Source organism: Grimontia hollisae CIP 101886, from assembly GCF_000176515.1.
Taxonomy (GTDB): domain Bacteria; phylum Pseudomonadota; class Gammaproteobacteria; order Enterobacterales; family Vibrionaceae; genus Enterovibrio; species Enterovibrio hollisae.
Map to the genome: position 1 here is coordinate 229,843 of NZ_ADAQ01000009.1, position 57,671 is coordinate 287,513.

At 51.7% G+C, this 57,671-nt stretch carries 50 protein-coding genes and 3 pseudogenes (2 of these 53 only partly in view); 27 read left to right on the forward strand and 26 right to left on the reverse strand.

Features of this window, described 5'->3' with window-relative positions; genetic code table 11:
- The 7 genes and pseudogenes from mgtE to VHA_RS04435 form a co-directional block, all read left to right on the forward strand.
- Window positions 1-72: the 3' end of a magnesium transporter gene (gene mgtE, locus VHA_RS04415; protein ID WP_005502212.1), read on the forward strand. 1,296 nt of this gene lie to the left of the window's left edge; 72 of the gene's 1,368 nt are visible here — the last part of the coding sequence; the start codon falls outside the window, past its left edge; its stop codon occupies window positions 70-72.
- A 219-nt stretch (window positions 73-291) separates the two neighbouring features.
- Window positions 292-699 (forward strand): annotated as a pseudogene (locus tag VHA_RS04420) (ISAs1 family transposase); the annotation flags it as partial.
- Window positions 686-838: a hypothetical protein gene (locus VHA_RS19275; RefSeq protein WP_005502215.1), complete on the forward strand. Its 153-nt coding sequence runs from the start codon at window positions 686-688 to the stop codon at window positions 836-838. The pseudogene VHA_RS04420 and the gene VHA_RS19275, both read left to right, overlap by 14 nt.
- 120 nt (window positions 839-958) lie before the next feature.
- A complete protein-coding gene (locus VHA_RS04425; RefSeq protein ID WP_172465013.1) occupies window positions 959-1,594 on the forward strand; it encodes an SDR family NAD(P)-dependent oxidoreductase in 636 nt (211 codons plus the stop codon).
- A gap of 117 nt (window positions 1,595-1,711) precedes the next feature.
- A pseudogene (locus VHA_RS18550) lies at window positions 1,712-1,885 on the forward strand (IS110 family transposase); the annotation flags it as partial.
- Window positions 1,879-2,115 (forward strand): annotated as a pseudogene (locus VHA_RS04430) (transposase); the annotation flags it as partial. The pseudogenes VHA_RS18550 and VHA_RS04430, both read left to right, overlap by 7 nt.
- Before the next feature lie 154 nt (window positions 2,116-2,269).
- Window positions 2,270-3,322, forward strand: a complete 1,053-nt coding sequence (locus VHA_RS04435; protein ID WP_005502216.1) for an acyltransferase family protein — start codon at window positions 2,270-2,272, stop codon at window positions 3,320-3,322.
- Between the two features lie 94 nt (window positions 3,323-3,416).
- On the opposite strand, the gene pmbA is transcribed toward VHA_RS04435, so the two are convergent.
- The gene (gene pmbA, locus VHA_RS04440; RefSeq protein ID WP_005502217.1) at window positions 3,417-4,757 is read right to left on the reverse strand and encodes a metalloprotease PmbA; all 1,341 of its coding nucleotides are present in this window, start codon (window positions 4,755-4,757) and stop codon (window positions 3,417-3,419) included.
- Between the two features lie 133 nt (window positions 4,758-4,890).
- On the opposite strand from pmbA, the gene yjgA reads away from it, so the two are divergent.
- On the forward strand, window positions 4,891-5,421 hold the full coding sequence (gene yjgA, locus VHA_RS04445; RefSeq protein WP_005502218.1) for a ribosome biogenesis factor YjgA: 531 nt from the start codon (window positions 4,891-4,893) through the stop codon (window positions 5,419-5,421).
- A 44-nt stretch (window positions 5,422-5,465) separates the two neighbouring features.
- On the opposite strand, the gene tldD is transcribed toward yjgA, so the two are convergent.
- The 24 genes from tldD to csrD form a co-directional block, all read right to left on the reverse strand.
- Entirely contained in the window at window positions 5,466-6,911 is a 1,446-nt protein-coding gene (gene tldD, locus VHA_RS04450) for a metalloprotease TldD (protein WP_005502219.1), read from the reverse strand.
- Between the two features lie 80 nt (window positions 6,912-6,991).
- Complete coding sequence (locus VHA_RS04455) at window positions 6,992-7,810, reverse strand: carbon-nitrogen hydrolase family protein (RefSeq protein ID WP_005502221.1); 819 nt, start codon at window positions 7,808-7,810, stop codon at window positions 6,992-6,994.
- 3 nt (window positions 7,811-7,813) lie between these two features.
- Window positions 7,814-11,698 (reverse strand): YhdP family protein, encoded by a 3,885-nt coding sequence (locus tag VHA_RS04460; protein WP_005502223.1) that lies wholly within the window; start codon window positions 11,696-11,698, stop codon window positions 7,814-7,816.
- Window positions 11,699-11,715: 17 nt separating this feature from the next.
- Entirely contained in the window at window positions 11,716-13,185 is a 1,470-nt protein-coding gene (rng, locus tag VHA_RS04465; protein WP_005502225.1) for a ribonuclease G, read from the reverse strand.
- Window positions 13,182-13,769 carry a Maf family protein gene (locus tag VHA_RS04470; RefSeq protein ID WP_005502227.1) on the reverse strand — a complete coding sequence of 196 codons (588 nt, stop codon included), beginning with the start codon at window positions 13,767-13,769 and terminating at the stop codon, window positions 13,182-13,184. The genes rng and VHA_RS04470 overlap by 4 nt, the downstream gene beginning before the upstream one ends.
- A 12-nt stretch (window positions 13,770-13,781) precedes the next feature.
- Window positions 13,782-14,270, reverse strand: coding sequence for a rod shape-determining protein MreD (gene mreD / locus VHA_RS04475; protein WP_005502230.1), 489 nt, complete (start codon window positions 14,268-14,270; stop codon window positions 13,782-13,784).
- Window positions 14,263-15,186, reverse strand: a complete 924-nt coding sequence (gene mreC, locus VHA_RS04480; protein ID WP_005502232.1) for a rod shape-determining protein MreC — start codon at window positions 15,184-15,186, stop codon at window positions 14,263-14,265. The genes mreD and mreC overlap by 8 nt, the downstream gene beginning before the upstream one ends.
- Before the next feature lie 32 nt (window positions 15,187-15,218).
- Window positions 15,219-16,262 (reverse strand): rod shape-determining protein MreB, encoded by a 1,044-nt coding sequence (gene mreB, locus VHA_RS04485; protein WP_002537278.1) that lies wholly within the window; start codon window positions 16,260-16,262, stop codon window positions 15,219-15,221.
- Between the two features lie 116 nt (window positions 16,263-16,378).
- Window positions 16,379-19,450 carry a DUF6701 domain-containing protein gene (locus VHA_RS04490; protein ID WP_005502237.1) on the reverse strand — a complete coding sequence of 1,024 codons (3,072 nt, stop codon included), beginning with the start codon at window positions 19,448-19,450 and terminating at the stop codon, window positions 16,379-16,381.
- Window positions 19,447-19,884, reverse strand: a complete 438-nt coding sequence (locus VHA_RS04495; RefSeq protein WP_005502239.1) for a hypothetical protein — start codon at window positions 19,882-19,884, stop codon at window positions 19,447-19,449. The genes VHA_RS04490 and VHA_RS04495 overlap by 4 nt, the downstream gene beginning before the upstream one ends.
- Complete coding sequence (locus VHA_RS04500) at window positions 19,874-20,626, reverse strand: PulJ/GspJ family protein (protein ID WP_005502240.1); 753 nt, start codon at window positions 20,624-20,626, stop codon at window positions 19,874-19,876. The genes VHA_RS04495 and VHA_RS04500 overlap by 11 nt, the downstream gene beginning before the upstream one ends.
- Window positions 20,626-21,231 carry a type IV pilus modification PilV family protein gene (locus VHA_RS04505; protein WP_005502245.1) on the reverse strand — a complete coding sequence of 202 codons (606 nt, stop codon included), beginning with the start codon at window positions 21,229-21,231 and terminating at the stop codon, window positions 20,626-20,628. Before VHA_RS04505 ends, VHA_RS04500 begins: the two co-directional genes overlap by 1 nt.
- A complete protein-coding gene (locus VHA_RS04510; protein WP_005502246.1) occupies window positions 21,215-21,679 on the reverse strand; it encodes a type II secretion system protein in 465 nt (154 codons plus the stop codon). The genes VHA_RS04505 and VHA_RS04510 overlap by 17 nt, the downstream gene beginning before the upstream one ends.
- Before the next feature lie 14 nt (window positions 21,680-21,693).
- A complete protein-coding gene (locus tag VHA_RS19195) occupies window positions 21,694-22,113 on the reverse strand; it encodes a type II secretion system protein (protein WP_005502247.1) in 420 nt (139 codons plus the stop codon).
- Window positions 22,110-22,715: a hypothetical protein gene (locus tag VHA_RS04520; protein WP_040528201.1), complete on the reverse strand. Its 606-nt coding sequence runs from the start codon at window positions 22,713-22,715 to the stop codon at window positions 22,110-22,112. The genes VHA_RS19195 and VHA_RS04520 overlap by 4 nt, the downstream gene beginning before the upstream one ends.
- Window positions 22,716-23,933 carry a type II secretion system F family protein gene (locus tag VHA_RS04525; RefSeq protein WP_005502249.1) on the reverse strand — a complete coding sequence of 406 codons (1,218 nt, stop codon included), beginning with the start codon at window positions 23,931-23,933 and terminating at the stop codon, window positions 22,716-22,718.
- Window positions 23,933-25,648 (reverse strand): GspE/PulE family protein, encoded by a 1,716-nt coding sequence (locus VHA_RS04530; RefSeq protein WP_005502250.1) that lies wholly within the window; start codon window positions 25,646-25,648, stop codon window positions 23,933-23,935. The genes VHA_RS04525 and VHA_RS04530 overlap by 1 nt, the downstream gene beginning before the upstream one ends.
- Window positions 25,638-26,663 carry a tetratricopeptide repeat protein gene (locus VHA_RS04535; protein ID WP_005502252.1) on the reverse strand — a complete coding sequence of 342 codons (1,026 nt, stop codon included), beginning with the start codon at window positions 26,661-26,663 and terminating at the stop codon, window positions 25,638-25,640. The genes VHA_RS04530 and VHA_RS04535 overlap by 11 nt, the downstream gene beginning before the upstream one ends.
- 4 nt (window positions 26,664-26,667) lie before the next feature.
- Window positions 26,668-27,498 carry an ExeA family protein gene (locus VHA_RS04540; RefSeq protein WP_005502253.1) on the reverse strand — a complete coding sequence of 277 codons (831 nt, stop codon included), beginning with the start codon at window positions 27,496-27,498 and terminating at the stop codon, window positions 26,668-26,670.
- A 9-nt stretch (window positions 27,499-27,507) separates the two neighbouring features.
- Complete coding sequence (mshL, locus tag VHA_RS04545; RefSeq protein WP_005502254.1) at window positions 27,508-29,109, reverse strand: pilus (MSHA type) biogenesis protein MshL; 1,602 nt, start codon at window positions 29,107-29,109, stop codon at window positions 27,508-27,510.
- A gap of 14 nt (window positions 29,110-29,123) precedes the next feature.
- Window positions 29,124-29,450 carry an MSHA biogenesis protein MshK gene (locus tag VHA_RS04550; RefSeq protein ID WP_040528203.1) on the reverse strand — a complete coding sequence of 109 codons (327 nt, stop codon included), beginning with the start codon at window positions 29,448-29,450 and terminating at the stop codon, window positions 29,124-29,126.
- Window positions 29,434-30,090: a type II secretion system protein M gene (locus VHA_RS04555; protein WP_005502256.1), complete on the reverse strand. Its 657-nt coding sequence runs from the start codon at window positions 30,088-30,090 to the stop codon at window positions 29,434-29,436. Before VHA_RS04555 ends, VHA_RS04550 begins: the two co-directional genes overlap by 17 nt.
- Window positions 30,087-31,541, reverse strand: coding sequence for a hypothetical protein (locus VHA_RS04560; protein ID WP_005502257.1), 1,455 nt, complete (start codon window positions 31,539-31,541; stop codon window positions 30,087-30,089). Before VHA_RS04560 ends, VHA_RS04555 begins: the two co-directional genes overlap by 4 nt.
- Before the next feature lie 146 nt (window positions 31,542-31,687).
- A complete protein-coding gene (gene csrD / locus VHA_RS04565) occupies window positions 31,688-33,643 on the reverse strand; it encodes an RNase E specificity factor CsrD (protein ID WP_005502258.1) in 1,956 nt (651 codons plus the stop codon).
- A gap of 175 nt (window positions 33,644-33,818) precedes the next feature.
- On the opposite strand from csrD, the gene VHA_RS04570 reads away from it, so the two are divergent.
- On the forward strand, window positions 33,819-34,697 hold the full coding sequence (locus VHA_RS04570; RefSeq protein ID WP_005502259.1) for a LysR family transcriptional regulator: 879 nt from the start codon (window positions 33,819-33,821) through the stop codon (window positions 34,695-34,697).
- 78 nt (window positions 34,698-34,775) lie between these two features.
- On the opposite strand, the gene VHA_RS04575 is transcribed toward VHA_RS04570, so the two are convergent.
- Window positions 34,776-35,291: a single-stranded DNA-binding protein gene (locus VHA_RS04575; RefSeq protein ID WP_005502260.1), complete on the reverse strand. Its 516-nt coding sequence runs from the start codon at window positions 35,289-35,291 to the stop codon at window positions 34,776-34,778.
- 358 nt (window positions 35,292-35,649) lie between these two features.
- Between VHA_RS04575 and VHA_RS04580 the strand changes: the two genes are divergently transcribed.
- The 18 genes from VHA_RS04580 to galU all read left to right on the forward strand — a co-directional run.
- Window positions 35,650-36,324: a LuxR C-terminal-related transcriptional regulator gene (locus VHA_RS04580; protein WP_005502261.1), complete on the forward strand. Its 675-nt coding sequence runs from the start codon at window positions 35,650-35,652 to the stop codon at window positions 36,322-36,324.
- A 296-nt stretch (window positions 36,325-36,620) separates the two neighbouring features.
- A complete protein-coding gene (locus VHA_RS04585) occupies window positions 36,621-37,238 on the forward strand; it encodes a calcium-binding protein (protein ID WP_005502262.1) in 618 nt (205 codons plus the stop codon).
- A gap of 414 nt (window positions 37,239-37,652) precedes the next feature.
- On the forward strand, window positions 37,653-39,362 hold the full coding sequence (locus VHA_RS04590) for a type I secretion system permease/ATPase (protein ID WP_005502263.1): 1,710 nt from the start codon (window positions 37,653-37,655) through the stop codon (window positions 39,360-39,362).
- Window positions 39,359-40,651, forward strand: coding sequence for an HlyD family type I secretion periplasmic adaptor subunit (locus VHA_RS04595; protein WP_005502264.1), 1,293 nt, complete (start codon window positions 39,359-39,361; stop codon window positions 40,649-40,651). Before VHA_RS04590 ends, VHA_RS04595 begins: the two co-directional genes overlap by 4 nt.
- A gap of 436 nt (window positions 40,652-41,087) precedes the next feature.
- Window positions 41,088-42,485 carry an undecaprenyl-phosphate glucose phosphotransferase gene (locus VHA_RS04600; protein WP_005502265.1) on the forward strand — a complete coding sequence of 466 codons (1,398 nt, stop codon included), beginning with the start codon at window positions 41,088-41,090 and terminating at the stop codon, window positions 42,483-42,485.
- A gap of 11 nt (window positions 42,486-42,496) precedes the next feature.
- A complete protein-coding gene (locus VHA_RS04605) occupies window positions 42,497-43,705 on the forward strand; it encodes an outer membrane beta-barrel protein (protein WP_005502266.1) in 1,209 nt (402 codons plus the stop codon).
- Window positions 43,705-44,226 (forward strand): polysaccharide biosynthesis/export family protein, encoded by a 522-nt coding sequence (locus VHA_RS04610; protein ID WP_005502268.1) that lies wholly within the window; start codon window positions 43,705-43,707, stop codon window positions 44,224-44,226. The genes VHA_RS04605 and VHA_RS04610 overlap by 1 nt, the downstream gene beginning before the upstream one ends.
- Window positions 44,227-44,295: 69 nt before the next feature.
- Window positions 44,296-46,515 carry a GumC family protein gene (locus VHA_RS04615; RefSeq protein ID WP_005502272.1) on the forward strand — a complete coding sequence of 740 codons (2,220 nt, stop codon included), beginning with the start codon at window positions 44,296-44,298 and terminating at the stop codon, window positions 46,513-46,515.
- Between the two features lie 30 nt (window positions 46,516-46,545).
- Window positions 46,546-47,517, forward strand: coding sequence for a DHH family phosphoesterase (locus VHA_RS04620; protein ID WP_005502273.1), 972 nt, complete (start codon window positions 46,546-46,548; stop codon window positions 47,515-47,517).
- A 12-nt stretch (window positions 47,518-47,529) separates the two neighbouring features.
- On the forward strand, window positions 47,530-48,447 hold the full coding sequence (cysD, locus tag VHA_RS04625) for a sulfate adenylyltransferase subunit CysD (protein WP_005502276.1): 918 nt from the start codon (window positions 47,530-47,532) through the stop codon (window positions 48,445-48,447).
- A 62-nt stretch (window positions 48,448-48,509) separates the two neighbouring features.
- The gene (gene cysN, locus VHA_RS04630) at window positions 48,510-49,919 is read left to right on the forward strand and encodes a sulfate adenylyltransferase subunit CysN (protein ID WP_005502278.1); all 1,410 of its coding nucleotides are present in this window, start codon (window positions 48,510-48,512) and stop codon (window positions 49,917-49,919) included.
- Between the two features lie 58 nt (window positions 49,920-49,977).
- Window positions 49,978-51,030, forward strand: a complete 1,053-nt coding sequence (locus tag VHA_RS04635; protein WP_040528226.1) for a glycosyltransferase — start codon at window positions 49,978-49,980, stop codon at window positions 51,028-51,030.
- On the forward strand, window positions 51,014-52,234 hold the full coding sequence (locus VHA_RS04640) for an O-antigen ligase family protein (protein WP_005502280.1): 1,221 nt from the start codon (window positions 51,014-51,016) through the stop codon (window positions 52,232-52,234). The genes VHA_RS04635 and VHA_RS04640 overlap by 17 nt, the downstream gene beginning before the upstream one ends.
- Window positions 52,231-53,046 carry a putative capsular polysaccharide synthesis family protein gene (locus VHA_RS04645; RefSeq protein ID WP_005502281.1) on the forward strand — a complete coding sequence of 272 codons (816 nt, stop codon included), beginning with the start codon at window positions 52,231-52,233 and terminating at the stop codon, window positions 53,044-53,046. Before VHA_RS04640 ends, VHA_RS04645 begins: the two co-directional genes overlap by 4 nt.
- The gene (locus tag VHA_RS04650; protein WP_005502282.1) at window positions 53,043-54,086 is read left to right on the forward strand and encodes a glycosyltransferase family 4 protein; all 1,044 of its coding nucleotides are present in this window, start codon (window positions 53,043-53,045) and stop codon (window positions 54,084-54,086) included. Before VHA_RS04645 ends, VHA_RS04650 begins: the two co-directional genes overlap by 4 nt.
- Window positions 54,087-54,089: 3 nt before the next feature.
- Complete coding sequence (locus tag VHA_RS04655) at window positions 54,090-55,811, forward strand: SLC13 family permease (RefSeq protein ID WP_005502283.1); 1,722 nt, start codon at window positions 54,090-54,092, stop codon at window positions 55,809-55,811.
- Between the two features lie 9 nt (window positions 55,812-55,820).
- Window positions 55,821-57,134 (forward strand): flippase, encoded by a 1,314-nt coding sequence (locus VHA_RS04660; protein ID WP_040528205.1) that lies wholly within the window; start codon window positions 55,821-55,823, stop codon window positions 57,132-57,134.
- 145 nt (window positions 57,135-57,279) lie between these two features.
- Window positions 57,280-57,671 carry the 5' end (the start) of a UTP--glucose-1-phosphate uridylyltransferase GalU gene (gene galU / locus VHA_RS04665; RefSeq protein WP_005502285.1) on the forward strand. It continues 475 nt past the right edge of the window, so the window shows 392 of its 867 coding nt (coding positions 1-392); the start codon lies at window positions 57,280-57,282; its stop codon lies beyond the right edge, outside the window.

A 57,671-nucleotide genomic window follows, 5' to 3' on the forward strand; every position in this document is an offset into this window, starting at 1 on the left:
GCCTTGACCACAATTACTGACATGGTTGGTCTCTCCGTTTTCCTTGGACTGGCAACGCTGTTTTTGGTCTGACCCCAAGGGATACGTAAAAAGCCTCCCAGCGAGGCTTTTTAATCGTGATTATCTGGTGACCTACCGGATAACCAAGATGAAAATCCCACGCAACCTGCCACTCAATCACACAGTGCTCCCTACCCAGGGCAAGATCATGAATGTTTTTTGTCCAATTCGAGGTCAAAATTAACCTGACGAGTCGACTGTGATCTTATGCTCCTCTTTTGAGGAGGAGCCATGAATTTAGATACCATCAAAGCACATTTCAGCATCATCCGTGACGAGCGACAAAGCGCAAAAGTAGACTACCCACTGTTTGATATTCTATTTGGTTCAATCTGTGTCGTAATCGCTGGAGGCCAAGGCTGGAATGATATTCGCGAGTACGTTCTTGGTCACCATGAGTGGTTCCTTAAACAGGGCTTGTTTGAAAAAGGGGTACCCGTTGATGATACCTTTGCTCGTCTGATTTCAAATATTGATCCCGCTGAATTCCGCGATTGCTTTCTGACCTGGATGAAAGCCGTTCACAAGCTAACCGGTGGTGAAGTGGTCGCTATTGATGGCAAGACCTTACGCGGCTCTTATGACAGAAACGACAGGCAAAGCACCATCTATATGGTGAGTGCCTATGCCAGCGCCAACCCGGATTGAAGCGCGTACTTGCCATGTCCTGAGTGCACGTGAGTTGGACGGTGACTTCTCCACCTGGAATGGGCTAACCAGTATTGTGATGGTTGAAAACTACCGGGCCGCAAAAGGCAAAGGGCCTGTCAATGGCTAAATCCCAACCATTCATGCGGACACCCTGCTCTTAAATGCTTTGTGAAATTTGAAGCGACCTAGTGACTATAACCTTATAAACATGCAAACTATTATCATTACCAACAAATGAGATATATGTATGATGAATATTGCTATTTGGGGCGCTGCCAGTGGATTGGGGGCAGCTATGGTCGACTACTTCCACAAACAAGGCGCTAATGTTATCGCTATTTCTCGTACTCCAAGTAAAAACCCTATGCTTACCGAGTACAACGTAACTTCAATATGTTGTGATGCAACAGATAAAGAGCAAGTTGAAAAGGCGGTTTCTGAGTTACCAGAGAACACCTTTAACATTTCAACAATGGGCAGCTTTCACTCGGATAACCCAGTCGATTACATTGGCCACCGCTACTTAACGGATGCTCTTGAGAATACCTCTTCAACCCGATTATTATTAGTTACATCGTTAGGTTGTGGTGATTCTTGGCAGTACCTTTCAGACCGAGCAAAACAAGTCTTTGGAGCTGCTGTTCGAGAGAAAACTCTCGCTGAAGCTTGGCTTCAAAGCAGTAAGTTAGATTACATTATCCTCCGTCCCGGAGGACTTAAAGACGGCGCTCCAACTGGCCAGGGAGAACTGTCTCAAAATTCTGAGGTGCATGGTGCAATTACTCGAGGGGAAGTTGCTCGATTAAGTCATGAACTCCTTTCAAGTGATCACAATTTCGGCCAAATATTCCAGTGTGTTGACCCGAATATAGCACCTTACTAAACACCCAGAATATGAGAGGGGTTAAGAGAGCCCCTCTGTTCACATAACGAATGACATGGATTCCCTCTCACGAGGATTTGCCACACTTAGGTGTCGCTTTAAATACCGGAGGTAACCATGTCTTCTCTAATCCATTGTGGCGTTGACCTCGCCAAACACCACTTCTCTCTGCACGCAGTTGATGACCGAGGTAAAGTCATCCTTCATAAATCTGTATATCGCGCTAAGTTGCTGACTACATTAGCAAACATGCCAGCCATGCGTATAGGCATCGAAACGTGCTCTGGGGCATTGAGTCCATGCATTGGATTTTAGATGTCAGTATGCGGGAGGATGCTTGCCAGATTTACCGAGAAAACGCCGCTGAAAACTTGGCAGGGTTAAAACACATGGCACTTAACATGCTCAGGGCAGAACCCACCAAGATTAGCGTGCCGATGAAACAGAAACATTGCATGATGAAACCCGCCTTCTTGGAGCAGGTCCTTATGGCCGGATTGACGTCAATGGCTAAACCCTAACCGTTTATACGGACACCCTGGCTCCCTACCATTAAAAAACGAACGGCTTCAAGCCATTAGCGGCCTTAATTCGTCTGTACAATCAAAAGTTAGACACTATTCTTAACATAACAAACGTAGAATGTGCGCCAGAATGTTAGTACAGGAGTTCATAATGTTCTTGCAATCCATCCACAATTACAGGGCCATTGCTATTATTTCTATTGTCATGAGCCACACTTATGTTTACGGCCTTGAAAATACAACAGGATTGATGTCAGTTATAAAGAATATAATATCTGGCGGCACAGCACTTTTTGTTTTTATTTCCGGGTATATGTTTCATCATGTCTTTTATAAAAGATATCAATTTAAATCTTTCATGAAAGGAAAAATTGAAAGAGTGATTTTTCCTTACTTAATTCTCGCAACATTTGCAATCGCTCTTGTTTATATCATTAAGTCTGGTTTTTTTTCACCCGATGCGGATTATAACAAAGTTGTGTTTTTCTCTCCTGAGGATAATACACTGACAACTACAATAAAATATTACCTTACCGGACGCATGTTGACAGCCTATTGGTACATCCCTTTCGCTGTACTCCTTTTTCTCTCTTCTCCTCTTCATTATAAATTTATACAACTATCCCAACGCACCCAAATTATTATTATTGCTTTTTCCTCAGTTGCATCAATGTTTATTCATCGATCATATGAAAACATTAATCCAATACAGATGCTTTTCTATTTTACTCCTTTTTATCTGACAGGTATTTATCTATCTCTTTACCGTAATTCTGTGAATAAGCACTGCGGTTTAAAGGGAGGGATGTTTATTTTTCTCACCATTTCTCTCGCCTTTTATCAATATACATTAGGCCATAATGGCAATTACATAAAAGGGATGTTTGAATATGGTGGCATTGACATCATGTTCATTCAAAAGATGTGTTTATCTCTCGGCCTTTATTTTGTTATGGAGACTTTCGCTTTTAAAACCAAGTTAGTAGATCTTATCTCCGATACCAGCTTTGCAATATTTTTCATTCATCCCTGGGTACTGACAACCATGAAAAGGCTACCTTTTCTCAATCATCCGGAATCGACAAATATTCCCTACTTTCTGGTCACTTGCCTGATCGTTATTTTAGTAAGTATGCTGATCTCTATCGCGCTGAATAAGCTGCTGACAGGAAAAGTAAAGTCCCGCAATATTATTGGGTATTAGATGCCGTTGAGCCTCATCATCAGACAAAAAAGCCACTTTCATGGCGTGAAAGTAGCTTTTTGTGGATGTGCGCAGATTGGGGATGGCAGAAACGTTATTCGCCACCTATTTTCATCGATTCAATCAGAATTGACCCAGTCTGGATCTGGCTACGGAACTCAGTATCTGCCCCAACAGCCACGATCTGCCTGTACATATCTGACAGGTTGCCTGCAATAGTGATTTCACTGACCGGATATTGGATTTCTCCGTTTTCGACCCAGAACCCTGCCGCACCACGGGAATAATCACCAGTAACGATATTGACGCCCTGACCCATCAACTCTGTGACCAGAAGGCCGGTACCCAGCTCTTTCAGCATTTGTTCGAACGACTGGCCGGTATTTTTCACAAACCAGTTATGAATGCCACCAGCATGGCCGGTTGGCTGCATATTCAGTTTGCGGGCGGCATAACTGGTGGCAAGGTAGCTCTGGAGTTCACCAGCCTTGATAATATCCAGATCGCGGGTGATCAGGCCTTCGCTGTCAAACGGCGCACTGGCCATGCCTTTCAGGATATGCGGACGCTCATAGATTTCGAACCAATCGGGCAGGATTTGATGACCCAGCTTATCCAGCAGGAAAGATGATTTACGGTACAGGTTCGAGCCACTGATCCCCATCACCAGATGGCCGAGCAGACCCGTTGCCACGTCCGCCGCGAACATCACCGGAAACTGGCCTGTCGACAAGCGGCGTGGATCCATGCGCGCAAGGGTGCGCTTAGCCGCTTCAATACCCACTTTTTCAGGCGCCCACAACTCGTCCTTATCACGGGAGACGGTGTAGCTGTAATCGCGCTCCATACCTTTGCTGTCTTCGGCAATCACACTGCAACTGATACTGTGGCGGCTGGAGGCATAACTGCCCAGCATACCGTGGCTGTTGCCGTAAACACGCACGCCGTAGTGGCTGTCATAACTCGCCCCGTCACTGAACTTGATACGCTTGTCGTGCGCCAGTGCAGCACGCTCCGCTGCGATGGCTTTTTCCGCCGCATGATCCGGCTCTGGCTCGTCAGGATGGAACAAATCCAGATCCGGGTACTCGAAGGCCATCAGTTCTTTCGGGCCGGGGCCTGAGAAAGGATCTTCTGACGTAAAGTTAGCAATATCCAGTGCCGCTTCAACCGTTTGGATAATCGCTTTTTCAGATAAATCCGACGTCGACGCACTCCCTTTACGGTTTCCGCGATAAACCGTGATCCCCAGCGCACCATCGCTGTTAAACTCCACGTTTTCCACCTCGCACATACGGGTAGAAACACTGATACCAGTGGTTTTGGTGATGGCCACTTCCGCTGCATCGGCTTTCTTGCCTGCCAGTTCCAATGCACGGCTCACCGCCGCTTCCAGCTCCGCACGTTGCTGAGCTACCTGTTGTTTCACGTCCATAAGGTCTTAAATTGATGGGTGTTATGGCTAAGCATACCATTCGAATGGGCCGCTATGCTTAAAAAACACCAGCAAAATTCGACATTCTTGATAAGATACGCCGTTATAGAAAGTGACAACCTCGGGAAGCATTATGGGCCGTAAGAACAAACGTGAGCCTTGGGAAGAGGAAGAAGAGATCATTTGGGTCAGTAAGAGCGAAATGAAACGCGACATGGAAGCGCTGCAAAAGCTGGGTGAAGAGCTGGTGGCACTGAAACCGGCTGTGTTGGCAAAATTTCCACTGGATGACGATCTGCGTGCTGCGATTGCCGATGCCCAACGCTTTGAAAAAGAAGCCAAACGCCGCCAGATGCAATACATTGGCAAGTTGATGCGTGCCCGCGATCCTGAGCCGATTCAGGCAGCGCTGGATCTGCTGCGCAACAAACACAGCCAGCAATCTATCGAATTGCACAAGATGGAAAAGCTGCGTGACCGTGTGGTGGCAGAAGGCGACAAAGCCATCAACGATGTGGTTGCGCAATACCCTAACGCCGATCGCCAGAAACTGCGCCAACTTGCCCGTCAGGCCAAGAAAGAGCAGGAAGGCAATAAGCCGCCCAAAGCATACCGCGAAATCTTCCAGATGCTGAAAGCACTGCGCGAAGAGTCTGAAGACTGAATAAGCCGGGGTCACCCGGCTTTTTTATGTTTTATATCAGAAAGTTACTCGGTGCCGCCCACTGTCATGGCATCCAGCTTCAGGGTTGGCTGGCCGACGCCGACCGCGACACTCTGGCCGGCTTTACCGCAGACGCCGACACCACGGTCGAGTTTCAGATCGTTCCCCACCATCGAGACCTGTTGCATCGCTTCAATGCCACTGCCAATCAGGGTTGCGCCTTTCACCGGTGTGGTCACCTTGCCGTTTTCAATCAGGTAGGCTTCGCTGGTTGAGAACACAAACTTACCGGATGTGATATCGACCTGACCGCCACCAAAGTTCGGGGCATACAGGCCATATTCGACGCTGCTGATGATCTCTTCCGGTGTGCTTTCCCCTGCCAGCATGTAAGTGTTTGTCATCCGCGGCATCGGCAGGTGTGCGTAAGACTCGCGTCGACCGTTACCCGTCGGGGCGACGCCCATCAGGCGCGCATTGTGCTTGTCCTGCATATAGCCTTTGAGGATGCCTTTTTCAATCAGCACGTTATATTGGCCCGGCACACCTTCATCGTCGATATTCAGGGAACCGCGGCGATCTTTTAACGTGCCGTCATCCACAATGGTACAAAGCGGTGATGTCACCTGCTCACCGATTTGTCCGGTAAAGACTGACGATTCCTTGCGGTTGAAGTCCCCTTCAAGGCCATGACCGACCGCTTCATGCAGCAGGACACCCGGCCAGCCGGCACCCAAAACCACAGGCATGGTTCCCGCCGGTGCGCCTTTGGCATGCAGATTAACCAGCGCCTGCCTGACTGCCTCGTCCGCGTAATTCATCGCCACGGTTTTCCCGTCTTCTTCTGAGGTAAAATAGGTGTAATCAAAACGGCCACCTCCGCCCGCCGAACCACGCTCGCGACGCCCGTCTTTTTCCACCAGTACACTGACAGAAAACCGGACCAGTGGACGGATATCCGCTGCATAGGTGCCGTCTGTTGCGGCAATCAACACCTGCTCGTAAACACCCACGATGCTGACCGACACTTCCTGCACCAACGGCTCCTTGGCGCGCACATAGGCATCAACGTCTTTCAGCAGGGCAATTTTTTCCTGCTTGGTCATGCTTTGCAGTGGATCGACTGCCTGATAGATCATCGGATACTGACGGGTCGCAAACGCTGAAACTTTCAGCTTACCGTTCTTATCAGCAATACCACGTGCTGCAGTGGCGCTTTGCATCAGGGCATCGGCATTGATTTGGTCTGAGTAGGCAAAGCCGGTCTTTTCACCGCTGATGGCACGGACACCAACGCCCCGGTCGATATTGAAAGAGCCGTCTTTGATGATGGAATCTTCCAGCATCAGGGATTCATGCCAGCAGGACTGAAAATACACATCGCCATAGTCGATGTTTCTTGCTGCCAGGTGCTCCAGGGTTTGGCTGAGTTGACTTTTACTGACACCGGAAAGGTGCAGTATGGTTTCTTCCACGTGTTCCAGGCTCATGAATAAACTGCTCTTTAGCGCTAAAAAAGAAAGTCCCACAACCAGCTATAGTGTGGGAACGAATTGGCATCGAGGTTGCGCTATTTCATTGCGCATTGCAACCGGGCATGTTGCAGGACAGGCATTTTATTGCGGATAGCGCTGTTGGAGGCAAGATCAATCTCTGCCCATGCACTGCCTACCTGATCACCCAACGCGGTGACAACCTGTCCCCAGGGATCAACAATCATCGAATGCCCATAGGTTTCCCGTCCCCCCTGGTGACTGCCACACTGTGCAGCAGCCAGTACCCAACACTGGGTCTCAATAGCACGAGCACGGAGCAACACCTCCCAGTGCGCCACCCCGGTCACTTTGGTAAACGCAGCAGGAATAGCGATGATGTCTGCACCACGCTGACGAAGTGCGGAGTACAACTGCGGAAAACGGATGTCATAACAAATTGACAGGCCCAATGTGCCAAACGGCGTATCCACCAGTACCAGATTATCACCGGATTTAAAGGTGTCGGATTCGCGGTAACTGCGGTGGTTGTCGGCAATATCCACATCAAACATGTGCAATTTTTCGTAAGAAGCACGGAGGTTACCGGCAGCGTCATAGACCAGACAGGTGGTGCTCAGGGTGCCATCATTATTGCGGATGGGGAAAGAGCCCACCACCAGCCAAAGGCCCTGTTCGAATGCTAACTGGGACAGTTTTTTCTGTAAGGGGCCATGCCCCAGCACTTCCGCATGCTTCTCGTAATCTTCCTTGGTGCCAAATACCAGACAGTTTTCCGGTGTCAGTACCAGACGGACACCCTGAATACGAAGGTGTGCTAACTGCGCGTCTAGCACGTCAAGATTGTCTTGCGGATCCATCCCTGAATTCATTTGTACGACGCCAAACATGGTCATAACCTATTGCTCCTTCTGCTGTTCTCGCAAGCGCTTAAAGGCTTTTTCTGGCAATGTCACTTCGCCGGTACTGCGCGACACTTCCCTGACAACCGGATCATCAATCGCCCCGCTGACCTGATAGCGAACCTGTGTAAACGCATCGACCACCGGCGAAAGCACCGTGGTGACAGCCAGGACATAAAGCGCAGTTTGAGGGGTGACAGCAAACGCGGTAAACACCGGGATCCCGGAGGTTAAATCTGGCACAAACCTGACGTCCGCATTCACCTGATTTTTCGCAAGATTTGCTATCCCTCTTATAAACATATCACCTGCCAGTGCTTTCATCTGGATATTATCCGTGACAATAACCCCGTTAGTGATTGATGCGCTGCCACTTATCTCATCAAAAGCCAGACCATCTTCAAATACGCCGGTGAAATCGAGCTGCATTTTTCGCAAGATAGAATCCAGGCTAAAAAGACCAAGCAAACGGCCGGCTCCGCCAACGCCACTGATGTATCCGTTTTCGATCTTGGTCGTGAGTGTGCCATCCATGCTGGCAACATCCACCGCCCAAGGGGCGCCGTCAAAACTGATCTGGCCAGAGGACTTCATAGTGGCATCCTGTATGCCCCCCGTCACCGCAAAGCGCCCCATCAGATCACTGCTGTTATTGGCTGTTACGTCAAACGTCAGATCCGAATGATTAAAACCTTGCCGGGTAATAGACCAGTCACCGCTTGCCCGTATCTGTGTGCCACCGCTGTCGAGAACAAATTTTGGCATCGTGATAGTGTCTCCCCGTTTCAGCAGTTGGGTGTTTACGCTGCCAAGACGATAGCCTTGAACCCAGAGTTCTTTGATGGTCAAGTCTGTCGAAGGAATATAACGCATCATGGCGCGGTCAAAATCAGATGCCGTCCGGTTACTGGCGTGCTGCTGCGCCGGGGTTTCACGCTCTTGGCTGTCTTTATCCAGGTCCACATTGAGGAAAAGATGCTCAATGGTTGCCGTCAGAAAGTCATCTTCATCCCACCACGCATCGCCCGCTAACTCCTCACTGCCCACCAATACATGGTAACCGTCACTTTTCTTCCGTGCTGCCATGGAAAAGTGATTAAAAACCAGTTCGCCGGCTTTGATCCTGTCCGCTTTCACATTCAGCCTTGACGGTGCGGGCAAAACCACGGGGAACGATGCTTTCGGGTCTTGGTGGGCGGCTTCAAGCCGTGAAATGACATCCTTCCAGGCCGGGATATCCAGTTCCGGCACGTTAATGCTGACGCCATTGCCGGAAAGAGGCTGCAAAGAGAGCTCTCCTTCACCCATCACAATGCGGCTCTTGGTTACCACGGGAATATCATGGCTGATATCAACATTGGCCTGATATTTAAGGTTCGGCAGCACCACCTGCCCCACCAGGCTCTGAGCATCACCAGACGCTTTGAGGCTACCCCAACCTGTCGTAGATAACGGTTTATCAAACGGCGCTGGCAGGTTCACTTGCATGGCGTTCAGGTCCGCATCCAGATTGATATCATAAGTAAAGCCCACGTCTCTGAGTGCAATCCCCACATTCAGATCCCAGTCTGACTGCCCCTCGATAATCGAAAGATCAGGTTGGCTGAGTGCTTTTTTCAGCCTGTCTGCATCCCACCTGCCATCAATGTCGATATTGACCAGATAACTGTCTGATTCCGTTTCCCCCCTGAAACCGATTGCCACCGGCTGCTCAAGTAAGCTAGCAGTGAGCTTGTCCGCCCAGACCACGTCGTTATCAAATACAATCTCACCGCTGACATTGTTGAAGGTCATCTCAGGACTGACAATCGACACCTGACTGTTGTTGAGGGATGCCCGCCCTTTCACCAGCACATCATCACCATTGAGGGGAATATTGAGGGAGATATTGCCCTCAACCTTGCCGTCGACCTGCACATGGGTCAGCGCGGCACCGACAGAGTCCACCAGCGGCGTGGCCAGCATGTATTCACGCAGATCCTCACCGCTGGACGCAATATTGGCATCAATCAACAGCACGCTGTTATCGTCACTGAAAGACGGAATTTTTCCTTTCAAGCCGTACCCACGCGCGCCCATCAACCCAACATTGGAGGCATCGAGGTACAGCGCATCATTTTGGAACAGCAGATCTAAATCCAGCTCAGTCAACGTCGGCCACTGGGTGTCAAAACTGAACTGGGCGTTTTTCAGAGGTACATAGGCCTGAAAAATTCCCTGATGTTCAGGGTATGGAAAGGTAGCGAAATCGCCATACCACACCAGCTTGGCGTGATCAGCCTGACCACCTCGGATTGCCGCTGAGAGGTAGTCTGTCAACGTTTCACCAAGGGCTAGGGTGGGCAGATATCGCCAGGTTTCACCGGCGTTGTTCAGGCTGGCTTCGGCATAAAAGGCGAGCCAGGAACTGCTGTCATCAAACGGAATATCAAGACGGAACTCTCCCAACACGTCCAGATGCGGAGAGCGCACTGCCACCCGATCCGACCAGATGGTCACACGCTGATCATCCAGCGTCCAGAAGCCGACAACCTCGCCTTGCTCGATATTAAGTGGCGCCTGAAAAAAATCACCATACGGCAGGGTGTCATCGGTCATCGACAACACGACCTTGCCGTTGCGGCCTTCGCCCGCCAGCGTCATATCGAGTTTATGTACTTCCGGCAAATACCCCCAATGCCCGAAACAGATATCATTGAGCGCTGCTGAATAGCGCACAGCTTCCCCGTCAGTTTTGGCGACACGGATATCCTGCGCCTTCCCGTCGGGAGAAAGGGCCTGCAGTGCATTTTCCACCCCGTCAGGCAACGACACCAGTTCACGCAGGGGCAACAGTAACCCCACATCAAGCTGCCTGACATTGAGCTGCCATTGCCTGTCACCAATCTCGGCACGCAGGTTTGGCTCAGGCCACAGCCTGCCACCGGTTTTAATCGCAAAGTTATCGGTCGCCACATGCCAGCCTGATGCGGAGTGCTCAAGCAAGATTTGACCGCGCTCCACCTTTACGGATTGGGTATTACTTTGTTGTTCCTGAAGCGTGGGAGTGTTCGGGGACCAAGCCACGTCACTGCCGCTGAGACTGACCAGCGCTGAACGCGGGTGGCCATTTTCCACTGTCAGCCAGGCTTCCCCCCCAACTGTGGCTTTGACCAGGGAGACATCCGGGTTGATGAAGGTCCCAATCCATCTTTTTAGCGAGACATCATCGGCTTTGAGGTAAAAATCGCCATCTAGAGAACTTAATCCACTGTCTTCTGTGAAAACGCCTTGCACTTCTACCTTGTTCAGCGACGTGCCCTGCACACTGACCACCCCCTGAACATGGTGGGTTCTTTCCCGGTTATCCCACAAAAGAGAGGCGATATTGATGGTTTGGCGCTCTTCAGAAGGCGAGAGTAAAGTGACCTTGGCATCTTTGATGGTGAACTGGCCAAGCTCCACCAAAAACAGACGTTCCAGCTGGGCCCTCAGGCTTTCACTGCCCGAATTATCACGCTCGGAAAGCTGGGTCAGGTCAACATTCAGGCCGTTGATAGACACATTGGAAAACGTCGGTTCACGGCGTTGCAAGCTGGCCCAGAGGTCAAATTGCATATCGATGCGTTGCGCCGTCAGGATTTCAAGCTGCGAGGCGTCGGTGGAAAGCGTCAGATCATGCAAAGATAAAGAGGGCACCAGATAACGCCAGTGCCCCTTGAACGCGGAAAAATCGATGGTGAAACCACTGGCCTCTGATACCCATCGCTGTATTGGCGCTTTTGCCGTGTCCAGATTGGGCAAGACTACACGCATAGCCGCAGTAAACACCGCGGCACTCACCAGTACCGCGACAACCAGCCATTTCACCGTTATTGCTACACGTCGAGCCAACCCAGCCATTAAACGCACTGTCTCACTTACATCATCACCACATCAAACTGCTCTTGGGTATACAGCGGTTCTATATGCACTTTCACTTGTTTGCCAATAAAGACTTCCAACTCAGCCACCGCGTGTGACTCATCACCTTCCAGCGCTTCTCCCACAGACGGTGATGCATAGACCACGAACTTGTCCGCATCATACGCCCGGTTAACACGGGTAATTTCACGCAGCACTTCGTAGCATACGGTCTCCACGGTTTTGACCGAGCCACGGCCTTCACAAGTTGGACACTCACCACACAGCACATGTTCAATACTTTCGCGGGTACGTTTGCGGGTCATCTCCACCAGACCAAGCTGGGTAAAACCATTGATGTTGGTTTTGACACGGTCTTTCGACAGCGCAAGCTCAAGAGATTGCAATACACGCTGACGGTGCTCTTCCGAGATCATGTCGATAAAGTCGATGATGATAATGCCGCCCAGGTTACGAAGGCGCAGTTGGCGGGCGATCGCGCGGGTCGCCTCAATGTTGGTGTTGAAAATGGTCTCTTCAAGATTACGGCGGCCAACAAACGCACCGGTGTTGATATCCACCGTGGTCATGGCCTCAGTCTGGTCAATGATCAGGTAACCACCGGATTTAAGCTCCACCTTGCGGTCAAGTGAACGCTGAATTTCATTTTCGGTGTCATACATATCGAAAATGGGTTGCTCACCGGTATACAGCTCAATTTTGTCAGAAAGCTCAGGGACAAACTCGTCAGTAAATTCCCGCAACGCTTCCACCGCTGAACGGGAATCAACACGGATAATATCCAGCTCAGTACCGACAAAATCTCGCAGAATACGCTGTGCGAGTCCCAACTCACCGTAAAGCATCGATTTGGAAGGACGTTTGGCACGACGCTCCAGTACTTTATTCCACAGACGCTTCAGAAACGCTGCATCTTGGGCCATCTCCTGCTCAGATGCGCCCTCGGCAGCAGTACGAATAATAAAACCACCCAGGTCATCACAGTACTCAGAGACAATGCGTTTGAGGCGCTCACGCTCTGCCTCACTCTCAATGCGCTGAGACACCCCCACATGGGACGCACCCGGCATGAAAACCAGGTAGCGTGACGGTAAGGTAATGTCAGTGGTCAGGCGCGCACCTTTGGTACCCAGCGGGTCTTTCACCACCTGCACCACGATATCCTGCCCCTGGCGAACCAGTTCGGAAATATCACGCACCTGGAACTGCTGCTTTTCGTTTTCTGCGACACATTCGGTGTGGGGAACGATATCAGAAGCATGCAAGAACGCGGCTTTATCCAAACCAATATCGACAAACGCCGCCTGCATACCCGGCAATACACGGCTCACTTTGCCTTTGTATATGTTGCCGACAATGCCGCGTTTGGCTTCGCGCTCAATGTGGATCTCTTGCAGGTAGCCCGCCTCTATCATGGCGACGCGGGTTTCTGACGGCGTTACGTTAATCAGTAACTCTGCGTTCATAAGGTTTTACCACGTAATTGTTGGAATTCTTTCAACAGCGTGTCGGTTTCATAAAGCGGCAACCCGACCACGGCATGGTAACTGCCGTCAATGCGTGTCACGAACCGGCCTCCCAGCCCTTGGATGGCATAACTTCCCGCCTTGTCACAAGGCTCACCGCTTTGCCAGTAGGCGTCAATGTCATCATCACTGAGAGGCTTGAACCAGACATGGGTTGTGACCAGCGTGGTCAGCGAACGGTGCCGGTCGGCAAGTGTCACTGCAGTCATCACCTGATGCTGGCGGTTGGAAAGCTGACGCAACATATGTCGTGACGCCGCCAGATCCGACGGTTTTTCCATTACATGACCGTCACACACCACAATAGTATCAGAGCCCAGTACAGGTAAATCGAGCGGGGCGACATTCACACCGGCCTTGGCTTTATCCAGGGATAAACGGCGAACATAGTCCGCCGCTTGTTCATGGGGCTGGCGCCGCTCTTCCACGTCAACACGTAAAATCTCAAACGGGACAGAAAGCTGTTCCAGCAGCGCCTTTCTTCGGGGTGAGGCAGACGCGAGGTAAAGTTGAAGATCTGCCATGATTTCTCCAGGTTACTTAATCGAAAACTGACGGCGTATCCGTCGCAACAACAAAAACAGCCAGGGCCATAATAAAAAGTTAAGCAGGCCCGCCCAAAGTTGCGAAGGATCGAACTGAACATTGGAGACCAGATACTCCGCCCAAAACTCCAGCACTTTTCCTGCTAAAGTGAGCAAACACAGAAGCGCGGCCTGTTGCCAAAGTGACATGTTACGCAGCATCTGGAAATTCAGCGCAACGATATACACCACTACCGACATCATCAACCCGCGCACGCCAAGTGTTGAGCCTAGCATCAAATCCCATAGCAAACCGACAACCAAGGCAGTCCCGACATTCACCCGGTGTGGCAATGCCAGCACCCAGTAAAATGCCACCAGCAGCACCCAGGAAGGACGGAAAGGCGCCAGTTCACCTGGCCAGGGGGCTGCCTGTAAAATCAGGGCAATAATAAAAGAAAGCCAGATAAGCGCACGGCCACGCAAGGTTGAATTAGCCATTGCTTACCTCTTGTCGCTGTTCTTCTCCTGCGGCGTCAGACGGCGCATCATCCACCGGCACTTGTTCTGCATCTTCAATCACTGCTTTCTTTTCCACATCCGTTGGCCATACCAACAGAAGATACCTCAGCCGGTCAAACTGCACTTCCGGCTTGGCGTCAACCTGGGCAAACGGGCGCTTGTTATCAAACGAGAAGGACGTCACCTTTGCCACCGGATACCCTTCCGGGAAGACACCGCCCAATCCGGATGTCACCAGCATATCGCCCGGCTCAATATCGGTGCTGCTCGGAATGTTCTCCAGCTGGATGTTGTCATTGTCGCCACGCCCTGAGGCAATGACACGAATATCATTGCGCACCACCTGCACGGGGATCGCATGGGTCGGGTCAGTAATCAGCAGCACCCGGCTATTGTGTGCCCCGACATAGGATACCTGTCCCACAATGCCGCGCTCGTTGATCACTGGCTGACCTTCGTAAACACCATTGGTACGCCCTTTATCAATCATCACCTGATGCTTGTAAGGATCAGAGTCCACCGCCATCACTTCTGCGACCATCTTGCGTTCATCACGCACAAACGGCGATCCCAACAGTTCACGAAGACGCTGGTTTTCCTGCTCCATCTGCTCAAACAGCAGCTGGTCGCTTCTGAGCATCAGCACTTCTTCTTTGAGCCTGGTGTTTTCAATCAACAACTGTTGATGCGAGGTGAACTGGCGGAATGTGTCGTCCAGCAGATCACGCGGCACATTGGAGGCATACTGCAACGGAGCCACCAATGAGTTCAGCAAATAACGGAAATTGGTGAAAGCACCCAAACGGCTATCAGCCAGCATAAGGCTGGCTGATAGTAAAAGAGCGAAGAACAGGCGTAATTGTAGTGATGGCCCACGGCCAAAAATTGGTTTCATTCAGTTACAACCTGTTTGTTGGTGGAAGAGGATCAATCTTCGCTGAACAGATCGCCACCGTGCATGTCGATCATTTCAAGCGCTTTACCGCCACCACGTGCAACGCAGGTCAACGGCTCTTCAGCCACAACGACCGGAATACCGGTTTCTTCGGTCAGCAGACGATCCAGATCCCGCAGCAGCGCACCACCGCCAGTCAGCACCATACCGCGCTCAGAGATGTCTGATGCCAACTCTGGCGGACATTGTTCCAGTGCCACCATCACTGCAGACACAATACCGGTCAGCGGCTCTTGCAGTGCTTCCAGGATTTCGTTGGAGTTCAGGGTAAAGCTGCGTGGCACACCTTCTGCCAGATTGCGGCCGCGCACTTCAATTTCACGCACCTCGTCGCCTGGGTAAGCAGAACCTATCTCATGCTTGATGCGCTCAGCAGTTGCTTCACCAATCAGGCTGCCGTAGTTACGGCGCACATAGTTGATGATGGACTCGTCAAAACGGTCACCACCGATGCGGACAGACGAAGAATACACCACGCCGTTCAGGGAGATAACGGCCACTTCAGTGGTACCGCCACCGATATCGACCACCATAGAACCGGTCGCTTCAGATACTGGCAGGCCAGCCCCGATTGCCGCCGCCATTGGCTCGTCAATCAGGTACACCTCACGTGCACCGGCACCCAACGCAGATTCACGGATGGCACGGCGCTCAACCTGGGTTGAACCACAAGGAACCGCCACCAGTACACGTGGGCTGGGGCGCATAAAACTGTGGTCGTGAACGGTTTTAATAAAGTGTTGCAACATTTTCTCAGTCACATAAAAATCAGCGATAACGCCGTCTTTCATCGGACGAATAGCCGCGATGTTGCCTGGCGTACGGCCCAGCATTTGTTTTGCTTCGTGACCTACTGCCGCAACGCTTTTTGGTGAGCCTGCACGATCTTGACGAATTGCGACAACGGAAGGTTCATCCAGAACAATCCCCTGTCCTTTCACATAGATGAGAGTGTTAGCGGTTCCCAGATCGATAGACAGATCATTAGAGAACATACCTCGCAATTTCTTAAACATAATCTTCGGTTAATCCTGCAAGCATTAAAATTCTTCAAATTCCGCTAAATGTACCAACGCTGACGGGACGCGGCAAGGTGATGATCTACAAACCTGAATGAGATCAGTCTTTTTTTTCATTCTCCTGTCAATGTGATGTTTTTTTCACCTTTATAGATCACACGATCGTTACCACGATAAAAGCCAAACGTTCCCATTGCACTAGGGTCATCATCAAACTGAGAACCCTGCCAGTTATGTTGAAGCCAAGTTTGAGGCACGATTCCCACAAGTCCCTTATCCAGCCTTTGCCAATAGCGGAACTGCTCACGGTTATAGGCACCATTTTGCTTCGGAGGTTCAACAATAAACGCCGAGCGGCCGTTTTTAACAGTTTTCTTAGTAATGATGTCACCCGCATCACTGCGTAAAAGGATCTGGGCACGGTCGATGTCTTTATCTGTGTCGCTGACCAAAACCTCTTTTTCACCGATCTGCGTTGAAATGAACGAGCCATTGTCTCTGCCGTTGGTTTCAAAACGCTGACCGTTAAAATATTCGATTGCAACCTCAAGACGTTGCTCACTGACAAAGTCCTGGGTTTCGGCGAACCCGTTGAGTTTCATACGGCCGAAGAAGAAATCCCCGTCGGTGAATTTAGCGCCGAATTGGGTTCCATCAGGGCTTAGAACCTGTTCATTACAACCTGTTGCGCCTGCAGCTTCGCAATAGCGAAAATCGGTTTTGTCGATATCTGATGTAGCAACACCAACGGCAAACTCGACATCTTCAAACGGGCCATCCGGCACGCTTTCTTTTTTGATGGTCATCCCACCACCAAACACATACTGGCTAAATCCATTGTCGTCTGGCTGCCAGCCGGAGACAGAGCGAGCACTCGGCCGGTACCATCGGGACGTCAAATCCTGAAAACCGCCAGACCTTGCGAACGACGGATGGAGCGCCCACTCCTCAAACGTTGCAGTACGTGGCGACAGGTGATAGTTCCTCACCCGCTGGTTATCCACTGTCATGGCATAGACAGTGTATTGCCCCTCAAACGGTTGATTGAGGTAGGTAAAGCCTTTGCCATCCTTATCGTCAGACGGCAACATACCCGGCGTCAAGGAACCGGCAACAGAAAAATGGGACGGGTAGAAGCGCCCAATCTCTCGTAAGCCGGGATTCACTGGCATATCGAAATATGGTTGTTGTTCATCCAATTGAGATTGGATCAAGAAGCTGCCCACATCGCCAACACTGATACCGTTAAATCGGTATCTGACAGCGTTGTTATCATTGGCACCATTGGTGTCATCATGCTCTCTTGGGACAACCCCTGACAACAATGCATCTTGCCAGCCACTGGGTTTAGTCACGCGCGCCGTCGTGTCCAGCGTAACCTTGACAGGCAAGGCATCCGCTCGCCAGAAGCTCGGCGTAGGCGCTCTGCCACAGAAGCTTTGATTCAGCGTGACTGGCGCCGTATTAGCGGGGTTGCCCGGGTTATTCGGCTCAGGATCCGGAGAGTCATTCTGACGCCATATCACTGGCTTTAGCGCCACATTAAACGGCTCACCCGCCTTTTTAAATGCAGTGCCCTCGGAGATTTGCTTTGGTGTTGGCAAGGTACCACAAATGGCAAATGTGTAAGGACGCGATTCAACGACAATATCGCCTTTAGGGGTATCGGCCGAAGCAGTAGTCGCTGACTCTTGCTCAGTCAGGTTGTTTAAAGATTCAGTGGAAGGCTCGCTGGCCTTCACCTCTTCAATCGGAATTGAGAATGTACCCGCATCGGGGTAAGTGATATTAAACGCGTCCACTGCACGGCCTTTACTGAACGTTACAGATAAAACCTGCTCCCCCGTAGCCTTATCAACGACGGGAGTGACAGGTGCAGTGCCGTCAGCATAACGAGGTTGGATATAGTCTGCCGTGCCGACTTTGACTTGTTTGACACCTTCATAGTCAGGGATAGGTCGAGGGTCACAATTGCCGTAGGTTGCCTCAATGGTGACGGGCTCTGGTTTGCCTGCAACCATCTTCAGTGGCGACGGTGAAATACGGTACCCACCTGCGGTGAAGGTGTAACTGCCTGTGTCTTCCGATTCCAGTTCACCTGTTTTCTCAGACGTAAACGAGGCCGTGACGTTAACCGTGCCAACCGCCTTGTTTTGCAGCCACAAGGTACGTTTTCCACCACGAAGAGAAAAATTGCCAGAAGGGCTGCCATTGCAGGTGCTATTGGCACTTCCCCGCCAACAGGCAACGGACGAACTCGTTGCATTCACCGTTAGATCACCGGCAATATCTGTCTGAGTTTCGCCTTTGTCGTTTTTGACTTCGAAGGTAATGGGTATGGCAGTGCAGGTGTCACTTACCGCTGTTTTTGGCGAAAAGTCGAGCTTGTAAGACCGAAGTGCACCCGCATATTCTATCTCTGCATTTTTATTAAGGTGAATTCGTGGTGCAGTCACAGCCCCCCAGATTCGAGCGCCTGTATTTGTTTCTTCACCGCCTCCCAACTTTACAGCCCCCTCAGAGTATAAGTACATATGCATCAGAGAATTAGACCCTAAATGTACGGGAGGTGTGTATATGTCTAGTGAATTATCATGAACATAGAAAACAACATTCTTCGGCGACCCATTACTATTGACACTCGCATTTGAGCTAACTTTTAACGTATTCACATGAATTTCAACGTCACCGTCGAAAAACAACTCTGTGTTATCACCTAAAGTTAACTCACCAAAGAAATAAACCCCTGATTTAAAATATGCCTTCCTATACTGCTGAAAATTTACTTTTTTATAATTTGGAGAGTTTTGGTCAAAGAAGAACTCCATCACTCCCCAATCATTCTCGGCAGGTAATGTAGTTTCGACCAGTTGTCCTTCGCCAGAGCCAACGACAAGAGGCTTTAACCCTGCGGTCGGAGGTCTGTCATCAGTCTTGATACAACTCACCTTCTGAGTTCCATTACTACAGTAGGAACCTAAGTCCTTCTGAAGAATTTCATCAAATCCCATTTCAACATAGCTGTTATTTGAAGTCTCGATTACACGAGATGCTTCTTCCATGACGATATTGGATGCAGTATTGGTGGGTGCCTGTGCTGGCCCAGGAAAATAAATACCATTGGATGAGGCCCAAAGCGTTGAACTGAAAACGAGCAAAAAAAAGACCAGCAAAAATCTTGTCATTGGGAAATCCCCCTCATCCAACTCTCTTGCACACGAACAACTTCATGCGCACCGCTGCCACAGCGCCCTTGGCTTTCCACATAGTATTGGGTCAATGCACCAGTGCCCACCGTCTTGCACGTCACCGCCACTGAACAGCCTTTAAGCCCAGGCATATCAAATGAGATCGTCGTTGCCGCATCGCACTGCGCTGCAGGATTCGGGTTTGACGTGGTCGCCAGTGGAAACAGCCTCGCCAATGCCATTTCAGTGCCGCTATTGGCGGCAAGCCAGGCACGGGCACCCAGCACTTCCCGTGCAGTGGTATCACTCTGAGAGGCATTGATTTTAAGCAATGCAGCACCGAGCGCTGCCAGCGCTGTGATGGCAAAAACAGAGATAATCAGCATACTGCCGCGCTGACGTGTTAACGGTGAAAGAACATTAGGGCGCATTGAGAACCTGCACTTGTTGGTCATATTCCGAGATTTCACCCGACTGCACAAAGCGATAAAAAATACGAACGAGGTTACCGCCAGAAAGGGTTTCGCTGGCGATGGCAAAACGACTGCCGCTTGAAAGGTTGTTCGCCAACGTCACTGCTGCGGAGGAACCATCATTGACCCGCCGTGTCAGCGCTGTGCCATCAAAACAAAAGGTGACAGAGTGGCGATAGAGATAAAAACGTGAAGACGGTGAACCGACAGGCCAATCGTCTGAAGCCACTTTCGATGTGGTCAGTGTGCTACCACTTACCCCTGTGATGGCATAACTGTTACTGGCCGCTGTGGTTAAATCCTGCGACTTACTGGGCGCAAACACAATGCGATGCTTCCCGTCATTGATTTGGCTTTGCCAAGGCTTATCGATCGCAGAGATAGCCACCTCCAGTTGATTGGTGCCGTCTTCGCGGTCAGCATAAATACCGGTGTAGACAATCGGCCAGTAAGTGAGGCATTGGGCATTTGAAGTGACCGTTAAACTGTTCGGCACCGCATGACGAAGCTCCCGTGCAACACGCTCTACCGCAAAACGGGCACCTGATTGCAAGGCGTCACGGTTGCGCGATTCCACATACCCTGCCGCGCCTGATGCAATAAAACCAAATATGCCGACAGAGACGATCGCCAGAATCGTCAGGGTGACGATAAGTTCAACCAGGGTAAATCCACGCGATTTGGCCGTAAGCAATACCATCAGAAATTGCTCCGGTAGGCCGTAAAGTCGACACGGCCAAAGCGCCCGGTATCGACATACAAATCAATCCGCTTATAAAGCCGGTCATTGTGAGTACTGTCAGCGAACGTGTGGCTGTCATACTCGACATGAATATTGACGGTAAATCCGCGGTAATCGTCCGCAGAGCCACCGGTTAGCGCCGTTAGCGGCCCCCGGTGATCTTGGGTACAGGCAGTACGTTCCCCCCAACAGCCGATGTAATCTTCCACCGCAACAAACCCCGTTCCGGCAAAAAGCGGCGATGAACAGGAAGGGATCGGGGTTGGCGCAATAATCCCCTGTGCGATAACGGCTTCTGCGTTTTCATCACAGCGCCAGCGACTGCCGTTAGGGTCTGAATGTTTATCAAACTGTCGCGCCAATATCTGATTCATCACCGCTTGCCCAAGCGCGGCGGCGCGCGCTTCATAATGGGGGTTGGCTGATTTGGCAAACATCGGGAACAGCGTGGCGCTGAGCAGTACCAGGGCAACCCCGAAGACCACAATGCCGATAACCAGCTCCACCAGCGTATAGCCCTGCTGGTGATTTAAAATTCGGGAAGTGTTATCCGCGACAGGCATAAAAATAGCCCTCGCTGTTAAGACAAATGCTGGCAGAACGCTCACCTTGCGAGAAAGTTATCTCACAATCAGATGATGCACAAAGGCGCGCTCCGCTTACGCTTACAGGCCGCCCGAGCAAATCAAAATAGACCGTCTGGGCGGGGTAAATACGAACCTGGGATTCAGACAGGTCCACCACATCACTGCGGTTGTCACCGAAACCGCAGTCAGGATCGCCACTGCCCCCCATCCGGGAGGCAGCAACGTACAGGGCATAGCAGCCAGCAGACGGATTCTCCTGCTGCATGGCCCTGAGCTGGACTTGCCTTGCAACAGACAAGCCCGTATCCCGCGCACTGATCACGGAAAAGGCATCAGCCCCCGACAGGCGCGGGACGGCAAACACACTCAGAATACCGAGGATCACCAGAACGGTGATCAGCTCGATTAGGGTGAAGCCTTTCATCCGAGATTAAGCGTCTACAGCAACTTGCTAGAACAGGCCACAACAGTCACTACTGGTGCTTTTCCTTCTTCTGCATCAGTGTAGGAAACACAGTTCGATCCTGAATTTTTTTCTAGTTTATATTTCACTGTTGTACCGGATATATCTCCTTCAGCTACAAATCCATCCATTTCAACAAAATCAGCAATGTTCACAGCTTTTGGATAGCCATTGATCATTTTATTTGCGACTTCAGGGTCACTTTCATCAAGCTGATATTTTGCATGAGCAAGGCTAGCCGCACTTTGCATTGCTGCGGCCAGTCCTTCCAACGATGCCGTGCGTGCATCATCTTTGAAATCCAAAAACTTCGGCGCTGCTGTTACCGCCAGAATACCCAGGATCACGATCACTACGATCATTTCAATCAGCGTAAAACCGCCTTGACGTTTCATTTTACTTCTCCGTTTTCTCTCAATACTTCTACGCGGCCTGATGCCGGGTAGTAAGCAAAAACATGACGCGCCGAATCTGGCGTGCCATTATTCCCAAAACCGGTGCGAACCGGCCTTTCAAATCGGCAATAGGGCGGGGCGTCAATACCTTTGTCCCTGACAACTATTGCGCGAATCTTCGGGGTCGACATCGTGTCTGCCGCCGCCTCAAATGGATTGTCCAGCCAGTAAGACTGGCCGGTAAAGTGCTCCAGCAACTCGCCGCAATCTTTGGCGTGCATATCTGCCAACGTCTCTGCACCGTTTTCCAGCGCAAAAGGAAAACCGTTGTGCTTGTTATTTGTTGGGCTCAACCGGAAACCAACATGGTTAACTATTACGATATCGCTTTGTTTATTTTCATTTTTTAATGCTGCTCGCAAATGTACATTCTGCGCTGAACCCGCAAACGCCTGCGCGAGATAACGAAATTCCACCTCATCGGCAAACTGCACAATCCGGCTAAACACCGGGATAGCAGCGAGCACTAATCCGCACACCATGACCACCAGCAGCGCCCACTGCACCGCGCTGCTTTCCCTGAACCTGAATAGCCAGTGCATTTAGCCACCGCGGATAAGGTCGAGCATGTTCCACATCGGCAGGAAAATACCCAATGCGAGGATAAGCACCATGCCCGCCACAATAAACAGCAGGATAGGCTCCATGCGTGCGGACAGGGTTTTCAGGTCATAATCCACTTCACGGTCATAAAAGTCGCTCGCCTCAAGCAGCAGGTTATCAATCTGCCCTGTTTCCTCGCCCACCTGGATCATCTGGTGTACCAAGGGCGTAAACAGTTCACTGTCTTCGGTTACCACGCTGAGGTTAACGCCCGATTCAATGGCGGCTTTCATTTTGTCCACCTCCCCTGCCAGGAAGTGGTTGTCCAGAGCCTCACCGGACATATGAAGTGCGGTGTTGAGCGGTACGCCCGCGCGTAACATCAAGGCAAACGTACGGGAAAAACGTGACATCAGGGCACGGTTGACCAGATTCCCGACAAGGGGAATGCGAAGTTTGAACCTGTCCCATTTCACCCGACCCTGCTCCGTGTTTTTCCACACCTGTAAACTGGCAAATAAGCACACCGTACCGAAAACCAGCAGCCACCAGAAATCGACAAAAAAGCCCGATGTTGCCATCAAAATCTGGGTCGGCAGCGGCAAATCGGCGCCAAACCTGGCAAACATCCCGGCAAATTGTGGAATAACATTCACGTTTAAAAAGGCCATCGCACCGATGATCACCACCATGACAAACGTTGGATACCGCAGTGCCGATTTAATCCGGCGACGGGTTTCCATTTCCTGCTCGTAATACTCAGCAAGCTGATACATGGCATCGTCAAGGCGACCCGTGTTTTCCCCGACTTGCACCAAGGACACAAACAACTCGCTGAACACGTTTGGGTGGTTGCGCATCGCCACGGACATCGGACTGCCATTGGACAGTTCACTGGCCACATTTTCCAGCGCTGTCTTCAATAGCTTATCGGTGGTGCTTTGCGCCAACCCATTGATAGCACGCAATAACGGCACGCCAGCCTTGATCAGGCTATAAGCCTGGCGGCTGAAAATGACCAGCGACGCTAACCTCACTTTAGGCTGGAACAGTGGCACACTGTTGCTTTGCCCCCGGGGTTGGGTAAGTTCAAGCGACAACAGCACGGCGCCAGACGCTGACACGCTGGCGATCGCCTCACTCTCGGTCGCGGCTTCTATAATGGCCGACACACGTTTTCCATTCGGCTTACGTGCCGTGTAGCGATACGTTGGCATCAGACACCTGTCAGCGACATCGCAGCAGATTCAGACAATTTCATCGCCTCTTCCAACGAGGTTTGCCCCTGTCTGGCAAAATCGAGTGCGCAGTGGACCAACGGTTTGTAGCCCGGTTGCTGCCCTGCGAGGACAGAAAACATCTGTGTGTCATTGGCACGCAGCGCATCCATCAGTTCAGGGGTAATTTCTAACAGTTCAAACACACCGATACGGCCTTTGTAACCGGTAAAGTTACAGCGTTGGCAGCCTCGACCCTGATAAAAGCCATGCCCTGCCATCTCCGGACGTATACTGGTCAGCCAGATTTTTTCCGCATCATCAGTGGCATGCGGCACTTTGCAATCTGGACAGATCTGGCGAATAAGGCGCTGTGCGAGCACGGCACGCACCGCACTTGCTACCAGATAGCCCGGCGCCTCCATGTCCAGAAGACGGAGCGCGCTGTCGATGGCGTTGTTGGTGTGCAGGGTAGACAACACCAGATGGCCGGTTAACGCGGCGCGAAGGCCGATTTCAACTGTTTCAAGATCACGCATCTCCCCCACCAGGATGATGTCCGGATCCTGGCGCAGAAAAGTACGCAGCACCGATGAAAAGGTCAGTCCTATCTTGTTTTGGATCTGCACCTGGCTGACTCGCGGCAGGCGATATTCCACCGGATCTTCGGCGGTCAGGATTTTTTTACCCGGCACATTAAGCTCATTCAGTGCACCGTAAAGGGTGGTGGTTTTTCCTGAGCCCGTCGGACCGGTCACCAGAATCATGCCATGGGGGCGGCGTAACTGGTGGCGGAACCGGGCCAGCATCTGGGCATCCATCCCCACCTCTTCCAGTTGCAATAAGCCTGCTGACTGGTTCAGCAGACGCATCACCACCGATTCACCGTATTGCACAGGCAGTGTGGAGACACGCACGTCGATAACGTTGCCGCGCACCGTCATATGAAAGCGGCCATCCTGTGGCAAACGCTTTTCAGAAATATCCATGCCACTCATGAGTTTCAAACGCAGCACCAGCGCTGAAGCAATCGCGTGCTCTTTTAGCAGGGTTTCATGCAGCACACCGTCGATACGCTGGCGGATGCGCAGTGAGGCGGCATCAGGCTCGATATGAATGTCTGACGCATTGACCTGCACTGCGTCTTCGAACAGCGAGTTAATCAGCTTCACCACGGTGACTTCTTCGGATTGCTCGTCTTCCATCCCGAAGCTTTGCTCAAGCTTCACACCGTGCTCTGCCTGCAAACGTTCGGCAAACGAGGCAATATCACTGGTTCGGCGATAGTAACGGTCAAACGCATCAATCAGCGGTTGCTCGGCCGTGATAAGCAGCTCAACATGATATTGATCCAGCAAATTCAGCACACTCTCCTGCGAGGCCAGATCGGCAGGATCCGACATCACCACACGCACAATATTCCCGACACGGCCAATTACCAGTGCACGGAGACGCCGGGCATGCACTTCCGGCAACAGGTTGACGGTATTTGGATCGACCGGTGTCAGACTCAGATCGATCAGCGGCACACCGAGCTGGCGCGAGAGGAAATCCAGCATCTGAGCTTCAGTCAGGATGCCCATTTCAATCAAGGTATCACCAATCTTTCGCCCGGTTTGAGACTGTCGTGCCAACGCCGCTCTCAGGTTTTCTTCGGTAATAATCTGCTCTTCAACCAGCAGGTCGCCAAGGCGTTTTCGCAGTTTAACGGCCATCGTTTGCTTCCTGTTTCAGGCTGTGGAGGTAAGCCAGACGCTGGCGGGCAAAGCTCACCGACGCATTGCTCAAACCGCCGGATTTCACGGCATTGGCATAGGCTTTTTCAGCATCTGAGGTCGCCCCGGTTTTCTCAGCCGAAACGCCAAGTCCCAGCCACCAGCGACCGTCCATCGGCTCTTGTTCTGTCAGCCATTGGTAGCTTTCTCTGGCTTCCAGGTTTTTACCCAGTTTTTGCGCCAGTCCGGCACGCATCGACACCACTCGCACCTGCTCTTGGTCGAACAAATCAACCGGCCCAGCGAGCACATTCAGTGCCGATTCTTCACGGCCACTTTGCTGGTACATGCGCGCCAGTGTCAGCTTCAGCGTCGCCGCGTTGGGATTGGATTGAATGCCTTTTCGCAGCACATTTTCTGCATCACGCCATTGGTTACGGCCATACAACAGTCCTGCCAGTTGGTTGGTGGCAGCGACATGGTTCGGGTTGTATTTCACCGCATCCTGTAACAACGCAACTGCTTTCTGGGTATCACCGCGCTGAGCCTGCTTTTGCGCTTTTTCATACGCAAGATCTGCCAATTGCGCCCCGGTCAACTCAATGGTTTCCACAGACAGCGAGGCTGCCTGCTTGGCAGTTTGCTGTTCAAATGAAACCTTCTGCCGTGGTGCTGAAACATTGGCTGACTCGGACTCAACGGAAGCAGGCACCGTGGTGTTCATTGCCACATAATGGATGTCACTTTCCACCACTTTCTGGGTGGGTGAGAACACGGGCGCGGGTGTGGCCAACACAGGCTCAGGCTCAACAACAGTGGCAGGTAATGCCATTCTCTCACCGCCAGAAGAAACGGCCCACGCAATGCCGGATGCCCCGGCGAACGTCGCCACCAGAGCCAATGCGACACGCGCAAAGTGAAAGCCCCATGCTGAAGGAATGGGCGCAACAGCCACACGTTTTTCACTGTTTTCTGGCGACGACAGGTCGCTCAGCATGCGGTTTAGTTCACTCATGGTTTTATCCCAAAATGGCCTGCAAGGCGGAATGCTGACGGGCGAGAGGTGTATCTTTGATTGCGAGACAAACAGCATGCGCATTCACGCGGCGCTCACCCCAGCCAAAACTTAATAACAGCGATTTGTGGCAAAGCTGGTGGATAAGACGGGGGATCCCCTTACTTGCCACCCAAATACGGCGCTTTGCCCATGCCGAAAACAAGGGCTCTGCGCCTTGCTCTTTCACTCTATGGTCAATGTATGCCGCGGTTTCAGCAAAGCTCAGTGGCGCCAGTTCCGCACTGAACGTAATGCGCTGAAGCAGCTGGCGCATGTTGTGCTGGGCCAGCCGTTCATCAAGTTCTGGCTGGCCGAACATAATGAGTTGGATAAGCTTGCGCTGCTCGGTTTCCAGGTTACCCAGCAGACGGATGGCTTCCAGTACCGCATCCGGCATTGCTTGTGCCTCGTCACACAGGATCACAACCGGTTTATTTTTACGGGTTGCAAAAATGGCTGCCTGCTGGATTGCCCCTAACAATTTGTCTTCCGATACCCCGGCATCAATACCGAGCTCGTCAGCAATCAATCGATGTAACCCCGCTACGGTATTGGCCGGATTAGGTAAAAACACCAGAGTAACGTTGTCCTCCAAGGCATTCAGCACTAACCGGCACACCATGGTTTTTCCGGTACCGACTTCTCCCGTTACTTTGACCAGCCCTTCGCCCATCTCCATGGCAGTGAGGCAGGTATTAATCGCATCCACGTGCGAACGCACGCCAAAAAAGCAGCGTGTGTCCGGGGTCAAGCCGAACGGCGCAGCCGTAAAGCCAAAGTGAGCGAGATACATCGGACTGTCTTAGTTTTCAGGAAACCAGTCGTTGAGAAGCTGGCGCGAACGGTTAATCTCTTCCTGCCAGGTTTGTTCACCCACCACTGACGGTTGCAGCAAAATCACCAACTCGGTTTTCTGCTTCATACGGTTTACGTTGCGAAAGAGGTGACCTAGCCCGGGGATATCACCCAAAAGCGGAACCTTGGATACCACCTCTTCATAGCTCGATTTCATCAGCCCGCCAATCACCACCACATCGCCTGAACGTGCGTGAATGACAGAGTCCGATTCACGGATGGCGGTTTTTGCCAGCGGCAATACATACGGCTCTGACGACGTCCCTAGCTGGATGGTTTTCTCTTCGGTCACCACATCAACCACCGCGGGATGCACATGCAACAGCACGCCATTGTCATCATCAATTTGTGGTGTCACATCCAATAAAATCCCGGAAAAGAAAGGCGTCAGCTCAATGTTCGGACCGGAGTCCGAATTATCCCCCGAGGTGTCGCTGGAAGAGATATCTGTCACGAAGTACTCATCACCGCCAACTTTGATCACCGCTTTCTGGTTGTTGGCTGCCGTCACACGCGGGCTTGACAGCACGTTCACGTCACCCTGGGTATCAAGAAAGTTCATCACCGACGAAAAATTACCGTCCGTGATGGTGATATTGGTCTGTCCGCCTATCACGTTGGAGATCATGTCACCGGCAAGCTTGGTTTCAGGACGGCTGATATTGATGCCTCCGCTGCCAATGCTCGCACCTATGTTTGACCAGTTCACTCCCTGCTGATAACCATCACTCAACGTCACTTCCAGGACTTTGGCTTCCAGGATGACCTGGCGTTTGAGTCGTTTTTGTGACGCATCGAGGAAACGTTTCACTTCGCGCAGTTCATTGGGGTAAGCCTTGACTGTGATAAGGCCAGCCTGCGGAGAAATCACGATGCTACGCCCGTCGCCGGTACCAATCATGCCCGACACTGCACGTTCCAACTGTGCCCAGAACTGACTTTCGGTGAGGGTTTCAATCACGGTGCCCCCCGTGGGTACAGAGGTACGATCAGATTTTTCATCCTCACCACTGCCAGCACTGGCATCCGTCGAAATAGCCCCTGTACTGATAGACGTCAGCGAGACACCTGAACGTTGCAATTGCAGGTAATCAACCGGAAATGTCTCCGTGCGCAACACCGCAGGGAAAATCTGAATCAGACGTCCTTGTATTTCCACGTTATAGCCGTAGATGTCAGACACCACGTTCAGCGCTTCCAGCACGGTCACGTCTTTCAACGAGACCGTGATGTTGCCGCTCACGTCCGGATGCATCACCAGATTAAAATCGGAGCCCTGCACCAGTGAGCCAAAGAAAACTTTGGCGTCGACATTGTTGGCATTGATACGCAGGCGTTTCTCGGAGTGCGCGCCGCTGCCGGCTGGCTCAGTCACATCCCCCATCAGATCCTGGGTAACCGCCTCCGGCAACTCGGCCAGGGGCTGGGATGCACTTTGTGCATAAGCCTCATTCAGGGTTTTCTGCACTTCATCCGGTTTTTGATGACCCAGGCTTTGACACGCCGACAACAGTATTGCGGCGGTGAAGGCCAGTAAAAGGTGACTCAAGAAAAGTGATCTTTTCACTGTACTACCTGCTCATTAAATACGGTCAATGCCCAACGCTTGCCATTACGGGTCAGCGTTACGCGTTCTCCATTAATCTGGGCAACGGTATAGCCATTAATACGTTGTCCTTGAGTTGTACGTTTACCATTAAACACGGCAGAGCAATGGCCATCTGCCGAGCACAAAACAGCATCCAGTTCCGGTAACCGGTATACCTTTTTTGGGGTAGGCTGACGGGAAGGCGTAACGCCCAGCGGCGCAGTCGGATCGCTGTTTGCTAAAGCGGTTAGCGGTAGCAAAAGTACAAACATTGTCAGTACACTATTATTGCGTAACGTCATCGATGCCCCCGATAAACTCCGGGCTCTCACCCAGTGTGTAAACCCCAATGGTCACTTCCGCGATCGGATACTCCGTCACCCGGTAGTCCACATTGCGCCAGTAATATTTCACCGGCAACGCTTCCAGCGCACTGAGGTAATCAACGATATCGAAATAACGCCCTTGCAGCGTGATTTCGACCGGATGCATGTAGTAACCCACGTCATCAGTATCGATCAATTTCTGAGGCAACAGCGAACGCATAGACATCAGGGTCAGGCGATCGGATTGTCGGAGTACGCTTTCCATCAATGCCGACATTTGCGCGGCACTCACCAAACCATCCACTTTGCGCGCGATTTCACTGTCAAGTGAAGACAGGGTCTGGTTGAGCCTCTCAAGCTCCGCTTCCAGTTCGGTATTTGGCGAAGATTGCAGCTTTTCCTGTTTCAGTCGATTCAGGGCCTGCAAATCCTGGGTCGTGTGTTCAGATTGCATGATCTGGGCATCCAGCTGTGCCAGCGCGTTGCCCTGAGGTTCGATAAACACCGCCACACCAAGGCCAAGAATCGCAATCCAACCTGCGATCGCGATCATCCATTGCTCACGGGAACTAAGCGCCTCAAAAGCACCTTTGACACGGAATAACAACGGACTCATTGTTCACTTTCTCCCTTGCCACGTCTGGAGACCAGATTGAAGCTCAGGCGATTGTCCTCATCGCGGTCCAATATCATCTGCTCAAACATGCGGCTTGCCAGCGGCGACTGGGTACGGAATGAGGTCAACCAGGCAGGAACAGACGCGGGTGTTGATGCAGTGCCTTTCAGGTCAAGTGCATCCTGGCTGACGGAAATAGCATTCAGAGAAATATCCCGGCGTGACAGTGAAGCCAGCGCCCTGAAGGTATCAGCATGGCCTTGTTGCAAAGCTGCGTCGTGTCGTTTCACCGCATCAAGCGCCCGGCGTTTGGCATTGATCACCGCTTTTTTGTCTGTGATGCCATTCACCAGGCTTAAAGACGGCACATGGCGGGCAAGTTGTTCATTGAGCTCATCAGACAGGCTTTGCGCAGTCTGGCGTTCTCGGTCTGCCTGCGAAAAGTGTTGTTTTGCCCGCCCCAGCGCAAACTGTTGGTAAGCGGTCACTGACACGATCAACAATGCGGTTAACCCCCACACCAGTAACATTTTTTCGAAAGTCAGAAGCGGGGCTTTGGGCGAAAGATCATCGCTGAACAGGTTCACATCCGGTGAGTAACCAGGGTCCAGCGCCGCAATCGCCATGTGCTGATAATATTCACCCGCATTGAAAAGCTGTTGTGGACGTACTGCCACAGACAGGCGGGACGACAATTGAAACGCCAACTCTGTGTCATCCACACCCTGCACGCTCACCACCAGACCGGTAACCTGATCACCCTTTAGCTGCGAGCGCATATAATCGAGTGAACGCTGAACTTCCAACGCCAAATCATCGATCACCAGAGGTTGCATACTTTGGCTATCCAGTGTCACCCCACGGATTTGGCGCTGAAAACAAAGGCTTCCCCGATGAAAAGCGACCAACTGTAATACCCCCTGCCCATCCCGGGTCAGGACCATTTCGGTCTTATCCAGTTCGGTCCATTGGCGTAGCGTGACATCTTCAAGGGAGACGTGAGTGAGCTGACACTGACGCTTTTCCAGCGTATTGCTGAATTGGATAAGTGGCTGTTTGTAACAAAAAAACGCCAGGAAACGATTGGCAACCGGCGAACAGAAACCATCTGCGACAATGTCAGACGGCGAGTCAGAAATGAAATCCTTCAACTTGAATGGCAATGCCAATCGCTTGTCTTCATCCAGTAAGCCCGGATCATCAATCAGCAGGGATTGATAAAGGCCATGCCCGAGTACCAGCTGGACATCAGTTTTATTGACCCCATGCAGGGAAATCAGCTGTGTGGCCACCTTCCAGGGATCAGAGTGTGTAACCGGTTTTGTGTCTGACTGAGGCTTACCATGGCTGTCATGATAGGCAATCACTACCTGTTCAGCTGATACAACCAAGCTGACAACATCGCGCTGCCTTTCTAATGAGAAGCGTGTAAAGAGGGTGGAAACTGCCATCGGTGAGCGCCCAAATAAAACCCAGCAATATCAAAAAGATGACTGAAGTACACCATATTTTATCAGGTTTTCTGACAAATAATAAGTTTACATATCGCAGTTTTATGGCCGTGAAAGCGCGCTTTATCAACAAGATTCGAGCGGTGTCATGGTTTACGCCAGCGCTGGCGTTTCCGACTGGCAGGACTGGACGATAGCTCTGCCCCAAACAGACGGCCTTGTCCCCCCATCACCCCAAGTTGTACCAGCGTGTTCCATTCATGCTGCGATTCAACACCCACAGCCAGGACTTGGGTAGACGTTGGTTCACAGGCACCCAGCATACTGCGCACGTAAAGCTGGTTTTCAGGGCGCTGGTGAATGTCACGGATCAAGCTTCGGTGCAGCTTGATATATTTCGGTTGAATGTCTTTGACGTAGTGAGTACTGACCACCGAACGGCCAGCCTGGTCGACCACCACCGCACAACCGAATGCCCGTACCATACGTAGTGTTGGCCTCGCCGCGTCGAAGTGTTTCACCAGCGGCGCTTCCGAGACTTCAATCTGTAGGCGGTTGAGCACGCTGCGCGGCGTCTGTAACAAGGCGTCACGCAACCAGATCTGGAATGCCTGCTGGCCCAGCGATTGGGCACAGACATTGATCGACAACACTTCACGTCCATCACCGGTACTCAGCAAGCGCAAGGCCTTACTCACCACACTTCGGTCCAGTTTACTGTTCATACCGACCAGTTCGACGCCATTGAGAAACCGTGATGCCTTGATGATCAGCCCATTTTCGTCTTTTATCCGTGCCAAAAGCTCAATGTGCAGATCATGCCCATCCACATCTTTCATCACCTGGCGGTATAAATCCGGCCCTCCCTGTTCAAATACCCGGGTCAGCAGGGTTCGCCAACGCACACTGCCGCGGCCAGCCTCATCAGATACAGTCTCTTTCTTGAAGGCATACCAACCATTACTGCCTTGTAATACAGCACTGCGCTTGGCCATGTCGACTTCTTCCATCAAACGCCCCCGACGCTCGCCGGTAGTAAAGAAGGTCATCCCCATGTGTGCCCAGTTTTCCCCATCCAAGGCCCGCGGTGGCGTAAGTCTCGCCAGTGCTTTCATCAGTTGATTGGCAAATAATCGGGCGTCCTTGGCAGATTGGTGGCTCAACAGAATCGCAAACTCCGTATCGTAATACCGGGCCAGCACCGCATCAGGAAAACGCAGAATCGCATTGGATAACACATTCCCCACCTCTTTTACCCATTCATTTGCCCCTTCTTTCCCAAGCTCATGATTCAAGGTATCCCAGTCACCAATTTGCAGCATCAACACTGCGCCCTGTGCGCCTTTGTCTTGAAGCAGGGTTTGCAGGCGGTTGTCGAACATCACGCGATTTGCCGCTCCCGTGATTTTATCGAGGAAGGTGTTTGAGCGGATGAAAGTATCAAAGCGGCTACGCTCCTGGCGGGCATCACGCAGCTCAGCGATCATTTGGTCAAGGGCCAAACTGGCGGTGCCTGGCCATTCACGCTCATCCCCGGTGTGCACGTCTTCCGCACGGCCAGCCAGAATTAACCGACCCCGATGTTCGAGCAATTCCGCACCGATAAGCTGGGTACGGAGCCATTTGATGCCCCAATAGAGCGCCAATACAATCACTAACACTGCCAGTGACAATGACGACATCGCACCAATGGAATAAGCAAAATCGGCATACGGCGGCACCGATTTGATAGTGATATAAAAACCGGGATTATTCGGCAGATCGAAGTGGTTTTCTATCAATTCCAGCGGTTTTGCTGTGGTGTAGATTTGTTCATAGCGATATAGCAGGCCGGTTTTACTGCTAATTTCCAACTCGACAATGTCGCTGGCTTTCAACAGCTGCGGCAGCCAAAGGCTGATATTGTCGTTTGATACCGGATTGGCAATCGCAGTATCGATTTCCGTCACCACTTCGCCCAGATAATGCGAGAGAAAGTCTGTCCCCAACTTGCGGAAACTGATCGCACCACCAATGAAAAGCACGAACATGGCACAGACAACGATAAGCGTTACAAAAGCAACTAACCGGTTGGTTAGTTTCATTCCAGCGACTTTTCTCATGGACTATCCAAACAAAAGCATGTACGGATCACTGACCAGAAAGACTGGCGCAACCCCCGACGCAAAATATTGATCCACTTTATTAAGCGGTCTATTGGGTTATTATCGTCCCTCTACAGGGGAAAGTGAACGCAAAGTCGATACGCAATTGATAAACATCAGAATGGGCCAATAAATGGACTGGATTACCTGCGCGAAAAGTTATGTCACCGTGGTGGAAATGGGGTCACTTGCCCAAGCGGCCACCAAACTCAACACCTCAAGCTCGGCGCTGTCTAAACGCCTGGCCTGGCTGGAAAACCAGCTTGGCGTACAACTTTTAAAGCGCACCACCCGCACCTTGACGATGACCGATGCCGGCCGTCTATTTTACCAGCGGGGAAAATTATTGCTGGACGACTGGACACAATTGGTGTCTGAAACCACCTCTACCTATGGTGAAGTGAGCGGGGTGTTACGGGTGGGGGCACCGCTCGCTACAGGAAGCCGCCTGCTGGTGAACAATATCGGTGAATTCCTGTCAACCTATCCCAATATACAGGTTGAACTGCACACGCTGGCACCGGGACAATTACCCGATCCCAACCTTGATGTGGTGATCACCCGCGAACTGGCGGATTTCAACTCAGCCAGTTTCATTGCCACTAAGCTGTTCGAATTCCAACCCCGTTTTTTTGCGTCCCCGGCCTATTTGGCTCAGCATCCTCCCATTGTTGAACCAGAACAGCTTTTACACCACAACTGCCTACTCTACGGTTCGTCCAGTCACCCACAGGAGCACGAGTTTGAACTCGGCCGCAAACTGCGCCTGAGCGGAAACTTTGTTTCGCCAAACCCCGAAGCACTGGTGAATGCAGCCGTGGCCGGACTTGGGATCATTTTGGTTGGGGATGTCACCGTCAGGAAAGAACTGGATCAGGGGTTGCTGGTCCCCGTGTTGCCCGACCTGCGCCAACCGAAAAGCGCAGCGTATGCCTATTACCCTAAACTGGAGTACAACCACACTAAAACCCGCCTGTTTATTGATTTTCTGAAACAGAAAGTGGGTCACTGACCTGCCATCAGGTAACGTTTTCTCATGTCAGAAAAAACAAACCCCGCAGAGAGCGGGGTTGCAGGAGTTCGATAGCGCCTAGAACGGAATGTCGTCGTCAAAATCAGGCAGATCGTTGTACTGCTGCTGAGGTGGCTGCTGCTGAGGTGCAGATTGCTGTTGTTGCGGCTGGTAAGAAGGCTGCTGTGGTTGACCCCAACCGCCCTGCTGTTGCGGCTGCATCGGTGCGCCTTGGCCCATGCTGCCACCCGCGCCACGGCTGTCTAACATTTGCATCTCGTTGGCAATGATTTCTGTCGTATAACGATCCTGACCGTCCTGTCCCTGCCATTTGCGGGTTTGCAGACGACCTTCCAGATACACTTTTGAACCTTTCTTCAGGTACTCACCTGCAATTTCAGCCAGACGACGGTACATCACCACACGGTGCCACTCGGTCATTTCCTTGTTTTCACCGGTGTTCTTATCGCGCCACGTTTCTGAGGTCGCAACGGTCAGATTGGCAACCGCACCGCCATTTGGCAGATAGCGAACTTCAGGATCGGTCCCCAAGTTGCCAATCAAGATAACTTTGTTTACTCCACGGCTGGCCATATTTTGCTCCCAAACCTTTCTTCATTCATCACGTGGGTGACAGGTAAGCAGCGATGATAACAGATGAGAAAAATTTCGTCACAGCCTTTAGCGCTGACATTGTGACTGACATGCAACCAGTTGGAACGGGCAATGTAAGAGTGAAATCTGTTAATGAGAAATCAGCGACCGAAAATAAATTGTATTAGACTAACAATGAGTTTGGGCACGCTTTACACAGCAGGGTTCAGGTGTCAGTTGTAAAAATGATACGAACCGTCATGTGATTGGGCTTTAGAATGCTGCGAATGCGTTTTCATGGTTTCGCTGTTGGACAGCAAACGTGGCAGACAAAATTAAAGGGCATTTAGGGATACACATGCAAAACATTGAGAGCACCTCAGATAAATACACGATCCTTCTTGTTTCAGAACCCAGCATGACCATCACTGCATTGATCTCTTGTCTGGAGAAAGAAATCAGAAGTGCCGTCTCTTTGGTCGAGAAGCAACAGATCAGTGAAAAGCTCTCTACCTCTTCCGGTCTCGTGTTGATCGATCTCAGTGCGTTTGAAGGTGATACTGTAGGTTTTGTGAAGCAAAGCCTGGCGCCTTTTAGCGAACAACACGTTTTTGCCCTGTTTAATGCCCATGACCTTTCTGCGAAAGAGCTGGCAAGCTGGCCTTTTATCAAAGGGGTCTTCAAAAAAGAAGACGATCTTGAGCATCTGTGCCATGGCATCGAGAAAATGCTGTCGGGTGAGTATTGGCTGCCACGCCAGAAGCTTGCTGAACTTATCCATTATTACCAGCAAAACAACAACAATATCGACTATTCCGAAATTTGCCTGACCAACCGCGAGCAACAAATCTTGCGCAAATTAGTCACGGGGGCATCGAACAGCGAAATCGCTGACAGCCTGTTTGTCTCTGAGCACACTGTCAAATCGCACCTCTACAACATCTTCAAAAAGATCAATGTAAAAAACCGTGTTCAGGCCGTTTTCTGGGCCAAAAACAACCTCTCTGTGATCGGGTTAGACTACCAAGTCTGACCCGGACTTTCCCTCTCCCTGTTATGACTCTGTCAATATGACTCTTATTTGAGATGCATCGCGGGAAACCTGACAGTGCATTTGCCTTCCCCGGTGTTTCACATTTCTAAGACAACATTCCTCTGACCTTTTGATGCACTGTATTTAAAGCGACACGGGGACTGGCGTTAAAAATAACAGACACGCAAGCCCCGCCGTTTGTTCGCACCGATGCGACGACATATCTATTCACCCGTCGACGTACGCATCCCATATCTTTGGCAAAGGTAGTTTCAATCAAAAGAGGGTTAGCAATTATGAGCATTATTTTTGGAACACACGATCCCGACCTGCTGTTTGGCACCAACGACGACGATATTCTCTTTGGTTTCTACGAAGATGATGTAGTAATTGGCTTTGGCGGTAATGATATTGTTTTTGGTGGTCGCGGTGATGACTGGATTACCGGTGGTGCCGGCGATGATTTAGTCAGGGGCGGTGAAGGTAATGATTACGTTGCCGGTGGGAGCGGAAACGATATTCTGCTGGCGGGGCCAGGGAATGACATTCTCAATGGCGGTATCGGTAATGACCTGCTGTATGCCCGTGAAGGAACAAATATCCTGTTTGGCGGCAAAGGCGATGACGCACTGGTCAGTGGAACCGGTAACGACTTCCTGTTTGGCGGTGAAGGCGAAGACGTTTTCATGTTCGATCAGATCCTTGGCAATGGTACGGGAGATGACCGTGTCGTGGATTTCGAAATCGGTACTGACCTGATTTGGATCCGTGCAACCGGTGATATAGACTTTGACTCCCTGAGCCTGACTCAGGTAGGAAACAATACCCTGATCAGCCTTGCTGATGGCTCTTCGGTCATTCTAAACAATGTGACGGCCAGCGATCTGTCTGACAGTGATTTCCACATTGTTTAATGCCCTTTCTCGTCCTTTTTTGGCGGCAGCATCAGCCTGCTGCCTTATCTTCCTCTGTTTTCTCAGTATCGGCGATGGTCTCCGCCTAACGAATAATCAGCATTTGTCATAAAGTTCAGACAGTAACCTCCTCAGCTAACTCACTATTGAGACATTTTTCTCCGTCAATTTGCTGCAAAGTTATCTTCAGCTGACTGTCAATAACGGAGGCAAATGATACCGCTTAGTGTGATGACCATTACGGACCTGTTAACAGGCGGTTTCATCCTCGTTTTACTCAACCGGGCTATACTCAGGGCAACCAGTATATTTCTATGCTGGTTGCTTTTTTTGGGGTCATCCAGCGCTGTTTGGCCCGATGTCTTCGCTACATGGTATTCATACGTGTAGCGATGGAACGTTGTCGGATATAACATGTCTTTCACTACAGAAAAACAATTAGAAACCACATTAGGACAATGTAAGAAGGCGTTGATCTTTGTGATTGCATTCAGCTTTGTGATCAATTTGCTGGTGCTGTGTTTGCCTATCTACATGCTTCAGATCTATGACCGGGTGATCAGTGCCCGATCTGTTGACACCCTGTTACTCCTGTCAGTGATCACTGTTTTTGCCCTGTTCATCATGGCAGTACTGGAAAACGTGCGTACCCGGATCATGGTACGCATCGGCGCCTGGTTCGATGAAAGCCTCTCTCCGGAAGTCTTGAGCGGCAGCATTGCCCTGCAATTACGCCAGGGGTTATCGGCCTCAGTACAAGGCCTTAGGGACATTACAGCCATTCGTGCCTTTATTGGTGGCAACGCGATTATTCCGGTTCTGGATGCACCATGGACGCCGGTCTTCCTCGGGTTTGTGTTCCTGCTCCACCCCATGCTTGGCATTATTGCCACCGTGGGTGCCCTGATCCTGTTTTCTATCGCTATCCTGAACGACATCACCACCCGTGCAGCACATAAAAAAGCCAATGAATCCTCTATTCTGGCAATGCAGCAAGCCGAATCCGCCGCCCGCAACGCCGATGCCATTGAAGCAATGGGCATTATGCCAAACTTCATTAAACACTGGACGTCACTCAATAATGACAGCATTCAGGGGCAAGTGGCTGCCAATTCAAAAGGGGCCCTGTTGACCGCCAGTTCCAAGTTCATCCGTATGCTGTTACAAATCTCCATGCTGGGGGTCGGTGCATACCTGGTCATTCAAAACGAAATGACAGCCGGTGCCATGATTGCAGGCTCTATTCTGATGGCCCGGGCATTGGCACCGGTTGAACAGTCTATCAGCGCATGGGGTACCGCCATTTCTGCACGCCAGAGCTACCGGCGTCTAAAAGAACAAATTCCTGCTTTCCCAGAGCGGGCTAAATCCATGCCACTGCCCAAGCCGAAAGGACACGTTTCCGTTGAGAAAGTCACCTACTTTCATCCGGGCGGCGCAGAGCCGGTACTTCATGGCATTCACTTCAAACTGGAGCCGGGTGAAGCGCTGGGTATTATCGGTCCATCCGGCACAGGAAAATCTACCCTTGCCCGTTTGATCCTCGGTAACCTGACTCCCACCGCCGGTACGGTCCGGCTGGATAATATGGATGTTGCCAAATGGGATCCGGACGATCTTGGTCCACATTGCGGCTACCTGCCGCAGGATGTCGAACTGTTCCCGGGTACCATTCGCCAGAATATTGCCCGTATGTCAGACGGGGAGCCGGACAAAGTGATCCATGCCGCCAAATTAGCAGGCTGCCACGAGCTTATCCTTCGTCAGCCCCAAGGCTATGACACGGTCGTTGGAGAGCGCGGCCTTGGCCTATCCGGTGGCGAACGCCAGCGTATCGCGCTGGCCCGGGCACTGTATGGCGATCCCAGCCTGATCGTGCTTGATGAAGCCAATGCCAACCTCGACGGCGTAGGTGAAGCAGCACTGCAACGCGCCATTGTTTACCTCAAATCCCGCAAAGCCACCATTATTTTGGTTGGCCACAGACCCAGTATGATGCAGTCGATGGACAAACTTCTGGTGTTACAGGATGCGCAAATCCGTGCATTCGGAGGGCGGGATGAGGTATTGAAACCGCTCCTTGAACAAAGCGCCGCCATTGCGCAGAAAGGAGGCCAGAAATGAACGAGATCCCTGCAATCCGACGACTGGTCATTATCGGTTTTGGCGCCATCGCCTTGTTCCTTGGCACCTTCGGTGTTTGGTCGGTATTCAGTCCCCTGGAAGGGGCTTCTATCGCCCCAGGTGTTGTCACGGTCGACAGCCAGCGCAAAACCGTCCAACACCTTGAAGGCGGTATCATTGACAAAATCCTGGTGGCTGAAGGGGTGGATGTCGCCAAAGGTGACCCGCTTATCTACCTTGATAAGACACAGGCCAGTACCCAACTGGAACAGCTGACCACCCGACAGCGCAATGCCCTGGCCCGCGAGGCCCGCCTTATCACAGAGCGCGACAACAAACCGGACATCACCTTCCCGGATGCCCTGCTGATGGAAAAAGACAACCCACGTGTAGAAGAACTGTTGGTAAACCAACAACGCATCTTTGAGGCCCGTCGTGACTTCTTTGACTCCCAGACCGAGATCATCGACAAACAACTGGCACAAAACACCGCTGAGTTGGATGGGCAGAAAAAGCGCCTGGAGATAGAAAAACGGCGCCTGTCAATCATTGGTGAAGAGATCGCCGGTAACCGTCAGCTCGCAGAAAAAGGGTATGTCAGCAAAACCCAAGTGTTACGTCTTGAGCGTGAAGAAGCTCAAATTCTGAGCACCATCAGTCAGCTTCAGTCCAATGCCAGCCGCCTGCAGCAGAACGTTGCAGAAAATCTGGCACAACTCAAAGAACAGGAACTGGAGCGTGTCAGGGAGATCGTGGAAGGATTGCGCGAAAGCCGTCAGGAACGCTATGAACTGGATGATCAAATCGCCGCGGCTAAAGACATTCTGGACCGTACCACCATCAAAGCCCCCCTTTCCGGCACCGTACTTAATCTTCAGGTTTTCTCTGAAGAAGGGGTGATCACACCGGGCCAGCCCCTGCTTGACATCGTACCCAGTGATGAAAGCCTGGTGATCGAGGCCAAAGTGGATCCGTCCGATATCGATCAGGTCCGCGCGGGCATGAAAGCACAGATCCGCCTGACTGCTCTCAGTATGCGCAGCGTTAGGCCCCTCGAAGGTGAGCTGATGACAGTCTCGGCCGATCGCCTGGTTGACGAACAGTCTGGCCTCGCTTATTACCTGGCGCGCGTCAAACTCATTGATAACATCAACGATATTTTAGGGGGTATTGAGCTGTATCCGGGGATGCAGGCAGAAGTGATGTTACTCACCGAACCACGCACGCCTATCGAGTATTTACTGAAACCGCTGACAGAAAGCCTGAACCGGGCATTTCGTGAACAGTGATCGCCATCAAGCATGCTTCATACCTTCTTCGTACTCAGGCATGAGAGTGGATGAATTACGACCATTTTTGCATGAGAAATAGGATGGAAATGCCTTGGTTAAAATCTCACTTTAGACACACCACACTGCAATTTTTGTGATGGAAATCACTCATTGTCGGTATTTTTTAACGCCCATGAACCGTTGTCAAAACACCATCATGATGATGTAGCCCCAGTGTCACACACCAAAATCGAACTAAGTTCATCTTCTCTCATTGGTCACATGCTGGTTAACTTACATGTCGGAAATTTAGATATACGAAACTAGTTGAAAGTCAAATCTGTGCAGGAAAGCTTGGGATGTGTGATTCATTTTTCAACTAGAATGAGTGACATGAATCCAGGGACTTTCAGCCCGGTTCACAAAAAATGAGCCCAAATCATGGATAGACATCATGGATAGTAGAAAAATACGCACACATGGAACGGAGTTTGCCATCCTATATCGACTGTGTGATTTGGCTGTTATCAGCGGATCCCTGGCAATCGTCAGCCATTTCTACCTTGGTGAGATCAGTAATACCTGGCTACACCTGGCGACGTTAGCCTCCATTTTCTACCTTTTGTTTGCCGAAAGCTCACACCTGTACCGTTCCTGGCGCATCAGTAACTTCCAGGGACAAATGGTTGCAACCCTGATGCCCTGGGTAGGGGCATTTTTACTGCTTGTCACCTACTTTTTCTTCAGTAAAAGCGGCATTCAATTCTCCCGCATTGTGATGACCTTATGGTTCATCGGTGCAGCCGTTGGCCTGGCACTCTGGCGATTCCTGGCAAGGGCTGCGCTCAGCCGCCTGCGTAACCATGGCTTTAATACCCGCCGCGCCGCCATTATAGGAACGACAGCCAACGGCATTGAACTTGCTCAGGAGTTTCAGCGTAACCATACATTGGGCATCACTCTGCTGGGCTTTTATGAAGACCGCAGCAGCGATCGTATTGAAGGTAGCCTGCCCGCCCCCATGCTGGGCAATGTTAATGATGCACTGGAGCTCGCCAAGCAGGGGGATTTGCAGCACATCTATATTGCCATGCCTATGCATGCTAAAGACCGCATTGCCCGTTACCTCAACCAGTTTGCTGACACCACCGCCACAACCTATCTGGTACCGGACTTTTTTACTTATAACTTACTCCATAGCCGTTGGCAGACGATCGGCCATGTTCACACCCTGAGTGTCCATGACACGCCATTCAGTGGTATCGCTGCATGGGCCAAACGGCTGGAAGACATCGTGCTGTCGCTGGTGATCCTGGTACTTATTTCTCCCATCCTGATCGCCGTTGCCATTGGGGTCAAACTCTCTTCACCGGGTCCAGTGATCTTCAAACAATACCGCTACGGGCTGGATGGCAGCAAAATCAAAGTATGGAAGTTCCGCTCGATGTCAGTCATGGATAACGGCGACGTCGTCAAGCAGGCGACCAAGAACGACCCCCGTATAACGCCTTTCGGTGCGTTTATCCGCCGCACATCACTGGATGAATTGCCGCAGTTTTTCAACGTGCTGCAAGGTGCTATGTCTATCGTTGGACCGCGTCCACATGCAGTAGCACACAACGAACAGTACCGCGCCATCGTAGATCGCTACATGCTGCGCCATAAAGTGAAGCCAGGCATCACCGGTTGGGCGCAGGTCAATGGCTACCGGGGCGAAACCGACACCCTGGACAAAATGGAAAAACGGATCCAGTTCGATTTGGAATATATCCAGAATTGGTCGCTGTGGATGGACATCAAAATTGTTTTTGCCACCGTGTTCAAGGGCTTTGTCGGTAAAACGGCTTACTAAAGGAGAAAGATGTGAAACGTTGTCAGTTGTGGTTCTCTGTCCTGGGTTTCATGCCTTTTACAGCCGTTGCCGTAGAACCGATACCCTACCAAACGGAAAACGGTATCGACATCACCCCGACACTGGGCATCACCGCGGGACACGATGACAATGTACGCCGGACAGAAAATGCCCCTGTCGACTCCCCCATGTATGTTGTCTCTCCCAAAGTAATGGCCCAACTTGAGACGCGCCGTTCTGCCTATCAGTTTGACTATGGCTTTGATGCGGTGAGCTTCACCGACAGCCATGAGGATAACTACATCAACCATCAACTGCACAGCAATGGATTCTGGCTGTTTGATATCCGTCACCGCCTGCATGTTGACTATACCTACCGAATAGCCAATGAAGCGCGTGGGACCGGCTTGACGGAAGGCTCAAGCCTGTCGGTCGCTGAGCCGCTTCGCTATCAGTTCCACGATGCCTACGCCCGTTATGTCTATGGCGCTAACGGCGCACCCGGGCGTCTGGTGGGCATTGTTGGTTATGAAAAGAAAACATACAACGACAAAATGTTCGTGCGCACCAACGGTGCAACCGTGGATACCCGTTTTTTCAACTGGGATCAGCCTTACCTCGCTGGCGAGTTTTACTATGCCGTGTCAAGTTACTTCAGCGCAGTCACCGTCCTGCGCCATGAACTGCGCAGTTACGACGAAACCTTTACCGGCCCGGGGGGAACCCGGGACAACCAAAATTCTTTTCTTTACGGCGGTCTCGATTGGAATGTCACCGGAAAAACCCAGGGGCGATTGTTGCTGGGCTTTCAAAACAAAGACTTTGACAGCACCGGACGTGACAATTTTCAGGGCTTCAGCTGGCGGCTGAACCTTGCCTGGCAGCCAACGGATTACAGCGAGCTCCGTCTTGAAGGGCGCGATGTTGCCCGTGACCCTAACCTCAACGCTGACTATGTTGAGGATCAGTCTGTCCAAATGGAATGGGAGCATAAATGGACCCCCTTGGTGAAGACCGTGGCTTCAGCACGTTACGGCACCAATGATTACCCGGGGCTTCGCAAAGATGAGGATTCACAGTTTGGTCTGAGTGCCACTTACGGTATGGCGAGGTGGTGGGACATTTCTGCCGGCGTGAACTGGCTTGAGCGCGATTCGACGTTAACAGGTTACAGCTATGACCAGACCCGATTCTTTATTGGCACAGAGGTGAGTTTGTGATGAGGCAACGTTGTATTTTACTTTTCGCACTGCTGATGCTTTCCATCATGCCGGTTCATGCTACCGAACAGTATGTGTTGGGCGATGGTGACCGTATCGCTATCAAGGTGTATGGCGAGGAAGATCTTTCCATGGACATCCTCCTCAGCACCCGGGGCCGCTTTGACTACCCCTACCTGGGTCGCCTTGAAGCCGCAGGGAAAAGTGTCGGGCAATTGCAGCGCATCATCGAAAGCGGCTTGCGCGGTGACTACCTGGTTGATCCGAAAGTGACGGTCAACGTGATTCAATTCCGTAAGTTTTATGTCAATGGTGAAGTGCACCACCCCGGTGGCTACGACTACCAGCCGGGCCTGACAATCGGTAAGGCCATTGCCATTGCCGGCGGTTTTACCGACCGCGCTTCACGAAACAAAATTCAACAGACAGAAGCTCAAAACGGAAACACAGAAAAGAATGTTGGCCTGTCAAAAGCGGTTGGCCCTGGCGACATCATCGTGGTTGAACAGAGCTTCTTTTAAAGAAGCCAGCCTGACTAACCCGCTATTTTTTGCGCACGGAAGAATAAAGAATAAAAGGACGACAACACAATGAAACTTATCGAGCCAAATCAGGCCATTGAGCCAGCGCGCCTCGATCTTAAGCGCTACATCAGCGTCATTTGGCGTTATTGGCTCCCTATCGCCTTCTTCGTGACGACGATGACCCTGATTGCCACCGTGATAATCCTGACTATCTCGCCGGTATACCGCGCCACCGCAACCCTGCTGATTGAATCTGAGGCGAACAACGCCATTTCTATCGAAGAGGTCTATACCTTCGACACCAGCCAAAAAGAGTATTACCAGACCCAGTTTGAGATCCTGCGCTCCAACCACATCGCCGAAAAGGTGATTGAAGAGCTCGGTATTGCCAATATCCGGGAATTTAACAATCAGGTTGGGGAACCTTCCGGTCGCGATAAATTGTTGCGCCTTCTCTACAACATTGCCCCTTTACAACAATTTCTTCCCGAACCCGTGTCCCATGCTGAACTGATGAATGAATCGGCAGCCCGCCAGGCGGTGCTGAAAAAATTCAAATCTCACCTCACCATCAGTCCTATCCGCAACACGCAACTGGTCAACATCCATTTTGGCTCGACCGATCCGGAACTTGCCGCCAGCGTTGCCAACGCATTGGGGCAGGCGTACATCGAGTCCAACCTTGAAGCCCGATTGGTGGCGACGCAAACCGCCTCTTTCTGGATCACAGAGCGCCTGAGCGAGTTGAAAGAAAACCTGAATACTGCCGAACAGGCCCTGACGACTTTTCTCAAAGAAGAAGGGCTGATTGAACTCAGCGACATTGATGAGCTGGCGGGCAACGAGCTCACTAACCTGTCTATTCGTTCGGCCAACGCCCGTGAGCGTCGCGTCGCCGCGGAGAGCCTGTTCTCCCAGCTGAGAAACAACGCCAATGCCAGCTTGATGGCAGTGCCCGAAATCTCTAACCACCCGCAAGTCAGGGATGTCAAAAATGCCGAAACAGACGCGGAGAGAAGAGTCTCTGAGCTCTCCAAGCGCTATGGCCCCAAACACGACAAGATGATCCAGGCTCAGGCTCAGCTCGATGCCGTGCGCCAGCGCATGTATGCCGTGCTTTATAACCTGGCACAAGGCATTGAAAAAGAACTCGACAGCGCCCGCCAGCAAGAACGGGTGCTGGCTGCCGAGCTGGAAAGCAAAAAAAATGACTACCAGTTAATCAGTGCCAAACGCGCACAATATGAATCACTTAAACGCGATGTCGACGCCAATCGGCAGCTCTATGACATCTTCCTGAACCGCCAGAAAGAAACCTCAGCCACCAGTGACTTTGAAGCCGTGCAAGCGCGTTTCACCGACCGCGCCACTGTGCCCCAGGAACCATTCAGCCCCCAGACATCGAAATTAATCGTGATCAGCGCCGCATTCACCTTTCTTCTGGCCATTGTGGGCGCGTTTTTGGCAGATGCTTATCGCAACACCATTGAAAAGCCTGACGACATAGAGGAGAAGCTGGGCTTGCAACATCTCGGATTCCTGCCCCGGGTAAAAGGGAAGCGTTTTAAGAATGCACCGCTTGATCACACCGTTTATCTTGATCCGGACGAAACCTTGTTCAGCGAGTCTGTCCGCACCATCCGCACCTCAATCCTGCTGACGTTAACCAACAGCAAACGTAATGTGCTTGCCGTCACCTCATCGTTACCGTCCGAAGGGAAAACCACGGTTGCCCTGAATCTTGCCCAGTCGCTGGCCAAAATGGAGCGCACACTCCTGATCGACTGCGACCTGCGTATGCCGGCAGTCGGGCAACGTTATGCCCTGCCCCGTAACCAGGCAGGGTTGAGTAATGTGTTGGTGATGGGCGCCCCGGTTGCTGACTGCATTTATCACGATGATGATACGAAGCTCGATATCCTCCCGGCAGGATTGCTGCCATCGAATCCACAGGAGTTGCTGGGTTCCACCAAGTTCTCAGCGCTGCTCACCCAACTGACACAGAGCTATGACAGGATCATTCTCGATACGCCACCGATTCAGGTGGTCAGCGACGGCCTGATCCTGGGGCGTTTGGCTGGCGGCATGATCCTGGTCGTAAAAGCAGAATCCACGACCGAAAAACAGATCAACCGTTCTATCAGCCAACTCGTTCGCCATGACATTGCCATCGATGGCGTGGTTCTCAACCAGCTCTCTGCCAAACACGCGGAGGAAAAATACAAGCTGCACTATGGTTATTACAACAATAACAAACAACATGATAACACCTTAGAAGCGAGCTAATGGCTTCCAGAGCAAGGATCAACAAGAATAATGAAAACCAGTTTTGATATTTTTAATGGCGATGCCGACGGGATTTGCGCCCTGCTCCAGCTCCGCCTTGCCACCCCAAAAGACAGCGTGTTAATCACAGGGGTGAAGCGCGATATTGTCCTGTTAAAGCAAGTGGATCCCGCCGTGGCGCAGGATGTCACCGTGCTGGACGTGGCGATGGAGAAAAACAGGCCAGCCTTGGATAACCTGCTGTCGCAGGGTGTACGGGTGTTCTATGCCGATCACCATAACCCGGGCGATGTGCCGGTGCACCCCTCACTGACCACCCACATCAATACGGCGTCAAACACCTGTACCAGCCTTATCATCGACAAACTGCTCGAAGGTCGTTACCGCGAATGGGCTTTAGTGGGTGCGTATGGCGACAATATGATTGCCACCGCAGATGTGCTGGCCAAAAAGGCAGGCCTTTGCGAACAGGACCGGACCAAACTGATGCAGTTTGGTACCTATCTCAACTACAACGGCTACGGTTCTTCCCTGTCAGATCTGCTGTTTGCACCGGCAGAGATCTATCGCCTGATGGCGCCTTATCCTTCACCGTTCAGCTTTATCGCCGAACGCCCGGATGTGTATGCCACGCTGGAAAACGGCTTTCTCAGCGACAGCGAAAAAGCCGCCGCTATCATGCCTTACTCTGAGCGTCAGGGTTCACGGGTATATATGTTGCCGGATGAAGCCTGGGCACGCCGTATCAGCGGGGTGTATTCGAACGATCTCACCAACCGCGATCCGAATGTTGCTAACGCAGTGATCACCGCGAAAGTCGACGGAAATTATCTGGTCAGCATCCGTGCGCCACTCAAAAACCGCACTGGTGCCGACGAATTAGCAGCCTCTTTCCCAACCGGAGGGGGCCGTAAAGCGGCAGCAGGGATCAATGCCCTGCCCGCCGAATTGCTTAACGATTTTATTGATGCGTTCCACCAGCGTTACCAGCTGGCAACGTAAAAAGGACCCAATATGGTGGACATGATTTCGCTAAACCAAACCCATCTCAAACAGCTTGAGAACGAATCGATACACATCATCCGTGAAGTGGCTGCCGAGTTTGACAACCCGGTGATGCTGTATTCCATCGGAAAGGACTCCGCTGTCATGCTCCATCTGGCAATGAAGGCCTTCTACCCCGGTAAACCACCGTTTCCGCTGCTGCATGTGGACACCACGTGGAAGTTCAAGGAGATGATCACCTTCCGTGATGCGTTCACCAAGCGTCATGGTCTCGACCTCTTGGTACACATTAACCAGGAAGGTGTCGACATGGGCATGGGGCCTTTCTCCCATGGCAGTGCCAAGCACACGGATGTGATGAAAACCCAGGCGCTGAAACAGGCGCTGGACAAATACGGCTTTGATGCTGCCTTCGGTGGTGCGCGCCGTGATGAAGAGAAAAGCCGTGCCAAAGAGCGCGTTTACTCCTTCCGTGACAAGCACCACCGCTGGGATCCGAAAAACCAGCGTCCGGAGCTTTGGGATATCTACAACGGCCGCGTCAACAAGGGCGAAAGTATCCGGGTATTCCCGCTGTCGAACTGGACAGAACTCGATATCTGGCAATACATCTATCTGGAAAATATCGACATCGTCCCGCTCTACTTCGCGGAAAAACGCCCGGTGGTAGAACGTGACGGCACTCTGATCATGGTGGATGACGATCGCATGCCGCTGGAGCCCGGTGAAAAGCCGGAAATGAAGTCGGTCCGCTTCCGCACGCTCGGCTGCTACCCGCTGACCGGTGCAGTGGAATCAACCGCAGCCACGCTGCCAGAAATCATCCAGGAAATGCTGCTGACCAAAACGTCAGAGCGACAAGGCCGTGTGATCGACCACGATCAGGCGGGCTCCATGGAGCAGAAAAAACGCGAAGGCTACTTCTAACTACACCTAAGCCTCGACACTTGAATGAAAGACTATTTGCTTGCCGGCACAAGGAGTGACCCATGAGCCACAGCTCATCGCTGATCGCAACGGACATCGAAGCGTACCTCCATCAGCACGAAAACAAAGATTTACTGCGCCTGCTCACCTGCGGCAGCGTGGATGACGGCAAATCAACCCTGATTGGCCGCCTGCTGTTTGACACTAAACTGATTTTTGAAGATCACCTCACCAGCCTGCACAAGGACAATGCCCGTGTGGGGAACGCCGGTGAAGCGCTCGACTTGGCCCTTCTGGTCGATGGCCTGCAATCTGAACGTGAGCAGGGCATTACCATTGATGTGGCGTACCGCTATTTTTCGACCGAAAAGCGCAAATTCATCATCGCTGACTGCCCGGGACACGAGCAGTACACCCGCAACATGGCCACCGGAGCATCAAACTGCGAACTGGCGATTGTGATGGTCGATGCCCGTAAAGGCTTGCTGACCCAGACCCGTCGCCACAGTTATATCGTCAGCCAACTGGGTATCCGCCATGTGGTGGTTGCGGTCAACAAAATGGATTTGGTCGACTTTGACCAGACCGTTTTTGAGCGTATCCAGGCAGACTACCAGACGATGGCAAACCAGCTTGGCATTCACGATGTGCGCTATGTGCCAATCTCGGCACTGGCCGGTGACAACGTGGTCAGCAACAGCGAAAACACCCCTTGGTACCAAGGCCCCTCCCTGATGGGCGTGTTGGAAGGTGTCGAAATCACCCGCGACCAGAACCTCGATCAGATGCGCTTTCCGGTGCAATACGTTAACCGCCCCAACCTCGATTTCCGTGGTTATTGCGGCACGCTGGCCTCCGGCATTCTGCGCAAGGGCGATACCGTGATGGCGTTGCCTTCAGGCCAACAAAGTACCGTCACTTCGATCGTTACCTATGACGGCGAACTCGATGCCGTCGCCCCCAAAAATGCCATCACTGTGACGCTTGCCGATGAAATCGATATCTCCCGCGGCGACATGCTGGTTCACCCGGATACGGCCCCAGCAGTCACTGACCGCCTGTCTGCCAACATTGTCTGGATGTCACAAGATACGATGAAAACCCAACGTGACTATGACTTCAAGTTCGCGAGTCTCAATGTCACCGGGCGTATCACCGAGATTGCACACAAGGTTGATATCAATAATTTTGAGACCCTGCCCGCCACCGAACTCGCATTGAACGAAATCGGCAAGGTAGAACTGCATCTCAACGCCCTGGTTGCGACAGACAATTACACCCAGAACCACAAAACCGGCGCTTTTATTGTCATTGACCGCCTGAGCAACATCACGGTCGGTGCCGGTATGGTAGATACCGTGCATGCCCCGCATAAGCAGGCAAACAAACACAGCTATACCACCGCGGAAATCGCCCTGAACCGGTATATCCGCGAGCACTATCCAGAATGGGACACCCTGTCCATTGAGTAACAACAATATTTATATGGACACACTGACCATCAACGCCAAACGGGAGAGAAGTGCCAACATGCCGGTAAACGTACTGCACATCATCAACGATCTGTCACGTAATGGCGGCGCACAGCGTTTTGTCGTCGATTTGGTGTGCCCGACACCTGCCGGCTATGTGAGCAAAGTCGTCATACTCAATAACATGAATGACTTTTCAGAGGTGCTCGAGGCGGCCGGGGTGGAATGTCTGGTCTGGGGAAACCTGACACTGAAAGAAAAGTGGCAAATCCTGCGCTGGCCCGATGTAGTACACGGCCACCTGTTTCCCTCTATCTACATTGCACTGGCGGCTTTTGGCAAAAAGCGAATCCAGACCGAGCACAATACCCACAACCGCCGCCGCGACCATGGGTGGATGAAGCCATTCGAATGGCTGCTGTACTGGCGCTACCAAAAAACGGTCTGTATCACCAATCAGGTAAAAAACGCTCTGGAAGACTTTCTCCCACGCTGGAAAAAGCACTACTCCGTGATTTTCAATGGCATCGATCTGAGCAAGTTCTCGATGGAGGAGAAACAACCACCGGCGGGTGACGCAACCGTGCGGATGGGTATGGTGGGTCGCCTGCACCCTTATAAAGACCATCCCACACTGATACGTGCGCTGGCGCAATTGCCCCCACGCTATGAGCTCCATTTTGCCGGTGATGGGGAACGCCGTGACGAATACGAAGCCCTGGTCAGGGCACTGAACCTGGAAAGCCGGGTAGTGTTTCATGGTGTCCGTTCGGACATTCCGGCATTTTTGGACAGTCTGAATATCTATGTGCAGAGCACCATCATTGAAGGCTTTGGCCTTGCTGCGGTGGAAGCGATGGCCGCCGGACTGCCGGTACTGGCCTCCAATGTGCAGGGGATTGATGAGGTCATCGGCATTGATGATTACCTGTTCCCGTTAGGCGATGACAAGGCGCTGGCCCACACTGTCTCCGCGATTTGCGAGAATCCAGAGCAATACACCAGGGCGTCAAAACGTTCACTTTCGCGCTGCCAGCTGTACACACTGGACGCCTTTCGGGACCAGTACTATCAGGCCTATCAGGGGTTAGTGGATGATCAAACCGCTTGAACATGCCGCAGCGCTTGCCGTTGTCCTGTTTTTTGTCCCCATGAAGGTCACTGTCGCGGGCATTTCATTATACCTTGCTGATTTGGTGGGTATCATGGCGTTGGGTTTTCTTGGCCTGACAGCATGTCGTGGCCAGTTGCTGCAATCCACGGTACGGGCCAGTGGTTTTATTCTGGTCTTCGTTGCCTACATTGCACTGGCAGGTGTTGTCAGTAATGTACCGGTCAAACTGGTGCTCATTGAAATGGTGCAGTGGCTTTCTGTGGCCGCCTTTCTTGGCGTCCTTCATCAGGCAGGACTTTTGGCCTCCCCACGCTTTCTTACTCTGGTCACTGTGTATACCTTTCTCGGGGCGCTGTACACCGCAGGCTGGCACCTGATGTATTCGACAGTGCGTGACTTCAAGCAACTCGAAAACACCAAGTATTTCTTCGGCTTTACCTGTGCCCTGCTCTATATCCTGCGCCGACAGATCCGGTTTGGGCACCTGATGTTAGCCATCGCCATGGTGATGTTGCTGATGTCTGGGGAGCGTAAAGCGCTGATGGGCGTCGCCGCGTTGGTTATCTGTGATTTCCTCTTTTGCCGGGAAATCTCCCATCCCCGCTCGCAACAAACGGCTGTCGCACTGGGCATACTGGGTCTTCTCGGGGGGGGACTGGCTCTTGTTTCTGGCTGGTATCTTGCCGGCACCGACGCACTGCTTGATACATTTGAATTTACCCAATTCGACATTCTGTTCGCCGATCAGCAAGAGGCACGCTGGGACTCAGAATTATGGCGCAAGCTCCTGCTGGCGAACGGCTTCTCGCTGTTTCTGGAGTATCCCGTGTTCGGGGTTGGCCCCAAAATGCTGCCGATGTATATCGCCAATTACTTCCAGAATCAGGAACTGGCCATCTACACCCATAACTTCGTCCTGGACGTAGCGATTGAATATGGTCTGGTAGGGCTTGCCATTTTGATTGGCGGCTTCCTGTTGGGGCTGCGTCGACTGTTCAGGCAACGCTTTGTTAACCCCGTGGCGTTTCTGCTTGCGGTTTACATTCTCGCTATGGTGCTGTTTGTTGCGGTCAACAGCACCATTATGCTGATGTTTTTATTTCCATTTTTCGTTAACACCCGAGTGGTGGGCAGGCCAGAGCCCAGTGCACCTGCCACGCGATCTTTTTCCCTTATTGCCCACCAAGAGGACAAACAATGAAGTTCAGCCTTGCCCGACAACGCGCATTCGACCAGACCCTGAACGCGCCGGATTTTGTCTTGGTTTATCAAATGGGTAAAGTTGGTTCATCATCGATAGAAGCGTCCCTTGAACACGCTGGCATTCCCAGTTGGCACCTCCATACCTTCGATGACAACGAAGAGTTCCAGATGTACCGCAATACCGGCGATGTGGCCTGCTTTTTTGACTGGCCTATCCGTGCTGCCTACAAGCTGACCCTGTCGCACCGCAGACGCATTCTGCAAAAACGTGATCACCTGAAAATCATCACGCTGGTGCGCGATCCTATTGCTACAGTCGTCTCCCGTTTTTTCCAGGATCTGCATATCCAGTTTATTGCCGGCAAGAAAAACGAAGCCATTCATGGGGATATCGATGCAACACTTCGCCATCTCGTCGATGCGTTTGAAACCCAGATGCGTCTGGAGTATTTCACCGATTGGTTCAACAGGGAGCTGAAACGCCGGTTTGGTGTTGATGTGCTCACCCATATCCAGAACCCGGGCCAGAGCCATTGGCGCATTGAGCAAGGCGGGCGGGATGTGCTGCTGATGAAGTGCGAAGCCATTAACCAGTCTGCCGGTGTGCTGGCTGACTTCCTTGCTACACCCGGTTTCCAGCTGCAATCCAGTAACGAGGCAACCAACAAATGGTACTCCGCGCTTTACCAGCGCTTCAAAGAAACCTACCCGTTTGAGCGCTTATTTCACCTCTATGATGCGCCACTGTACCGCGCCATCTACAGCGAAGAAGACATTGCACAATTTAAAATGAAATGGAGTAAGCGATGAAAACTGTCCTCCATATCACAGAAGCCTTTGGCGGTGGCATCCAGACAGCGCTGTGCAGTTACGCCAAGTCGACCAAAGGGGACCCCATTCGCCATCACCTGTTTGCCCGCCTGCGTCCGGACGACGATACCGGCATGGCCATCACTGCTCTGTTTGACCATATCCAGACTGTTGAAGGCGGTCTGCTGGACTTTTTCCGGGCAGCGAGAAAGGCCGTGTTACAGACTCAGCCAGATGTGATCCACCTGCATTCCAGCTTTGCGGGTTTTCTGGGGCGTTTTCTGCCCAAACAAGGTAAAACCCGGATTGTCTACACGCCCCACTGTTATGCATTTGAGCGCCGTGATATTTCCGGTGTCATGCAGCATGTTTATACACGACTGGAGACCCTTGGGCTGTCACGCATTGATACCATTGCCGGTTGCAGCGAAAGGGAATGCGAGCTGGGCTATGCACTTGGTGCTAAAAACGCAGTGCACCTCAATAACTACGCTGACCTTGACTCGGCAATGAAGCCAGATGGCGCGTCCCGGGCCGCCCCACCTTTCCACGTGGTGGTAGCCGGGCGTATTTCGCCACAAAAAGATCCCCAGTTTCTGCTCAACACCCTTACCTGCCTGAAGGCATACCCAGAGTACAGTCAAATCAGATTTCACTGGCTCGGTGGGGGCGATCCTGAGATGGAAAAGGCACTGCGTGATGCAGGCGTTGACGTGACAGGTATGATCCCCCACCCACAGTTAATGATCGCCCTGAAAAAGGCGGATTTGTACCTTCACACCGCAGCTTGGGAAGGCATGCCTCTCACTATTCTGGAAGCCGCAAAACTGCATATCCCTATGGTACTGCGCGTCATCGGTGCCACTCAAAACCTGCAATACCCGTTCATGACAGATTCCCCTGATACCATGGCCGAGCAAATCATCAGATTCTGCAAACACCCGGACAGTCCCGACTACCCGAAAGCTGTCGATGACTTTAACCGCAATTTCAGCGCTGAAAAGCAGCGTAAGGCTCTACACCTTATCTATGGAGCCTGATGCATGAGCATGATTGTGGCACTGATGATTACAGGATTACTGGTAGCATTGCTGGCCACCCGTCTGCGTCCTGCATTGGTGTTTGGGGCAGTGTTTACTGTCTTGCTGCTGCTGGATATCGTCCCAGCCGCACAGCTTTTTAATAACTTCACCAATACGGCTCTCGTTACCCTGGTACTCTTGGTGATGGTATCTGTGATCCTTGAACGCACGCCCTACATCAGTGCACTTGGCCGATGGTGTACCCAAGGCAACCTCAGGAAAGTGACTCTGCAAACAACCCTGTCTGCCGGGCTATTGTCTGCCGTGATTAATAACACTGCGGTGGTTTCCACCCTGATGCGAAGTATGACCAAAAGCCAGCATCCCTCCAGTAAGCTGCTGATCCCCCTTTCCTATGCCACTATCCTCGGTGGTACCACAACACTGATTGGCACGTCCACCAACCTGCTGGTAAATGGTTTTACCCTCAATGCCGGCTTGCCGGGGATAGGCTTTTTCGACTTCACAGTGATTGGATTACCGGTATTTATCACCGGAGTACTGGTGATCACTCTGGTATCAGTATCACTACTGCCAAACCGCCTGGGCGAGGAACAGGAAACGTCACAAAACTACCTGTTAGAATCCCAGTTAGCCCCTGCGTCTCCCCTTGTCGGACAACGTGTCGGACAAAGTGGCCTTCGCAATCTTGAACGTCTTTTCCTGGTTGAAATTATCCGCGGTGCACACATCATTTCCCCTGTTACGCCGGATGAACGATTGCAGGGTAACGACATTTTAGTGTTCTCCGGTGATTTGGAATCAGCGGCGATGCTGGAGAAATTCAAAGGGTTGGAACCCAAAACGCAGGGCGAGAAACTGCCTTCGGATAATCTGATCAGTGTCGTTATCACCCCCCATGCCGTGATCGCCGGAAAGACCATTAAGTCCGTTCAATTTCGTGCTCTGTTCGACGCTGCCGTTGTGGCAGTAAAACGGGGGGAGCATCACATTTCCGGTGGCCTTGGCCAGGTGACCTTGCAAGGGGGCGACCTCCTGGTGCTGGCTGTCAGTCAGGACTTTTTCAACCGCGGCAACCTGGCACAAAACTTTATTCTGGTGGAAGAAAGGGAAAACAATGCCCTGCTCAGCAGCGCACAGTCGTTACTGTTTTGCGGTGGTGCGATTGTCGCCTTGCTCGCCAGTTTCCTTGAATGGCTTCCCCTGTACAAAGGGCTGACCCTGTTGCTTGCCGCCTCAGTGGCTGCGCGCCTGGTGTCTATCCATGATTTACGAAGGCGCTTCCCGTTTGAACTGGTACTGGTGATTGGCTCGGCACTGGGGCTCGCACAGGCAATTAGCCTCACCGGTCTTGCCGATCGCCTTGCTGCCCTGATCATGAGCGTCAGCCAGAGCGGAGGACCTTTTGGCGCGATGGTAATTCTTTACCTCGCGACCTGGTTGATGACAGAGCTCATCACCAACAATGCAGCAGCGGCAATCAGTTTCCCGGTGGGACTTGCCATCGCTGCTCAGTATCACATTGATCCGATGCCGTTTATTATGACCGTTGCCTTTGCCGCCAGTGCCAGCTTTCTCTCTCCTTTCGGTTACCAAACCAACCTGATGGTCTTTACCGCAGGTCGCTACATGCCAAAGGATTATCTTCAGGCGGGTTTACCGCTCACCCTGGTTTATGCCACCGGCGTACTTTCCCTTATTCCCCTGTTTTTCCCCTGGTAAGGCAGATTGATGATTCTCAGACTCGTACGCCGCTTTCAATCCTTGGAACCTGCCCGTCGCCAGTTCCTGTTTCATGCTGCCCTGGCTGCACTGTTCAGGGTGCTTTCTGCCGCAGCGGCTTTCCTGTTGAGTGTGGTTGCTGCCCGGGTGCTGGGTGCCGAGCAATCCGGACTGTTTTTCCTTGGCATGAGTCTCGCCATTTTGCTCGGTACACTCTGTTTGCTGGGCATGGACAATGCGTTGCTGCGTTTTATCGGCCATGCAAGCAATGTAGGGAATACCACCCTGACCAATCAGGTATTCACCAACGCCTATCTCGTAGTATTACCGGCCTCTGCATTGACGGGATTTATCACCTATCTGGCGGCCCCATGGCTTGCCGACGTGGTGTTTGATAAACCCCTGGCGACTGATAGCCTGCGCCATTTCGCCATCGCCATCCCTTTTGTCAGCCTGTTCTTTTTACATGGCTATGCCCTGCAGGCCACCCGAAAGGTGATTGCTTCCGTCTGCTCCATGCAGCTTGGAGTAACGGTATTGGCACTGCCTGCCCTGTTGCTTTTCGCACAGTACAGCAACAAACTCCAGGCAGGTACTGCCTCGTTACTGTATGTTATCGCAGCAGCCGTGGTTGTTCTCATTGGTTTGTGGCTTTGGTTACGCATGCCCGGCCACCGTTTTGACCGCAGTGATACCAAAATGCCTGCATTTTGGCAGGCTGCACCAAACCTTTGGTTAGTTTCAGCCACCGCACAGGCGATACCCTGGGCCTCTGTGGTGATCGTCGGGCTGTTTGTCAGCGCGCAGGAGGTCGCCTATTTTTCTGCCGCCCAGCGCACTTCGTTGCTGATCAGTTTTATGTTAATGGTGGTGAATTTCGTTGCCGCACCACGATTCTCGACACTGTTCAATGCAGAAAACTGGGATGAACTGAAAAAGTTGGCACAATTTTCAACCCGTCTGATGGTAATTTTTTCCCTGCCTGTATTGGCTGCGGTACTGATCTGGCCTGATAAAATCATGGCGCTGTTTGGCGAGGACTTCACCCCATCAGGGCAACTGCTGGTGATCCTGGCTATCGGGCAAACTATCAATGTGATGACTGGCTCTGTCGGCTTTCTTCTCACCATGTGTGGTTATGAAAGGGACATGCGCAACATCACCCTGTTTGCCGGCATGCTCACTGTAACCTTGATATTCGTGTTGACGTCTCTATGGGGGATTGTCGGCGCGGCCCTGGCGGTGAGTATTGGTGTCGGCACCCAGAACTTACTGGCGGTACATAAGGTCAAAAAAAGGCTCGGCTTTTGGCCAATCGGTTGAGCATATCTTGTCGTTGAACCTCTATGCTCGCATAATCTAACAATGAGACAAAATTGTAACTGGTGCGTGGTAACATCCTACCTCTCCTGTATTTTTACATCACCACGAGTTCGGTAAATATAACGTATTGTATTAAGGACAACCTATGATCAAGAAGTGTCTATTCCCGGCGGCTGGCTATGGAACCCGTTTCCTACCAGCCACCAAATCTATGCCGAAAGAAATGATGCCCATTGTCAACAAGCCCCTGATTGAATATGGCGTTGATGAAGCGCTGGAGGCAGGTATTACCGGTATGTGTATTGTGACCGGACGCGGTAAACACAGCCTGATGGATCACTTCGACAAAAACTACGAACTTGAGCACCAAATCAGTGGCACAAACAAAGAAGCCCTGCTTGATGACATCCGCACAACCATTGATGCCGCGTCCTTTACCTATATTCGCCAAAAAGAAATGAAAGGTCTGGGCCACGCCATCCTGACTGGTCGCGAACTGGTCGGTGACGATGCATTTGCGGTGGTATTGGCCGATGA

Coding starts and splice junctions, on each gene's coding strand:
- VHA_RS04500 (WP_005502240.1), bottom strand. CDS start 20,626: ATGGTATTGCTTACGGCCAAATCGCGTGGATTTACCCTGGTTGAACTT.
- VHA_RS04660 (WP_040528205.1), top strand. CDS start 55,821: ATGATTCTCAGACTCGTACGCCGCTTTCAATCCTTGGAACCTGCCCGT.
- VHA_RS04650 (WP_005502282.1), top strand. CDS start 53,043: ATGAAAACTGTCCTCCATATCACAGAAGCCTTTGGCGGTGGCATCCAG.
- VHA_RS04435 (WP_005502216.1), top strand. CDS start 2,270: ATGTTCTTGCAATCCATCCACAATTACAGGGCCATTGCTATTATTTCT.
- VHA_RS04640 (WP_005502280.1), top strand. CDS start 51,014: ATGATCAAACCGCTTGAACATGCCGCAGCGCTTGCCGTTGTCCTGTTT.
- VHA_RS04490 (WP_005502237.1), bottom strand. CDS start 19,450: ATGACAAGATTTTTGCTGGTCTTTTTTTTGCTCGTTTTCAGTTCAACG.
- VHA_RS04645 (WP_005502281.1), top strand. CDS start 52,231: ATGAAGTTCAGCCTTGCCCGACAACGCGCATTCGACCAGACCCTGAAC.
- VHA_RS04570 (WP_005502259.1), top strand. CDS start 33,819: ATGGACTGGATTACCTGCGCGAAAAGTTATGTCACCGTGGTGGAAATG.
- VHA_RS04600 (WP_005502265.1), top strand. CDS start 41,088: ATGGATAGTAGAAAAATACGCACACATGGAACGGAGTTTGCCATCCTA.
- VHA_RS04590 (WP_005502263.1), top strand. CDS start 37,653: ATGTCTTTCACTACAGAAAAACAATTAGAAACCACATTAGGACAATGT.
- VHA_RS19275 (WP_005502215.1), top strand. CDS start 686: ATGCCAGCGCCAACCCGGATTGAAGCGCGTACTTGCCATGTCCTGAGT.
- VHA_RS04635 (WP_040528226.1), top strand. CDS start 49,978: ATGCCGGTAAACGTACTGCACATCATCAACGATCTGTCACGTAATGGC.
- VHA_RS04460 (WP_005502223.1), bottom strand. CDS start 11,698: ATGGCTGGGTTGGCTCGACGTGTAGCAATAACGGTGAAATGGCTGGTT.
- VHA_RS04575 (WP_005502260.1), bottom strand. CDS start 35,291: ATGGCCAGCCGTGGAGTAAACAAAGTTATCTTGATTGGCAACTTGGGG.
- mreC (WP_005502232.1), bottom strand. CDS start 15,186: ATGAAACCAATTTTTGGCCGTGGGCCATCACTACAATTACGCCTGTTC.
- VHA_RS04530 (WP_005502250.1), bottom strand. CDS start 25,648: ATGGCCGTTAAACTGCGAAAACGCCTTGGCGACCTGCTGGTTGAAGAG.
- mreB (WP_002537278.1), bottom strand. CDS start 16,262: ATGTTTAAGAAATTGCGAGGTATGTTCTCTAATGATCTGTCTATCGAT.
- VHA_RS04540 (WP_005502253.1), bottom strand. CDS start 27,498: ATGTATCTCGCTCACTTTGGCTTTACGGCTGCGCCGTTCGGCTTGACC.
- VHA_RS04470 (WP_005502227.1), bottom strand. CDS start 13,769: ATGGCAGATCTTCAACTTTACCTCGCGTCTGCCTCACCCCGAAGAAAG.
- VHA_RS04535 (WP_005502252.1), bottom strand. CDS start 26,663: ATGAGTGAACTAAACCGCATGCTGAGCGACCTGTCGTCGCCAGAAAAC.
- VHA_RS04550 (WP_040528203.1), bottom strand. CDS start 29,450: ATGACGTTACGCAATAATAGTGTACTGACAATGTTTGTACTTTTGCTA.
- VHA_RS04520 (WP_040528201.1), bottom strand. CDS start 22,715: ATGCACTGGCTATTCAGGTTCAGGGAAAGCAGCGCGGTGCAGTGGGCG.
- cysN (WP_005502278.1), top strand. CDS start 48,510: ATGAGCCACAGCTCATCGCTGATCGCAACGGACATCGAAGCGTACCTC.
- VHA_RS04610 (WP_005502268.1), top strand. CDS start 43,705: ATGAGGCAACGTTGTATTTTACTTTTCGCACTGCTGATGCTTTCCATC.
- VHA_RS04505 (WP_005502245.1), bottom strand. CDS start 21,231: ATGCCTGTCGCGGATAACACTTCCCGAATTTTAAATCACCAGCAGGGC.
- VHA_RS04580 (WP_005502261.1), top strand. CDS start 35,650: ATGCAAAACATTGAGAGCACCTCAGATAAATACACGATCCTTCTTGTT.
- VHA_RS04585 (WP_005502262.1), top strand. CDS start 36,621: ATGAGCATTATTTTTGGAACACACGATCCCGACCTGCTGTTTGGCACC.
- VHA_RS19195 (WP_005502247.1), bottom strand. CDS start 22,113: ATGAAACGTCAAGGCGGTTTTACGCTGATTGAAATGATCGTAGTGATC.
- VHA_RS04595 (WP_005502264.1), top strand. CDS start 39,359: ATGAACGAGATCCCTGCAATCCGACGACTGGTCATTATCGGTTTTGGC.
- pmbA (WP_005502217.1), bottom strand. CDS start 4,757: ATGGACGTGAAACAACAGGTAGCTCAGCAACGTGCGGAGCTGGAAGCG.
- VHA_RS04510 (WP_005502246.1), bottom strand. CDS start 21,679: ATGAAAGGCTTCACCCTAATCGAGCTGATCACCGTTCTGGTGATCCTC.
- yjgA (WP_005502218.1), top strand. CDS start 4,891: ATGGGCCGTAAGAACAAACGTGAGCCTTGGGAAGAGGAAGAAGAGATC.
- cysD (WP_005502276.1), top strand. CDS start 47,530: ATGGTGGACATGATTTCGCTAAACCAAACCCATCTCAAACAGCTTGAG.
- VHA_RS04555 (WP_005502256.1), bottom strand. CDS start 30,090: ATGAGTCCGTTGTTATTCCGTGTCAAAGGTGCTTTTGAGGCGCTTAGT.
- csrD (WP_005502258.1), bottom strand. CDS start 33,643: ATGAGAAAAGTCGCTGGAATGAAACTAACCAACCGGTTAGTTGCTTTT.
- tldD (WP_005502219.1), bottom strand. CDS start 6,911: ATGAGCCTGGAACACGTGGAAGAAACCATACTGCACCTTTCCGGTGTC.
- VHA_RS04425 (WP_172465013.1), top strand. CDS start 959: ATGATGAATATTGCTATTTGGGGCGCTGCCAGTGGATTGGGGGCAGCT.
- VHA_RS04525 (WP_005502249.1), bottom strand. CDS start 23,933: ATGCCAACGTATCGCTACACGGCACGTAAGCCGAATGGAAAACGTGTG.
- VHA_RS04455 (WP_005502221.1), bottom strand. CDS start 7,810: ATGACCATGTTTGGCGTCGTACAAATGAATTCAGGGATGGATCCGCAA.
- VHA_RS04615 (WP_005502272.1), top strand. CDS start 44,296: ATGAAACTTATCGAGCCAAATCAGGCCATTGAGCCAGCGCGCCTCGAT.
- VHA_RS04495 (WP_005502239.1), bottom strand. CDS start 19,884: ATGCGCCCTAATGTTCTTTCACCGTTAACACGTCAGCGCGGCAGTATG.
- rng (WP_005502225.1), bottom strand. CDS start 13,185: ATGAACGCAGAGTTACTGATTAACGTAACGCCGTCAGAAACCCGCGTC.
- VHA_RS04620 (WP_005502273.1), top strand. CDS start 46,546: ATGAAAACCAGTTTTGATATTTTTAATGGCGATGCCGACGGGATTTGC.
- VHA_RS04655 (WP_005502283.1), top strand. CDS start 54,090: ATGAGCATGATTGTGGCACTGATGATTACAGGATTACTGGTAGCATTG.
- mreD (WP_005502230.1), bottom strand. CDS start 14,270: ATGGCTAATTCAACCTTGCGTGGCCGTGCGCTTATCTGGCTTTCTTTT.
- VHA_RS04560 (WP_005502257.1), bottom strand. CDS start 31,541: ATGGCAGTTTCCACCCTCTTTACACGCTTCTCATTAGAAAGGCAGCGC.